This window comes from Parabacteroides hominis (assembly GCF_014287585.1).
GTDB classification, from domain to species: domain Bacteria; phylum Bacteroidota; class Bacteroidia; order Bacteroidales; family Tannerellaceae; genus Parabacteroides; species Parabacteroides hominis.
In genome coordinates this window covers 1-57,671 of the sequence record NZ_JACOOJ010000020.1, presented here as the reverse complement: position 1 = coordinate 57,671, position 57,671 = coordinate 1, and the positions used below count along the sequence as shown (strand labels likewise).

Genomic DNA, 57,671 nt, shown 5'->3' with positions numbered 1-57,671 from the left:
GGATTCCCCTCTTACTTATCGGAATAACAAAGTTATAAATAAATTTCTGAAAGAAACAACTTATTTGCTGTCCGGTAAGATATTTTTTCGAGAGAAAGCCCTTTTTAGACAGAAAAAGCAGCCTTAGCTGCTTTTTCAGGTAGTCTTATTCTTCAAAAAGTTTGTTAAACTCGTCGGGTGTTACTTCTTTTGTATCCAGCTCGACCTGTCCTTTCAACCAGCCTGCCAGTTTTTCTTCAACCGCACGGTCGATGATGTTCTGCAATGTCTGCTTGTTTTTCAGAATGTCTTTGGCATAGTTGGCCAATACGTCTTCCGGAACGGAAAGCATTCCATACTGAGCGAACTGGGCTTTAGCTACACGTTTGGCGAAGTCTTCGATGTCAGCATCTTCAACTTTCAATCCGTTTTCTTTCACTATATTTTCTTTGATCAGCTGGAATTTCAAGTCTTCTATAATCCGAGGATATTCTTCGTCGATCTTTTCTTTCGTGTTCTTTTCATTTGCAATCAGCAACCAACGTTTCAGCAGGTCTTCAGCAAATGCCAGTTCACCGGCTTTCTGGACCAGCAGGTCGCGGGCGTCGACCAGGAACTTGAAGTCGCTCTGCGGAGTGAACTGTTCAGCCAGAGCTTCGCGGATCTTGTTCTTGAATTCTTCTTCGCTGGTGACAACACCGTCGCCAAACACTTTGTCGAACAATTCTTGGTTCAGTTCCGCATTCTTATGACGAGTCACTTCTGCGATTTCAAAGCTGAAATCGCCAGTGATACCGCTGACGGCTTCTTTATCCACTTTCAGGAAAGAAGCGATTTCTGCTTCTGCGCCTTCGTATGCCTTGTTCGGATTGAATACTATTACGGAGTTCTTCTTTGCACCGATGAATTTGGCTTTTTCAGCTTCATCCTTAATATACATCGGCATCAAAACAGCATCTTCGACAACGATACCGCCTTCTTTCGGAGAACCGTTTTCCTGTTCGGCAACCGTGCCTTTCACCAAGTCTTTTTCTTCTACATCCTCAACCTGGTCGTACGCTCCGAAGTTAGCCTGATAAGCCTCAACTTGTTTGTCGATCATTTCATTGTCGATATTCACCTGGTAATAAGGAACTTTGTCATTTTTGGACAGTTCGATCTTGATTTCCGGAGCCAAAGCCACATCAAAACAAAATTCGAAGTCTTCCTGAGTATCGAAGTTGATTTCTTTCTGTTCAGTTTCGTTAGGCAGCGGTTCGCCCAAAATGTTCAGTTTGTTTTCACGGATATAGTCGTACAGGTTTTCAGAAACCAATTTGTTGATTTCTTCAACCAATACATGCTTACCATACATTTTCTTTACCATACCCATCGGGACCATCCCTTTACGGAAACCCGGTACATCTGCTTTCTGACGGAAGCTGCGAAGGCTCTTTTCAACCTTGTCAGCATAGTCAGCCTTCACTATTTCTAATTTCACAATGCCTTTTGTGGCATCAATGTTTTTAAGCGAAACGTTCATTCTGAATGATTTATTTAATTAATAGTCTTGTTCGAATTTTAGGGTGCAAAATTAGACTTATTCTTTTAATCTCGCAAATTGTTTGCTTAATTTGTTATAACCGGGATAAATTTAGGAGCAATATTATTTTTTCCAAGCTAATATGTTGTTTATCTAAAATAAATGCATTTCTTTGCGATGTGAAAGGACATTAACGTTGAACGTACCTAACATTGTTTTTTATTTCTTCATTTACTCGTTACTTGTTGAATATCTCTCACTGTTACGAAATTCCGGTTTAGTACTTTCATTAAGTAACAATTTTATTTTTTTAATTTTCTATTTTTATGAATATTTATGTAGGTAACCTGAACTATCGTGTTCGGGAAGATGATTTAAAACAAGTAATGGAAGAATACGGTACGGTTGAATCCGTAAAGATCATCAAAGACCGTGAAACAGGCAAATCAAAAGGTTTTGGTTTCGTTGAAATGCCGGACGATGAAGCAGCCAAGAAAGCGATCGCCGAGTTGAACGAAGCTGAATACGAAGGCCGTCAGATGGTAGTAAAAGAGGCTCGTCCTAAATAATTACTTTTCCGGAAAGAAATAAGAAACTTCTGCTTATCTTTGAGCAGAAGTTTTTTTATGCTCAAAAATATGTTCTTAAAAGGTATATATGCCGGAAAACCGGCCATCTTTCAATTGACCGTCCTGCTCCTGTTGGTTTTGGCGGGCGCAGTTTTCTCCTCGCTGATTGCAATGGGATTATTCTATATGATCTATGGTTTGCATGCCGATATTACGCTGTATCCGGACATGATGCGTTTGTTGCAACTTATTTCAGCCATCGGGACATTTCTTTTTCCGGCATTGGCACTTGCGTGGCTTTGCAGCAGCAATCCAAAAGAATATCTATCGATCGGGAAAATGCCGAAAGGACAGATATTGCTTCTCACGTTTCTCAGCGTTTTTTTGCTCTCCCCTTCCATCAGCCTGACCGGAATACTGAATAAGCAGATGGAGCTGCCTTCTTTTATGGAACCGGTAGAAAACTGGATGCGGTCGCAAGAGGAAACGGCCGAACAGTTGACCCTGAAATTGCTGGCCGGAGGAGGGATCATAACCTTGTTTTTTAACCTGATCGTCATCGCGGTGGCTGCCGGCGTTACGGAAGAATTCCTTTTCAGGGGCGCTTTGCAACGGATAATCGGGAAATGGACGCAAAACCATCATATCATTATCTGGAGTGCAGCCATCATTTTCAGTGCTTTCCACATGCAGTTCTTCGGCTTCCTGCCACGTATGCTATTAGGAGCTTATTTCGGATATTTACTTTATTGGACCCGGAATATCTGGATACCGGTATTTGCCCACTTCGTTAATAATGCATTTGCCGTCATCAGCATGTCGGATGCCAAATTAAAAGACAACGAATTCATTACCGGAGATATCTCCACACAAAATCTGTTGCCTTACACAATCGTGGCAATCGTTGCGCTGTTCTTCTTTGTCCGTTGTTGCAAGAAATTGAAAATTAGCGGATCGCCTATTCTTAATTCTTAAAAGTCTTTTTTGCGGAGAACAAAATCCTTGCCTAAATATTTCTCACGCACAATTTCATTTTCGGCCAACTGCTCGGCTGTTCCCTGGAAAAGCACTTTTCCTTCGAACAACAAGTAGGCACGGTCACAAATACTCAATGTCTCATACACATTGTGGTCCGTGATCAGAATCCCGATATTCTTATGTTTCAGCTTCGCGACAATACTCTGGATATCTTGCACCGCAATCGGGTCTACTCCGGCAAACGGTTCATCAAGCATGATAAATTTCGGATCGATAGCCAGACAACGGGCGATCTCGGCACGCCGGCGTTCACCTCCGGACAACTGGTCGCCTAAATTCCTCCGCACCTTGTTCAACCCGAATTCGGCAATCAGGCTTTCCAGTTTCTCTTTCTGGTATTCGGGAGTCGTCTCTGTCATTTCCAGTACGGAACGGATGTTATCCTCCACCGTCATTTTACGGAAAATAGATGCCTCCTGAGCCAAATAACCGATACCGTTACGAGCGCGTTTATACACCGGAAACTTCGTGATTTCCATATCGTTCAAAAATATCTTTCCCTCATTGGGAGTCACCAAACCCACCGTCATATAGAAAGTTGTCGTTTTCCCGGCTCCGTTAGGTCCGAGCAATCCCACGATCTCCCCCTGTTTCACATTGATCGAAACATGATTCACAACGGTACGCGTCTTATATTTCTTAACGAGGTCCTCCGTACGGAGCACCATTTGTTGTTCGTCTGCCATATCCAAAAATCTTTGCCACAAAGAAACGGAATTAATTCTTTCCATACAACACAAAAAACAGAGATTAACGCCCCCTTCCTTCCAACCATCCGCCCCATTCTTTCGCCACTGGGCATCAAAACCGTCCGGACCCGCTTGTTATTCTTCCCGATATGCTCTATCTTTCTTTAATCGGCGCCGGCAATTATATAATCACCGGCGCTGATTTTATAATCGCCGGCGCTGATTATAAAATCGCCGTCACAGATTAAAGAATAAGTATGCAAACAGATAAAAACAACCGGACATCGGACTACTTTTGTGCGGTATGAAGGGAACTTTATGCAACCGGCTGCCTGGCCAATGATTTTGTTTGGGGGATAATGAACAGTTGTTCCCAGATTTGCGTTATATTTGCAGACTGTAATTGAATAGTAACATATAAATAATAATGAATAAAGCATTACATCAAGTAGGTGAATATGTCATGTTGATGGGGAAATGCATCTCCGTTCCAAACCGGTGGAGCATGTTCTTCAAGCAGCTGATAAAGGAAATATACAAATTAGGAGTCGATTCTCTTTGGATTGTCATTATCATTTCCATTTTTATCGGTACGGTTATCGCTATCCAGATTTCACTGAACATCAGTTCGCCGCTTATCCCTAAATTCACGATCGGATACACGACACGTGAAATTATCCTGCTCGAATTTTCTTCTTCCATCATGTCATTGATCCTGGCGGGTAAAGTCGGTAGTAACATTGCCTCCGAGATCGGGACCATGCGCGTGACGGAGCAGATCGACGCAATGGAAATCATGGGGGTTAACTCCGCCAACTTCCTGATCCTGCCGAAGATGGTCGGTATGATGACTTTCATTCCGGTACTGGTTATCTTCAGTATGTTCACCGGCATTTTGGGAGGTATCGCAGCCAGCCATTCCACGGGAACGGGTATGACACCCGCCTCTTTCGAATATGGTTTGCAGTTCTATTTCAATGAGTTCTACATCTGGTACTCCATCATTAAATCCGTTGTGTATGCGTTTATTATTTCATCCATAGCCGCTTATTTCGGTTATAATGTAAAAGGCGGTGCACTGGAAGTAGGCAAAGCCAGTACGAACGCAGTCGTTATGAGCAGCATCATGATTCTGCTCGCCGACGTGCTATTAACCAATATAATGTTGACATAAGGAATGGTAGAAGTAAAACATATTACTAAGTCCTTTGAAGGACGGGTTGTCCTGAATGACATCAGTGCTGTCTTCGAAACGGGAAAAACAAACCTGATTATCGGGCGAAGCGGTTCCGGTAAAACGGTTCTTATTAAAAACATTATCGGATTGATGCGCCCGGACTCAGGAGAAATCCTGTACGACGGACGTGACCTGACTTCGATGGGCAAGCATGAACTGAACATGTTGCGCCGTGAAATGGGTATGCTGTTTCAGGGATCGGCCCTGTTCGACAGCATGACGGTGTTGGAAAACGTCATGTTCCCGCTGGATATGTTCTCAAACGACACTTATAAAGACCGCCTGAAACGTGCCCAGTTCTGCCTGGATCGTGTCAACCTGTCGGAAGCCGGCCACCTCTATCCGTCCGAAATCAGCGGCGGTATGATGAAACGCGCCGCTATTGCCCGTGCGATCGCCCTGAACCCGAAATACCTGTTCTGTGACGAACCGAACTCCGGCCTGGACCCCAAGACTTCGCTGATTATCGACGATCTGATCCACGATATCACTGCCGAATACAAAATGACAACTATCATCAACACGCATGATATGAACTCTGTTATGAACATCGGTGAAAACATTATCTTTATCAAAGAAGGCGTGAAAGAGTGGCAGGGCAACAGCAAAGAGGTCATTACTTCCAAAAACAAAGCATTGAACGACTTTATCTTCGCTTCAGATCTGTTCCGCAAGGTTAAAGAGGTCGAGGAATTCGAACTGAAGGAAGAAGGACAGAAAGCAAAATAATAAAATATCCGATGCCCATCGGATGAAAAACCTATGGGCATCGGGTTGGAAAGGGATAGGCATCGGATTATTTTCTGATGCCTATTTTTTATCTATATCCTTAAAAGGCCGGTTTCAAGCCCTCCCATTTCACACTCCACTGTCCGTTTTTAGGGAATCCGGGATTTTCTTCCAGGCAACCGTCCCAACCGGCACACATCATTGCGACAACGGTTAGCAGGCCACCATTTCCCGGTAAGTAAAGCGGAAGTCCTTCATTCTGGAAATTGTGTCCATTAGGCAGATAAGTATTTTTCTGAACATTCTTCAACAAGGCTTCCAAAGCCCACTCCGGCTCATTCAAGCGGATTGCAGTCATGGCGATCAAAGGGAAATCCCATCCCCAGGTTTCAGCCCAGTCCCAATTGTCCAGAACATGGCGCAACGTTTTATGCATAACCACCTTGTCCAAGTAAGCCGATGCCGGAAGGAAACCATAAGCAGCCAATTGAGTCGGATGCCCTCCGTCTTTCTCCAATACTGATTCAGCCTCGACATAAACGCCATTGACAATAGGCCAGGGAGCCATCTGATCTGCCATCCGGTCCCAACCGGCATTCCGTTTCCGCCCCATCCGTTCTCTCCAATCATTAGCCTTTTTCAAGCCCCAACTCCAATATGCCAGTTCGAAAGCAGGATTGATATTTTCCCGGAATGTTCCATTGTTTCCTTCACGAGCGGAGATTATCGGAGGTCCCAGAACATAGCATTTCCGGGAGGCATCCCAATGAGCATAATCGAACATAAACTCTGCTGTCGCATCTATCAGGTCGCCGAACCGGTTCAATGTCTCCTGTGTCGGATTTTCCCGATAAAGCAATTCCGCATAAAAAATCGGATGCGGCTGCTGCCAGACCAATAAGGGGCCGACACCGGAAGGAGCCTCCATACCGTCCGGACCGATCATCTTCGGCCAACGGACTCCTTTATATCCTTGCGTGGCAGCATACGATTTTGCCACTTCAAAAATCTCATCATACCAGCCTAAGGTATTCGACAAGTAGTCGGACCGGTTCCACAGAGCGAAATGAACAGAATGCCACCAATGCATCTCCAGATGGAATTTCCCATACCAGCTATTGCAGGTCAAACCCGTCTCCTGAGGCGGATACTGTTGCCGGGACTGGATAGCGGTCAAATACTGCGACAGAACGATCCGGCGTTCCAGTTCCTTCCAACGACGGTCTTTACTGCCCGACAGATCGACAGCACCGCCGCTCATCCAGAAAGTTTCCCATGCCTGTCCGTTTGCCCGGACAGCAGAGGCATAATCATCGGAAGTATTCAACGTGTTTTCATCTGTAGAAAAATCGACTAACAGCGTAAACTCATCTTTACCGGAAAGTAATTCCAGGAAATAGTTATGACAGGATGTTTCTCTCAATGCAGCCTTCACGGATGTCCGTATACGGCAATAATAGACAAAATCATCCGTCTGATGTTTAATGAGCCAATCGTTGTCACCACTTCGGACAATCCAGGACCGATGGCCGTCTTCTATATCCCAGACAGCCGGTTCCTTGCCAAATGCAACACTGGGAAAAGGGAAACATATCCGTACTCCCAGCCTCTTTTCGGAAAAGAGAGGAGATTTCAAACGATAGGCCAACTCATCCTTATCCGGATGACAAAGTGTCGTGACTTCTACAGGAGAGCCGGACAGCTTAAAACGGCTTTCCAACGTTCCTTCCCAAACATTCAACTGCTGACAAGATTCACTCAGTTCCCTCTCCGAAAGCGTCTTTCCTTCCGTCTTCTGCAAACCGATCAAAGCCAATCCCGTTTGATGGGGATTGGCGCGAAGATATTCATGACCGGGAGAAGAGCCGATCGGATAAGGGACTTTCTTGCCGTAAGCATCCACATATTTGAAGACATCAGACAACTGATAGTTTTCCGTATTCGGAAAACGATGCCAGCCCCATTCCGACATTGTCGATAAAGGAATCCCTTCCCTGTACAATTCCGGGAAGGTTTGCATCCCCGTTACGTCGGCTGTATAGCAGAAGCGTCCGTTCCCGACGGAAAGAGGGGAAAATTTGTCAATATGCGTCTGTGTCACATTATGGCGCATGACAAGCGCTTTCCGGTCTATCTTGTTACTTCCTGCCATTCCCGCACCATAGCAGGCAAACAGGAAAGTAATCATAATCAGTCTTTTTATATTCATATTCCGCTTCATTTTTGAAGGTATTATATCATTGGTATTCAATCTTCCTACTTCTGTTCCACCGCAACCTGTATCGTCACTGGCCCCAATAAACCGGAAGGTTCCAACGTAATCTCGGATACGGCGTTTCCCCTAAAGTCATTTCCCAAAACGATATTCGTCTGCGTATACTTAGTTGGAGCCACCGCCATCTCATCACCTGCAACCCGGTTAAACCAGGAATTGGTCACTTCCACAATCACATCGTTTTCTCCTTCCTTCAAACCGTCTGTTATATCCACACGGAAAGGCTTTGTCCAGACAACTCCCTTGTCTTTCCCGTTGATACGGACAGAGGCAATCCCGACATCCTTTACATTTTCGAGTTGCAGGTAATACCGATTTGCAGGATTCTTTTCAAAATTAGCAGTAAATTTTTTATTATAGACTGCTGTTCCCGAATAATATTTGATTCCTTTATCCGGATGTGTCGTCCAATCTATTAATTCCGGGAAGACAACAGATGACGGACCTCCCCATTTCGGATCGAAATTGACAGTCCAGGCGCCATCCAACGTTTGCAAAATCTCATAATCAGGATCATTGCTGGTTTTCGCACCTTGTTTGCTTCGATTAATCTCCTTATGGAACACCACGAACATAGAACCGTAAGGTTCCAACGTCAAGGGGACGATCGTCTTTTCATCTTTCTGGGTGAAAGCTCCGGCCTCACGTATCTCTCCGGCAAGGGCATCCCATAATTCCGGCTGTAGTCCCGATACCCGGAAACATGCGTTGATCTTTTGGCGTTCCGCAGTCTGATTACTAACAAAATAAACATGAGTATTATCGATCACATAATGGATGTAATCAAAATCCGTCTTACTATCGTTTCCTTCGACAGCGAAATCAACCGGTTGGTTTCGGGAAAGAAGGTATTCCCTGGCACTTATCCCCCAAGAGACAAACCCCTTGCCATATTTATTCTGTCCAGTTGTCCCGGTTGCCGTTCCCCAAAGCATGTCTGCCAATTGTTTGAATTCAGCAACACCCTTCTCTCCTCCGGACAGTGATACGGCTTTCTGTGGTTTCGGGCCGAGAACAGAAGCTCCTTCTTTTACCAACATTTCCAGCTTCTTCAATACAGGTAACGACAAGATCCGATGATCCGGTAAAACCAGCACTTTATATTTCCTGCCACCCGGAACAACGATATCACCATTTTCGACATTTAATTTCATCAAAATGTTTTCATCCGTCACATCATAATCAAAACCGAACATCGCGCCGGGCATATCCGAATGTTTAAACGGATAGACATTCGGGACGTGATCGCCATAATAATAAAGGATATCAGCAACGAATGTTCCTTCTTGCGCCAACATCTGTACACGGTGCATGTAATCGATGAAAGGAGCCGATTTACTCCACCAGGTAACACGCGGGTTCACATGTGTACCGGCAAAATATTCCTGTCCCGGTATTCCCTGTTCCGCAGGGGAACAAGTAAAAGTATGGAAATACACCCGATTCAGACCAGCACATATTTCATGGTCGAATGCCGATTTCTGGTCGTGCCACAGTTCATCGTTCCAATGCGGGCCGATCGTCGTGAAAGACTCGGCTCCCACAATCTTCTTTCCATAAATATGAGCAGCGGAAGAGGCCTGCTTGATAAAGAAACGGTCTTGCGGTCGCGGACGGTGCGGGGATGGCGACCAGAACTCGCTCATCACAATATCACTGAAGCCATAATTCTTAATGCCATCCAACGGTCCGGCATGGGGTCCTGCCGACTCCGGTTGAATTCCCATGTTATGCTGATGGGCATGTTCGGCAAAACGAGCGTAATGATTCGTGGCGACCAGATGTGCTATCGTCTTGCGGAAGTCAGCCAGAAAAGCATTTGAAGTGTCGATATTATCCACGACATGCCCGGCAATAAGAGGCAAATATAGTTTCAAGTCGTATCCGCAATATGAACGGAACTCATCGGCAAAAGCATCTGTCCAGTTCATTCCTCCGCATTCCCAGCTATCCGTCTCCATAAACTTCAATGTCGAGCCTACATGCTTTTCACCCGCAGCCTGAAGGATCGGGTCTACGATCGTATTCCAATAATAATCGAATGCTTTCCGATCCATGTAATCCAAGACATTGCCTTGCCAATCCCTGCTGGAGGTCGAAACTTCGGACCGGGTACAAGTATAACCGATACGCATAATATTCCAGTCGCCTTCAGGAGCGTCCCAGCTAAGCAAGCCTTTTTCATCCATCTGCCCTGTAAGGTCGACTATCCGGGCCATATCAACAAGATATATCGTTTTATCTAATTTCTTTTCTCTGCCACGCGAATTGTTCTCCAATAAAAAACGGCAGTCGGGAGCAGAGCCTCCCAGTTCGTGAAAACCTAACTTCAGATCCAGATTACCGACCGGTTCGTCTGTTTTGTTTTCTTTATTCGATGGAAAAGCAAGGACGACAATATCCTTGTAAAATCCTTTATGGACTTCAGGTTCCGCCAATTGCAAACGGAGCGTTTTTCCTCCTGCCGCCTTTTGCTCGGAATAAGTCAGTTGCTTGGCTGCATACTGCGGAGTGACACACGGCCCACCCAGGTTCCATCCACTCTGGATATTGAAACCGATTTCCAATCCTAAACGCTTGGCCTCATCCAAAGCAAAGACAAAAAGATCCGTCCATTCCTCACTTCCGAAAAGCGGTCCGGCAGGAATATCCTTATTCCCCCGCTGATTATGTCCACCGGCATCAAAGATCATCGCTCCCTGGAAATTCTGGGATTTCATCGCTTCCAAATCTTTCGTGATAGCTTCTTTTGTCACGTTTCCATTCAACCACCACCACCAGCAATTGACACCATAGGTTCTATCCGGTTGCTGAAAATTGCTTTTCAAATAGTCATAGTCAATTTGTAATTTCCTATCTGCAAGATCCTTATCCGACCCCGTACAGCTAAAGAGAAAGCCAAGTAACACAGCTTCCCAACATATCGTTTTCCAACTCATCACTCACATCTATTATCTATCTTAATAATCAAACCCGCTAAAATTTTATTCATGATCTGATTCATAAAATTTTAGCGGGTCTTAGTAAAAATCACTATGCTAACCGATTAATTCCAACCCGGATTTTGTTCCATCACAATATCCTTATTCGTATCGATTACAACCTGGGGAATCGGCCATAAATTGAAATTCTTGGTCAATGTCGCTCTCGGATCATCCCAGTAAGCGTATTTCTTAATCCGGTCTACAGCAACGGTTCCACCCATACGCAACAGAGTATTCCAACGACATTCTTCATACACCAGTTCACGGGCACGTTCATCCAGTATCAAGTCGACATTCACATCCGATGCCTTTACCAGATAGTCACACTGCGCACGCTTACGTAATAAATTAATATCATCTGCCGCACCGGCATTATCACCGGAACGCATCTTGGCTTCCGCACGTAACAAGATAGTTTCCGGAAGACGTATCAGGTATTCGTCACGGAACAGGTTACTTCTGTTCTCTCCGGCATTCAGCCCTCTATATCTATCCGTGGATATTTTGCAGGAAATCGGGAAACATTGTGTCCAAGCGCCATCTCTCGCGTCCTGACTTTCTCCTTCTTTATAAATAACGCTCCAAGGGACAGGCACACCATAATAAGGAGATGAAGGCATATTTCCCAACAAAGTACGTCTGAGCACGGCTTCCGAATTACGAAGATCTTTTTCCCATTTGCCATCATAAACAAGATCTCTCGTATATTCCGTCGGGGTTACTTGTACGATGCCACGACCTCCGACATCCTCCATTGTTGAGTTCAAATGGGCAGACATAGGATCTCTGTAAACAGGGCCAAAAGAACGGGAATACTGCAATTTAGACTGTCCATCTTCTGCCTTATAAGCATCATAATCAATCTGGGCTACCCAAATAGCCTCTTTGTTACCTTCCTGGTAATTCTGGTTACCTTCCTGGAACAAATCCCAATAAACATTCCCTTCTACCGGATAACCGGCAGCTGAATATAAATGATCAGGAGTTTGCATGTCTTCCGCCGTTGCATAATAATAAACCGGATCTTCATTCGCTCTGGAACCGAAACGTTCCGTCATTAAACTATAAACCGAACCGTCAATCACATCATTACCATAAGCAATCGCTTTCTGATAAGCAACAGGAGCCTCACCGCTCTTGCCTTCCTCTTCCAAAGCGAGAGCTTTATCGAGATACAGCTGGCAAAGATTATGCAGAGCAGCACCCCTGACCAGGCGTCCCGGAGTTCCAGTCGTCTCCGGCAAATCATTCAAGGCCGCTTCCAACTCATCTATTGCAAACTGATAAGTTTCAACACGGCTGCTACGCTTAAAATCATAACGCGGTGTCGTTGTAATTTCCGTCACAAGGGGAACACCTCCATACAATTCCCCTAAATTCCGAAAAGCAAAAGCTCTGAAAAAACGTGCCTGGGCGATCACATATGATTTTTCAGCATCCGAACTCCAGGATATCTGGGGAAGTTCTGCCGCATACAAAGCAAGATTCGCTTTCGATATCAATTGATACCAATGTGAATAATTAATATAAAAAACTTCCGTAGTTGAATTCAATATACTATAATCATTGAAACGGTTACTACGACGGATAGTAGCCACGTCAAACATATCCGTTCCGTTTCCTCCACGGAAGACAAAGGCGGTATTGCTCTCTTCAACCATACACATCATGACACGTATATGAGAATAGCAACCAACCAGAACCTGGTCTACCTGTTCAGAGGTAGAGAAGACATTATCTATCGTATAAAATGTCTCAGGGTCTTCTTCCAAAAAACCGGAATCATCACAACTACTGAGTAAACTAACACTCAGCAGGCCATAAACACTATATTTTAATAAGTTTTTCATTTCTGTATTATTTTATCCATTAGAAACTGATATTAGCACCCAAAGAGAAAGAAGTCAATACCGGATAGGTGTTTTCACTAACGGTAACGCCTACTTCAGGATCTCCACCCTGCCAATTAGTTATCGTAAATAAATTCTTCGCCGTAAAGAATACTTTCAGGTTCTGGATATTCACTTTCTGCACCCAAGGCTCGCGGAACGTATATGACAAAGTCACATCCTGTAAACGTACGAACGCCCGATTCTGCAATCCTAAAAAACGCCCGCCATCACCATTAAAGGTTGCAGAAGGATATTCGTTGCTCTTATTTTCCGGAGTCCACCAAGGGATATAAATGCCATTGGTATTGAATCTTCCCGAACCATTGGTCAAATAAGCTCCGCTATTGGATTTTTGATAATATCCGCCACCACCGAATGTTCCGGTTAACATGAAATACAAATCCCAATTCTTATACGTAATCGTGTTGCTCATATTCAACTTAAAGTTGGGAGTAGAATAACCCAAAATAACACGATCGGATGATGTGATCACACCATCACCGTCCATATCTTTATATTTAGGAATACCCGGAGTTGCTCCATTCGCTTCCATATATTCGACATCTGATTCCTGGACTATGCCATCTTGTTGATATCCGTAGATAGCCCCTAAAGGTTTACCGATAAAACGAGAGTTCGATATATCATCATCTTCTTTACCATCCCCATCCAAATCATCGCCATACAGATGAGTTAATTTATTGCGGTTCAACCAGAATGTTAAGTTCGTCATCCAATGCCAATCTTTCGTATCGATATTCACGGAACGAATCGTCAGTTCCACACCTCTGTTATTTACCTGCCCCATAGAAGACTTCATATTCTTAAAGCCGGTCATAACAGGAATATCTCTCGTGAAGATCTGATCCGTTGTCTTAGAAAAATAAAGATCCAGATCCACAAACAAACGATTACCCAACCAAGCAGATTCAAAACCGGTATTCCAGGATTCTGTCGTTTCCCAACCTAAATTGGCATTACCAAGAGCTTTCTGATTCAATCCATAAATAATATCGCTTCCTCCAAATTCATAACGAACGCCTCCTGAAGCCCCATTATTAATAGTTGACAATGTTCCGTAAGGATCCAATCCCTGGTTACCGTTCTTACCCCAAGACAACTTCAATTTCAAATCATCCAAGTAAGAGATCGGTTCCATGAATTTTTCACCGCTCAGCCTCCAAGCTCCACCAAAAGCAAAGAAATCTCCCCATTTCTGATTAGCTCCAAAAACAGAAGCTCCATCACGGCGATAAGAGCCGGTAAAGAAATAACGGTCAGCGTATGAATAAGATGCACGTCCCAAATATCCGATATTAGAACGCTGATTATTATCCATATTTACTTTCTGGACCGTCGCTTTATGCAAACCATTTATACCCAAAGTCGTATTACCATTCGCTGCAAAGTTTGAGCCGGTAGTTTCTATCTTCTCATATTTTTTTCTATCGCGCGTTGCAACAGCAGTCAGGTCAATTGTATGTTTTCCGAATGTATTTTTATAATTCAGGATATTATCGATCACCCAACTATCGGTTGTATTATTATTGATTTTTCCATTTGCACTGGTCAATAAACTTTGGAGTGTGGCTGGAGAATAACGACTTTCATCATCATAAGCGCCTTCTTTGACAAAATATCCTTCATAATAGAAATCTCCGGACTGATTTTTACTTAAGTTACCGGCATAATTAAAACGATAACTCAATCCTTCAACCCAAGGAAGCTTAACAACGGCATAAGCATTCGCACGGAAATTATTCCGGATATCCTTATTATCCCGAACGCTTCTGTCGGTATCCCACAAAGCATTCACACTTGACTGCGTATATGGGAATTTCTCCAATAATTTTTCCGATTCATTTCTATACATCACACCATAAGGAGATGTTTGAGTAGCCTCACCGATGTTAGCACCTACACCGGAATAGTCCGACTTCGTAAATGCAGCATCTACACCGATTTGCAACCAACTCGTTATATCCGTATTGATTTTTGCCAAAGCTGTAATTCGGTTGTAATCATCACCTATAACTACACCTTGGTTATCTGAATAAGCAGCAGACAAATAGTAGTTCATTTTTTCACCAGCTCCGGAAACAGACACCTGGTAATCCTGTACCCAACCGGTACGGGTCGACGCATCCAGCCAATTGGTTTCCCGCCCCGCTTCCATATTGGCAACTTCCTGAGGCTTCAACCAACTTAAATCCGTACTGTTATTTCGAGCCATAACAGATTCAAGCCATTGTTTTCCTTTCATCAACTCAGGTTTATTCTGCCAGGTTTGCATACTACCCGTTGCGTTAAATGTGATGACCGGCTTTCCCGTTTTACCTTTTTTAGTCGTAATAATAATAACGCCGTTTGCCGAACGAGAACCGTAAGCGGCAGCAGATGTCGCATCCTTCAATATGTCATACGAAGCAATATCGTTCGGATTTATATCATTGATACTCCCCATAAAAATCACTCCGTCCACCACAATCAGTGGATCATTCGAACCGGAGATGGACTTTTGCCCGCGCATCTGCATACTCGGCTCTCCACCGGCAGAATTGGTAGCACCGATATCCAAACCTGAGACATTGCCTTTCAAAGATTCCAATGCATTCAAATTCGGGGATAAGGCGATCGGAGAATTCTCCAATTTAACGGAACTGACGGAACCGGTAAAGTCTTTTCTCTTTGTCGTCCCATAGCCGATAACGATTACTTCATCCAACGTTTCCGTATCTTCCTTTAATAACACATCCAACGTATTAGTATTTCCAACAGGCTTTTCCTGTGTTACATATCCGATATAAGAAACAACCAGAATGCTATTAGCTCCTACCTCAAGTGAATATTGTCCATTCATATCCGTAATCGTTCCATTCATTGTTCCTTTTTCAACGATATTTGCACCAATTATCGGTTCACCGTTCTGATCCTTAATAATACCGGTTATTTTTCGGATATTTTGTTGAGTAGACGAAGAAACATAACCAGGTGCAGAAAGTACGATTTGATTATTTTCTTTAATAATATAAGTGATTTGAGCCTGTTGCTTGATCTGCTCCAGCAAATTTCGGATATTTTCTCCCTGGGCAGAAACCGAAATCTTTGTATTCAGACCGGATAGATTGTCATTATAGAAAAATCGATAATCACTTACTTTTTCAATTTCGCGAATCACCTCGCGAGTGGATTTGTTTTGCATGGATAAGGATATCTGTGCAGAAAGTATTGTACCCGAAACAAGGCAAAAACTTCCAATTGTGATTCCTTTCCGTAATAAATTCTTTAAGGTATTCATTTTTTTTAGATTTCTCCATTAATTAGTAATAAATTAATCAGGTAACTTTGTATCTGAAATCAAGTGGTGAGAAGCGATGATTTCAAATTAGCAAAATTACATTGCGTAGATCTCAGGTGTGTCTATTCTTATTAGATACACCTGTGTTTTTTACATTCCCTTTCCCATAGGCATTCTGTTTATCGTTAATACTCTATTTTATTATTTTCTCTCCTCTATAATAATCTCGCCACCAACTTTTTTATATACAATCGGTGCCGTAAGACTGATTAATTCAATCACGTTTTCCAGACTATTATTTTTGATAACTCCGGAAAAACGATAACGCTTTACCTTTTCAGAAGCAAACCGTACTTTCACATTGTATAAACGATCCAACATTACGGCAACTTCTTCCATCGTTTCTCCTTTAAAAACAAGCTCATTGTCCTTCCACATCCGAGCGTAGGTTGCAAGTTCATCAGAGACCATTATTCTGCGCGAAGACTTATCAAAACTCAAACTCTCATCAGGTTTCAAAATGACTTCATCTTTTCCTATCGATGTACGGACTTTCCCCTCAAAAAGAGTTGTTGTCAACTCTCTATCTTCCTGATAGGCTTTCACATTGAAAGTAGTGCCTAACGCCTCGACCTCCATTTCTCCTGCCTTCACTATAAATCGCGAAGTGGAATCTTTTGCCACTTCAAAATATCCTTCTCCTGACAAAACAACCTGACGATTCCCTTTCCCATAATCACCATTATAGGTCAATTCCGTATGAGAATTCAGCCAGACTTTTGTTCCATCCGGCAATATGACACTTGCCCGCTGTCCTTTATCGACTAAAACCTTATAGGTCTGCAACGAATAATTTTCCGTTTTATCAGCCAAATTCATATAAAGATGAACAAAAGTCGTAAAACCTAAAAGAAACACAACAGCCGCAGCATATGGCAACCACTGGTGAAACTTTAGCTTTCGAACTGATTTTTGTTCCTTCTTCTCTGTTTCTGTATGTATCCGGCTCTGAATATTCCGGAACATCCGATTCTGAATTTCGACCGGAAGTTCCTTACCCTCCGCCTCCGTCCAAGATTGACGATAATGTTGAAACAATAACTCACGGACTCCAGGTTGTTTGAACCACGTCCACAACTCATGTTCCTGCTCAGCCGGAAGTTCACCACGCATAAAACGATCCAGCAACTCGATGTATATATCTTTTCTTTCCATCTTCTATATTGTATATCCTTCATAAAGAAAAATCACTTACGAAGGTATTTATATTTAACACTGATTAACCAAATAGCAAAAAAGGAGTATCCACCTCTTATCTGAAGGCAGTTTGGAACGTAAATATTGAAAAGAGCGATAAAGCTGTGTCTCTACCGTTTTTTCCGAGATGGATAATTTACGGGCAATTTCTTTATTAGACAGTTGTTCAAGGCGGCTTAAACGGAATATTTCTCTTCGGGCGGGAGGCAGGTTTTCAATTAAATGGTCAATATATTCAAGAAGGGAATTTGTTTCATGTTGTTGTTCTTCCCTTGAATTATCACTTAGATCAATATTCTCAACATGCAACGTTGCATGTTGAGACAGACGGAATTCCGTCTCCTTAAAAACAAAATGCCGGGCAATCGTAAACAAGTAAGCCGTTATCCCTAACTCCGGCTCTATCTGCTCGTGCTTTTCCCAAATTTTCAGAAAGACATTCTGTGTCAAATCTTCTGCGAGAGATTTATCAAACAATAAAGAGTTGATGAAGTTATAAACCTGAGGGCTGTAAATCCAATACAAATCCTCAAAAGCTTTTTCTTCACCAGCTTTCAAACGTTTCAGTAAATCTTCATTGACTCTCATCTTATGTCGTTTTTTATAAATTTGCATTAGACAAATTTACCCAAGTATATACAATAAACGATATACTTGGGTAATATTATTTAGAGGAGACTATCTATTTCCTCCACAAGAAATTATGACAATCAATATCCGAACAACTCTTCCTGTGTCAGTTTCTGGATCGGGCCATACTGTGACAAGCCTTTCAGATCGAGATCCTTTTCATCACCTAATACACAATAGATATAAGTACGTCCTTTTACCCATTTTTCCTGGAATGCTTTGATTTCAGGCAATGTCATTGTTGGAGCTTTATCGAACAGTTCTTTACGGCTATCCGTGTTCAGACCTAAATCCTGAGCATTCAGATAAGACCAGAGAACGTCTGATTTGGTAATACGCTCCGTACGCAAACGAGTGATAAGAGCGTCTTTTGCCAAATTGAATGCTTTTTCTGATTCCGGCATATTATTAATAATTTCATCGAATGCCTTCATCGCATCGATCATCTTATCATTCTGGGTCGCAATAAACGTACGGTATACATACGGATATTTCAGTTTGGACGGAGTAATCAGGAAAGCTCCTGCGGAATAAGCCAGACCACGCGATTCACGCATTTCCTGGAATACGATCGCGTTCATACCGCCACCGAAGTATTCATTATACATATCCAATGTAGGCTGGATAGCCGGATCGAACTTTTCACCCCGGTTAGAGACTGCAGAGAAATAAATCTGTTTAGCATCGTATTGTGCAAGCAGAACTTTATTTTCCGGAGTTTCCTGCTGGCTGAACTCGATAGCTGCCGGAACCGGTTGCAACTGGTCAGGAACATTATGATATTGTTTGATAATATCCAGAACAGCCTGCGGTTTTTCCGGACCATAATATAATATCTTATGATCGAATGAATTGATCTTATGAATGCGATCGACAAGTTCCTGCGGGTCCATCTGCTGCAACTCGGCAGTTGTCAGTACATTTGTTGCAGGAGACTTCGGTCCCCAGATAGCATACTGGATCAGTTTGTTGAAATTCTGTCCCTGGTTCAATTTAGCATCAGCCCGTTTTTTCAAGATATCGCCGGCAAGGTTTCCATAAGCCTCCTTATTAACCTGTGCGTCGGCCAGGATTTCTTCAAACAGAGCCATTGCTTTCGGCATATTCTCTTTCAAACCTTCCAGCATCACATATGTACGGTCTGAACCGGGGAATACGTTGAAGTAACAAGCCAACTTGTAGAATTCTTCATTGATTTCCTTCAAGCTCTTTTTGGATGTGCCCAAATACTTCATATATTCGAAAGCAGTCCCCATTGCCTTATCGTTATTCGTACCCATATCGAATACATACATCAGAGAGAAGAGATCGTTGGAGGTATTCTCTTTATACAATACCGGAATATTGGACTTGGCAGTCAGTTTTTGCAAATCCTTACTATAGTCCAGGAATACCGGTTCGATCGGTGCGACTTTTGAAACCTGGATTTCTTTCAGGAACATACTTGAGCTGTCGCGGTTCATCACGATCGGAGTGATTTTAGGTTTTTCGATCTTCTTTTCATTCGGATCTTTACCTTGTTTCTTATAGATGAGCGCATAGTTGTCACCGAAGTACTTGTTGGCAAAATCAACGATCTGCTGTTTTGTCACTTTGCTCATGCGGTCCAACGAAGCGACTTCGTCTTTCCAATCGACACCGTCGATAAAAGAAGAGACGAACATATCGGCACGGCCGTCGTTACGGTCCATCCGGTACATTTGCATCAGTTTATAGTTGTTGATCGCAGCTTCCAGCAGACCTTCGTCAAACTCACCTTTCTTCAACTTATCGATTTCAGCTAAGAAAAGGTCTTTCACTTCATCCAATGTTTGTCCTTGTTTCGGGCGACCGTTAATAACAAAAGCGTTATAATCAGACATTCCGTATGTTCCGGCATAGCAACTTAATACTTTCTGTTGCTGAACCAAATCGACATCCAATAAACCGGCTTTGCCATTATTGATAATTTCGCCTGTCAAATTCAGCAAATCCTGGTCAGGAGAAGCAGCACCCGGAAAACGCCAACCCAATGTCACATTTTCGGCATCGACACCCAACACTTCTTTTACAACCGGAGCTTTAATCGGAGATTCATGTGTCACCGGCAACTTCGGCAGATTGGAGTTCGGTTTCAAATGACCGAAATATTTATTGATCGTCTCGATCATCTGGTCCGGATCAAAATCTCCGGACAGACAGATTGCCATATTGTTAGGAACATACCAAGTTTTATGGTAGTTCTTGATATTCGTTATAGACGGGTTCTTCAGATTTTCCTGTGTTCCGAGAACAGTCTGCGTTCCATAAGGATGATCGGGGAAAAGAGCAGTCAGGACAGCCTCATACACTTTACGTCCATCGCTGGTAAGAGACATATTCTTTTCTTCATACACAGTCTCAAGTTCCGTATGGAAACCACGGATAACGTTGTTTTCAAAACGATCCGCCTGTATCTTTGCCCAGTTGTCGATCTGATTGGAAGGGATATCTTCCACATAAACCGTCTGGTCAAACCCAGTATACGCATTTGTTCCGGTTGCACCGATAGCAGACATCAGTTTATCATATTCGTTCGGAATTGCCAACTTGGATGCTTCATAGGAAACGCTGTCGATCTGATGATAAATAGCCTGGCGTTCTTCCTCATCGGTAGTCTTACGATACACTTCAAAAAGCTGTTCGATCTTATCGAGCATCGGTTTTTCCTGTTCGTAATTCTGCGTGCCGAACTGCTGAGTTCCTTTAAACATCAAGTGTTCAAAATAGTGTGCCAGACCGGTAGTTTCCGCCGGGTCATTCTTACCACCCACGCGAACGGCGATATACGTTTGAATACGCGGGGTCTCTTTATTCACAGTCATATACACCTTCAAGCCGTTATCAAGAGTATAGATACGGGCTTTCAGAGGATCGTTCGGGACCGACTCGTATTTAAACGGGGAAGTCTCTGCACATGCAGTAGCCAAAAGGAGAATAAAGGCTAACTGAAGAAACTGAATCGTTTTACGCATAAATTTTAGATTTAGATAATTACATGCGTCAAATATATGAAATATAAAATAAAAATAGCTCCTGTCCGAAAAAAAACGGAACAAGAACCGATTTTTTTCAGACGGGAGCTAATATATGTTCGTACAAACGGGTTACATTAAAGACCGAATGCTTCTTTTACCTTATCGACGTAATCCAGTTTTTCCCAGGTAAACAGTTCCACTTCACAGATAGTCGGCTCCGGATTGTAACGGGATGTAAATGTCTTCGTCACAACCTGCGGCTTACGTCCCATATGGCCGTAAGATGCTGTTTCCAGATAGATCGGGTTACGCAGTTTCAGACGTTCCTCGATTGCTTTCGGACGCATATCGAACAGGTTCCAGATCTTTTCTGCGATCTCTCCATCCGTCATTTTCACGTTAGCACGGCCGAATGTATTGACGAAGATATTCATCGGTTTAGCAACACCGATTGCATAAGATACCTGTACCAGCATTTCATCAGCCACACCGGCAGCAACCAGATTCTTCGCGATATGGCGAGCTGCATATGCAGCAGAACGGTCTACCTTCGAAGGATCTTTTCCTGAGAATGCACCACCACCGTGAGCACCTTTACCTCCGTATGTATCAACAATGATCTTACGGCCCGTCAGACCAGTATCGCCGTGAGGACCACCGATCACGAACTTTCCGGTCGGGTTCACGTGATAGATGATATCATCATTGAACAAAGCCTGAACATGAGCCGGATACTGAGCCTTTACACGCGGGATCAGTATGCTCTTCACATCTTCAGCGATCTTTTTCTGCATAGCCAGATCCGCTTCTTCCTGTGTGATACCTTTTGCAGTGATAAATTCATCATGTTGTGTAGAAACAACAATCGTATCGATGCGCAACGGTTTACCGTTGTCATCATATTCAATCGTCACCTGGCTCTTAGCATCCGGACGGAGGTAAGGCATCAGGTCGTTTTCATTCTTGCGTATCTCGGCAAGCTCCCACAACAAGCTGTGTGAAAGATCTAATGCCAGAGGCATGTAGTTTTCTGTTTCATTAGTAGCATAACCGAACATCATACCCTGGTCGCCCGCACCTTGGTTATAAGGGTCTTCGCGTTCAACACCACGGTTAATGTCGCCACTCTGTTCATGGATAGAAGAGAACACGCCACATGATTTCGCTTCAAACTGGTATTCGCTTTTCGTATAACCAATTTTTTCGATCACGTTACGGGCTACATCCTGTACATCCACGTAAGCACTTGATTTTACTTCTCCAGCCAAGACAACCTGTCCGGTTGTTACAAGGGTTTCGCAAGCAACTTTAGAGTTCTTGTCATAAGCCAGGAACTCATCCAGCAAAGCATCCGATATCTGATCGGCTACTTTATCGGGGTGCCCTTCGGACACCGATTCGGAGGTGAATAAATAACTCATCGTTTTTTGAATTGACAATTGACAATTGATAATTGACAATTAAAGGATAAACCCGATAAAGTCAACAGGCAATTTACAATTGACGGTTAATAAATCAAATTAATGGATTGACGAGGGAAATTTGCTTTGCCGGACGGCAGTAATATAAAGGCTTGTTTTTAGCATTTTTTCCTGTGGTTGCAAGCAATACAAATCTATCCACATCAATTCGGACACAAAAGTACAAAACAATTGACAATTGACAATTGATAATCGACAATTATTTTTTCTTTTTAGTGTTACGCAAGGCTTTTTTATATTTAAACTCGGCTCTCATCTTTGCCGAGCCTGATTTATGCGTACCACGCAGGAAGTCAGAGAACTTGATCTTTTTCTCTCCGGCATTTTCATCTTTACCTTTTTTCTTAAAGACCATGCCACCTTCTGTTAATATCTTTTCATTGTCATTCATAATCGTTCTTTTAAATCTATTATACGTTCTTTCAACACAGGATGCACGACAAACGGAGCTATTTCGGCCAAAGGGTCCATCACAAACTTCCGTTCAAGCATAAGAGGGTGCGGCAAGGTAAGCTCCGGTGTCTGTAAAACTTCATCATCATACAGAAGGATATCGATATCGATAATGCGGTCATGATAGACCCCGTTGCTTTTTTCCGCGCGGCCCAATTCTTTTTCGATCTGCTGGGTTATCTGCAATAATTCCAACGGAGAAAAAGAAGTCTTCAATTTAACAGCCGCATTCAAGAAAAAGTTCTCCGACTCGAATCCCCACGGTTCCGTTTCATAGAAACCGGAAAGGGCGAGAACATCTCCCACCCTTTCAGCTAACAACGCTGCGGCTGTTATCATGTTCCGTCGCTTGTTCCCGATATTGGTTCCCAAGCCCAGGTATGCAATCGCCATAAGTACCCGTTTTACAGGATCAACATGGCATCGCCATAAGCACCGAAACTATATTTTTCTTTCAATGCAACCTCATAAGCATCCATGATCAGGTCGTATCCACCGAAAGAAGCCGTCATCATCAACAGGGTGGACAGCGGCATATGGAAGTTTGTGATCATGCTGGACGCTACACTGAAATCATACGGCGGAAAGATGAACTTATTGGTCCACCCTTCAAACTCTTTCAGGTGACCGTCCGTACTGACAGCCGTTTCGATAGCGCGCATCACGGACGTACCGACTGCACAAATCTGGCGTCCGCTATCCTTTGCCGTATTCACGATATTCACCACATCCCCGTTCACGACCATCTGTTCGGAATCCATCTTATGCTTGGTCAGGTCTTCCACATCGATTTCACGGAAGTTACCCAGACCTGAATGCAGTGTCAGATAAGCGAACTGGCAATCCTTGATCTCCAAACGTTTCATCAGCTCACGGCTGAAATGAAGACCAGCAGCGGGAGCCACGACAGCCCCTTCTTCCGTAGCAAAAATATTCTGATAACGATCTTCATCATCCGCTTCTACAGGACGGTCGATATATTTAGGCAGCGGGGTTTCGCCCAATGCATACAATGCCTTTTTAAATTCATCATGGTTCCCGTCATAAAGGAAACGCAAGGTACGGCCGCGTGATGTCGTATTATCGATCACTTCAGCCACCATCGAATCATCTTCACCAAAATACAATTTATTACCGATACGGATTTTACGAGCGGGATCGACCAAAACATCCCATAAACGATTTTCCTCATTCAGCTCACGCAAAAGAAAGACCTCGATACGAGCGCCAGTCTTTTCCTTGTTCCCGTATAAACGGGCAGGAAAAACCTTTGTGTTATTGAAGATGAACACATCTTTTTCTCCGAAATAGCTCAGCAAGTCTTTGAATACTTTATGTTCGATCTCTCCTGTATTGCGATTGATAACCATCAATCTGGACTCGTCCCTGTTCTTTGCCGGATGGAGAGCGATCAGCTCCTGCGGTAAGTTAAATTTGAATTTCGACAGCTTCATAATATAAATTCTATGTTTTATTTTATTCTTATCATTATTAGTCCTCACAATCCTTCCCGATTGCGACATTTTCATCTAAAAAGACATCGATATCATCAGGAGACATACATTTGTCCAGCGTGATATCTCCGATACGAGTCCGTTCGAGAGCAATCAGATGAGCGCCTGACTGAAGGGCGACACCGATATCACGTGCCAAAGCGCGGATATAAGTCCCTTTGCTGCAAACCACCCGTATCTTGATTACCGGCAGATCACACTCCAACAGTTCCATTTCATCGATCACAAGCGTCTTGGACTTCAATTCCACTTCTTCACCCTTGCGAGCCAACTCATACGCCCGCTTACCATCCACCTTACAAGCCGAAAAAACCGGCGGAATCTGCTGAATCGTCCCTACGAACGACTGCAACACCTTCTCTACTTCCTCACGGGTAATATGTTCTGTCGGATATACTCCGTCTATCCCTTTTTCCAAATCAAAAGAAGGAGTCGTTTCCCCCAACTTCAGGGTAGCGACATACTCTTTCGTCTGATACTGAAATTCATCGATTCTCTTGGTGGCCTTGCCCGTACAAACAATCATAACCCCTGTCGCCAGCGGATCCAATGTTCCGGCGTGTCCCACTTTTATCTTTTTCACCTTCAGTTTCCGCGATAACTTATAGCGGAACTTGTTCACCAGGTCAAAGGAAGTCCACTTTAAGGGCTTATTGAAATATAATACTTCTCCTGCTATAAAATCCATTCTTATTTAAGTAACGTACAGGCAATTGTAACCAACCCTGCAATTGCACAATAGATGGCGAAATAAATCAGTTTCCCCTTCTTAACGATATTGATCATCCATTTACAGGCGATACATCCCGATATGAATGCAGCAATAAAGCCGACCACCAATGACTGTGCCGGAATATCGCCTGCCACCGCTTCGCCTTTTACCGCTTTCATGACATCCAGCAACGCTTCACCCAAAATCGGGGGAATAACCATCAGGAATGAGAACTGGGCCAGTTTCGCCTTATTGTTTCCTAACAACAAACCGGTCGCAATCGTTGTTCCGGAACGGGAAAGTCCCGGCATCACGGCACACGCCTGAGCCAAACCGATAATAAAGGCATCCTTCATCGAGATATTCTCTTTCTGGCGGGGTTTGGCATAATAGGAGAATGCGAGCAATGCAGCCGTCAGCAACAACATACAACCGACAATCAACAGCCCCGATCCAAAAATATCTTCCACCGTATCCTTGAAGAACACGCCTACAATACCGATAGGAATCATAGAAATCAGGATATTGATCACGTAACGCGTTTCTGCGTTCATCTTGAACTTGAACAAACCTCGGAATATCCATTCGATCTCTTTCCATAAAATAACCAGCGTACTAAACACGGTCGCCACATGGACAACGATCGTAAATGCCAAGTTTTCTTCTCCCTGAATCCCGAACAAAGCAGAACCGATAGCCAGATGTCCGCTGCTGCTGACCGGCAGGTACTCCGTAAGTCCCTGAACAATCCCCAGCACTAAAGCCTCAAACCAACTCATTCTGCGACTTCCTTATTTTTGCTATTTTTCAAAATACCGAAAATCATCAATACAAAACCGATCACCGTCACAGCCGGAGCCACAACAATACGGCGGGAACTGAAAATCTCAGGATTGAAACCTGTCGGATCCTGTGAACCGCCACCACTCATCAACATAAAACCAATCGCGATAACAGCAACAGCAACAGCGATCAAAATAAAATTTTCTTTTCCAAAAGCAAAATCTCTCTTAGCCATACATTTACATATAATATAGTTTATCAACACCCATTCGTAAATACTTGTTCACCGCAAAAACAGTAGCCGTAACCGAAAGCAGGATTCCCATTATCAATACACCGGCATAAACAATTATCAACGCTTTAATATCCAGCAACTGAATAAAACCGGATAATTCGTTCTGCAAATAATACAACGCTCCCGTCAGCATGAATATTGCAAGAATGGACGCAAAAATACCGCTGACCACATTATACCGCACAAACGGCCTTCTGATAAAGCCGGGCGTAGCGCCCACCAGTTTCATCGTATGGATCAGGAAACGTTTGGAATAAATCAGCAGACGGATCGTGTTACTGATCAGCACAAACGAGATTGCCATCAGCATCACGGCCAGTGTGAGCAGGATCAGGCTGACCCGTTTCACATTCTCATTCACCATCTGCATCATATCTTTCCGGTACAGTAAATCGGAAACGGAAGTATAGTTTTTTATTTTCTTTTCGATCAATTGCAGGCTGTCGGCATTGGCATATTCCGAATGCAATTTTACTTCAATAGAAGCCTGTAGGGGATTAAACCCCAGGAATGTTTCGGGATTTTCGCCCAATTCCTCTTCAAGCTCCTTAGCGGCCTGCTCTTTCGATATATATTCGGTCGATTTGATATAGGGCAAGGCATCCAGCGTTTTCTGCATCTTCTTTATATCCGCTTCTTTCTGATTATCTTTCAGCACGATCGAGAACGAAATATTTTCCTTCACATATATGGAAAGTTTATTTCCCAACAATCCTATCAGAAATACAAGTCCCAACAGAAACAGCACCAATGCGATACTTATAATGGAAGTCAGACGAGAATGAAATTGAGACATAACCTTATTATTGTTAAATAAAGCGAGGAGATGCATTCAGAGAATACACCTCCCAATTTTTCTGCAAAAGAACAAATAATTTATGAAATAGTGGTTACTTTACAATTCTTTAACTACAAGTCAGCGAGCACGGATGGATAAAAACAAACCGGGCTCCTCCGGTATAAGTCACATCCAGATAGATTTCACCTTTCAGCCGATCGGCGATGAGCCGGCAGATAGACAGCCCTAAGCCAGTTCCCTGCGCATATTCGTTCAACTTCTCGAAGCGTTCGAAAATCTTCTCCTGCATATCCGGTGAAATGCCGCATCCCGTGTCCGTCACCACAAAGCGGACCTGCCGTTGCTCATCCTCGACTTGCACCGACAATTCGATCTTTCCTTTTTCCGTAAACTTTGCAGCATTCGAGAGCAGGTTTATCAATAACTGCTGCAAGCGAAGCGGGTCCGTATTCAATTGGAAAGAATCGCAAGAACAATCCAATAGCAAACTGACACCCGGCGAAACACGGTGCGCCACACTTTTGACCGCCTCCCGGACGCACTGCGTCAAATCGACTTCTTTAAGGATAAATTTCATATTCCCTGATTCTATCCGGGAAAGATCAAGCACATCATTTATCAGGTTCAGAAGCAGATCCGAATTATTCTGTATCGTTTCGATAAACAACATCCGTTCCTCTTTTGAATAGTCTTCGGTTGTCAGCAATTGGGAGAAGCCCACGATCGCATTCATCGGGGTCCTGATTTCATGGCTTATATTCGCAATAAACAAACTCTTCGAAGCATTGGCACGCTCGGCCTCCTCTTTCGCGGCACGCAATTTCTTTTCCGAATCCTGCAACGACTCTTTCTCCTGCTCGATCTCCTTTTTCATCCGCAACTGCTTGCGGTATAAGCGATAGAAACCATACGCCATTCCGACTAACAGGATCAGCAACGCAGAAAGGAAAAACAGTTGCTTGTTCTTTGCCAAGAGCTTCGTCTTTTGCAATTCGATTTCTTTCGATTGCAGTTTCTGCCTGTTCAAATCATACAGCGAGTAAAAACGGTTGATCTGGTTCGTAAACGTCATGTCGTGCTTATAGCCGACAACTTCCAGCAGACGTTTATAAACAGCCAAAGCACCTCCCATATCACCTTCATGCACCAACAGTTCCGCCTTTAGCAGAAGGACTTCTTCATATTCATCTGTTTCAAGGACAATATTCACATAATGCAAGGCTTTCTTATAATCTTTGATCAATTCATAATACCGGGCTTTGACAAAATTAAACTGATATCCGACATAAGGATCTTCTTCAGCCCCTCCGTTCGCATCCGCCTTTTCCAAACAGCGATACGCCTCCTCCGCATTTCCCGTAGTGATCGCATGGTCAGCCTTATACACAAGCAACTGGCAGATATTGGCATCGACCGGATATGAGTAGTTCAATTTCGCCCCTTCTTCCTTCCATTTCTCCAGCAAATCTTCAAACCGGGCTATATATGTTTCACATTCGGACAGCCGTTTCAACCGGAGCAAAGACTCAAGGATATCACCGACATATTGCATTTTATACCCCGTATTGCCATTCTCCTTGTCTAAAATATCAAATCCTTCCTTATATATCACCACGGCATCGCTGTCTTTCCGCAAATATTTGTAAATGCCCCCTAAACTCTCGGCACTGCAGATAATTCCATATTTGTCTTGCTCACCCCGCGCTTTATTATAGGTTTCAAGTGCGATATCTATGGCAACCCCATATTTCCCCTCCCAAAGATTCGATTGTGAAATATAGGTCTTTATATCATAGTAAAGTTTCCGGTATACTTCGCTATCGGAAGCTATCGCCTCGGTTCGGGACATCAGATCGTAAAGTGCCTCTTGCCTGTTATTATTATAATAGAAACGTCCCATGCTCGATATGGCTTCATAAATCATAGCGGTATCACGTGAATGCAAAATCTCGTGAAGCGCACTATCTAATGTCGCAATTTCCGCAGTCGAATCTACAAACAGGAAGCTGATTTCGTCCAGAACGGCACATTTAGCACTCAAGCTGTTTTCTTTTTCAAGTATAGCTCGCAAACTATCAATTTCTGTTGCTTTCAAAGGGGAAGTCAGCATTAGAAAAAGAAGCCAGTTTAAAATATATTTCTTATCAAGCATAAGATACCCTCTATTATCCCACAAAAATAGCATACTCGACTTAAATAAACGAATCCCCGACGATAATATTACCGCCGAGGATTGTTTTTTAACTGCTTTCGACCTTCACAGGCGTACTGGCAGAAGAACTTTATTTCAATACTTTAGTATTAATAATACGATCGCTTGTTCACCAGTCACAGGATACTTGTGCCTTACGGGCACGCACGATCTTATTTAGAATTATTTGATTATAAATTTGATTTACAATTGTTTATTTCACGATAGCCTTAACAGCATCTTCACCTTCAACAGCAACTACAACCACGCCTGCAGGAGCAGCTATAGTGGCATTGTCAGAAGTGATCATCGTGTTTGCTACTGTCTGGCCCAAGATGTTAGTGATAACAACTTTCTTGCCGGCAGCGCCTGCAACCTGTACTGAACCGTTACCAGCGATAACTTTCACTTCGGAAACCGTAACATCGTCGTTAGCAGTAGCTTCTTCCGTAGTTGTTTCGAAGTAGAACACACCGGACTGACCGATCTTTTCAGCGATAGCAGCGCCTGTTCCGTTTTCATGCTGGCCGTTTTCCGTCTTAACCTTTGCCAAAACAGGAATACCATTTTCAGATTTAACCCACATGCCTTCGAAGTCAGCAACAGCATCACAAGCAGATTCCATCAGGAACGGTTCGCTTGCTGTCTTATCGTAAGAACCGTCAGCGTATGTATTAGTCTTACGCAAAGAGAATGTATGATTTGTATTCAAATCTCCCTTAATATTGTGACGTTTAACATACACACCTTTATTAGTAGTTGCATCAACTGCCAACTTATTCGGATCCAATACGAAACCGGCTTTTGTATATTTAGCATGGCTGCCGTTGTCTTTCACAGTCATCAAATCGTTCAAAGTATAACCCGGATTTACGATGTAGAGATATTCTTCGTCACCGTCTACCTGGTGGATGCCTTCCACAAAGCCCAGACGAGTATAGTTGTTGAACTTATACAGGTCAGCGTTATCCATCATGTTAGTGCTTGAACCGATAGAGTCTTCCAGGTTTACAAGGAACCAGCCAGAAGTATAACCGTTGTACGGTTTGTAGTGAGTTTCACCATCGTCTTCTGCATCTTCTTGGTTATCCCAGTAACCGTGAACCATTGTAGGATCGTCGCAAACAAAACCGTCAGGAATTGAATCTACGCGAACACCGAACAGATAACGTTGCATCAGAGCGTAATCATAAACCACTTCGTCTACATACAGAGCAGCATCTTTTTCCACATCCATTGTACGGCTTTCAAGACCCAGATAATGGAATTCTTTGTTGATATCCTGAATCAACTGAACCTTATTATGGTCTTTACAATCTTCGAACAGATAGTTTTTGGCAGCCAACTGCTGGTAGATCTTAATATTGCTATTCAACTGAACATCATAGTCAGCAGAGATATTTACATACTGCGGACGAACCTCGTGAGTTGTATAAAATGCATCTGCGACATCGTTCGGTTTGTCATTCAGGTCGTTGTCACGCAGGTTACCCATTTTGTAACCGGCTTCAACCGCTACCTGCATCCAACCGTTATCAGTATCCAGGTCATAAACTGCAGGATCCAACGTTCCATTATAAGTAACCGGAGTCGTAGTCGGCAGATTGACGTCAACCAATACATAGCAAGTATCCATGATTGCACTATTGTCATCCAGACGAACCTGGTTAGCTTTCAGATAGAACACAGCCAATTTCTTGTCTACGTTGTTCAGTTCGGACTGTTTAACGGCACGATAGTAGTAACGGCCATCGGTAGCCTTAACAGAAGCGATATACAGACGGTTGTTATCGATCAGATTATTATCTTTAACCTTGATCACATAAGCTTTTCTGTGCAACTGCACCAAAGAAGTATCTAAGTCGCCAGCCTGGTTCACAAATTCGATTACGCTACCGAATTCATTATAGATTGCGCCCTGGTTAGTCGGCAAAGTTGCTTCTGCGATTTCATAATATGTAGGTGCAGAAGCCTCATCGATATAAGACATTGTGTCTTTAGTGCTCTGCAGATACAGATTATCATTCATGAAGTTGTTCCACTTAATCTGATAGTTGTTTTCAATACCGTTGTTCAGTTCGTCTTTCGTAAACATCTTATAACCGTGTTCGCGGGTATAAGCAACAGGATCAGTAACTTTCGTGAAAGTCAAAGAGTCGGCAACACGCAACAAATCCGAATATCCAAACATACCGGAAGAAGAAATATAACCATTTGAATAACCACCGGCGCGGTTGATAAAGCGATAGCTTACACCATCTTTAGAATACAACTGGCCTTCAAATACAACTCCCGGATATTCACGGTTCTGTATCTTCACGTATTTTGCAGAGTCAGCTTCACCCATCTTTTCGCAACCCAATTGTTCTACTGTCCACATCGTAGACGGCATCAGGTCATAACGCTGGTTCATTGCTTCTGTGTCATACATCAAATCACCGTTCATGTTCTTAACGATCCACATACCTTTGGCACGCTGGCGGTCATTATGGTTAGCTAAGTTGATAAAATACAAACCGGATTCTTTGGTTGCACGGTTCAGGTATTCGAAGGGACGGTCGATGGTTGTTTTAACCTTGAATTCGTTTCTACCATCTTTAGCAACAGTCAAAACTTCACCTAAACCATTAATCTGAGTTGCTGTCAGAGATACCGTTTTAGAAGCATAGCCTGCATAATCATTTACCAATGTATTCGCTTTTGAATAATCAGCAGTTCTTGCAAATGATGTTGTAGCAGCAGACTCTCTCCAATATTTGTGTGCATCCCATTCGAAATCAGCCTGAACAGCAGCATTCAACGGTTCGATTACAATACTATCATTTGTCGGAAAATAAGTAGCACGGAAATAATAACGAGCTTTCATAAATCGATCATCAGCTGCACTCGGTTCTTTCAACGCAAATTTAACAGCCGGCGATTCTGACGGAGCAAGAGTCGTTTCCTGATAACGAGCTGTATCTGCTAACAAATATTTACCAGTAGCAGTTTGAAATTTCAAATTAAATCCTTTTGCTATAGGATTTAAATCACTTTTATCACTTGCAGTAAAAGCATTTCCATCAATATCTAATGTTTTAACATTATCGTTTATATTCAGATCCGGATCCTGCAAATTCAAAATTGCTTCAAGTTGGTCAATTGCATGGAATTTCTGTGCCAGCAAAATATCTGCTCCAACTAAATTCTTATTCATTTTAAATGAGAAGCTATCGGCATTCATCTTCATATCAGCATCCATACGAGTGTTGAACTGATCTGCTGTCATAAAGAACGGAGCGGCAATAACCGGCTTCATTTCCAAAACATCGCTTAAATTTCTCAAATCATCTCCAGCGACAGTCGAACTTACAACTTTAGCTTCAACATATTTGGATGTTGCTTCACTAATGATGAAGCCATCACCAGAAGTAGCACCTAATTTAGTTCTTAAATCAGCAACAGTCTGTCCTTCCCATATATCTGTTTCTTGAGCAAAAGACAAATACATTACCTGATTGTCAGACTGATTATGCAGATAAGAATAAACTTTCTTAAAGCCTAAAGCAGTACCATTGTCTTTGTTTACTGTATACCAGGACCAGTCAGCAATACCAGCACGTAATTCAGTAATTGAGTCATTTGCTGTAGGGACGACACTATGATCGAATGTCAGAGCCAATCCGGTTTCCTTATTGATGTAACGGAAATAACCTCCGCTCACGCCGTCTTCTTTGCTATATTCAATTCGCCACAAAGAAGCATTTAACGGAGCAGTTTTTTTATCCATGACACGCAAATAAACCTTACCAGTTTTGTAGTCACGTTCTTGAACCAATACATCAGGATAATCCGTATCAGCATCGTTCACTTCCAACTGATAATACAGGTTACGATCAATAGAATAGACATTTTTAGTCCATGCACCAGCTGTTGCAAGAGTATATTCTCCTGCCGCAGTAGTAGCTGCAATTGCATCATTGTCCGTGTGATTTGACGGTGCGGACTTTGTCTCAAACGTACGATAAGCACCCTGCACTGTAGCATTAGATTGATCTTTCCAGTTTTGAGCGGAAACAGACCCTGCCACCAGCGCAAGCGCCATCAGAGTAGAAAACTTTTTGTTCATAATCATTTGAATTAATATTAATAATACATATACTAAAAGTTCGATCTGCATCACGTACGTCCCTGTGTTTTCGTCTTTTAACTAAACTTCTGTATTTTGACGAGAGAAAACGTACCTTTTTTTTAGTCATTTTTTCGGCGTTTGTTAGCCAAAAGCCTATTTTCGTACAGATTAGTCTATCTAATTGATAAGAAAGGATATAGAAAAGAAAAAATATTGAGGCAAAGGATTGCAGGTTTAAAAAGTATGCGTATTTTTGTGACGAAAATAAACGTACGTTTTCATTAGTCATTTTGAGAAACACCTCTATATCACTATCATCCAATAACTTACAAGCACAAAATCAAGCAAAATCAAGTCTTTGCTATATATGTACGCGTGTACATTAATCAAATCGATAACAGATAGGTTATCAGACAAATACTACTCATTAGCACACTTAAGGATTCCACTGAAAAAAGAGAGAAAAACAAGGTATTTTTGCAGAATAGCGACTTGTGTGTTATTTTCTCTTTCAGTCAATAACTATTATTAAAGATTACGTTTCAATAGAAACAACTCAGAGATCACCCGATATTTAGTGGAAATAACAAACTGGATTATTCTTTCTTCAAGACAAGTTGTTGATTCATTTCTTGGCAGATTTGAAACATAAATAATGATTTATGGGTGAGCAAACAGACAAGGCAGCGCCTTGTGCCGCAGGTTCTCTTTTGCCGCCTGCTTCAGCAGACGGATAGATGATTGTTCCGGCTTTGCCGGTTCCTCTGTGGGTTTTAACCCCTTTTAATACTATAGATGAAAGGGACTGAAGTCCACAGAGGAAGAGGCTTTGCCTCTAAATCTTTTAAACCGTCTGCTGAAGCAGACGGCAAAAGAGAGCCTACAGCCACGAGACAAACCTCGTTTGTTAGCTCGCTGATAAATCAGCATTTACAGGTTCAAATTTTCTTAGATTATCCTCTAAATACCCCCTGGTTATTTTATTTAATTAGGGTTCACACTGTTCGGGGGACTCTATAGATCAGCATGTTACTGTGAACCCTGTGAATGCAAGATTAAGAAAGGCGGGATTGATCGATAGGATTGGCTGATCGTAAACCGGTTTCACAGCCTTCACAACAAATTGCTGACCATTAGCCTTTTACCAGCCCGTGAACCCTGTTTTCTGTTTTTGTCATATAAGGAATCGGATTGGTTCCTGTCCCGTAAAATATAGGTTATAGGCTAAAAAATACAGCCTTTAGCCTGTCCGGGAAAAGCCTATAGGGTAGCAGCAAAAAGGTAGGCATCTATCCGGCAACCGATGCCGACCTTTTCGGGAAGCGACAGGCATCTATAAGAACAACTTCACATACGAGGTTTGAGTTTGATAGACGCAGATTAAAATAAATAAACAAGATTTTTTGACGCGGATTTCGCGGATAACGCGAATTAAACACCTGATACATATTTTCTTATCCGTGTTATTCGCGAAATCCGCGTCAAAATTATATTTGCGTCTATCAGACGCAGATTCTGGCAGATTTGAATCAATTTTAGGCACGGATTTCACGGATTTCACGGTTTAAATATGTTTTGAAAAAACTTCTTGCCGCGTAATCCGTGCCTAAAATATAGGTTCAGTTTTTCTTACAATTGTCCTATTATTATGCAAACTTATTATTGATTGCGAAAACAACTGTCATACCATCATACTTTGCTTTCAATATCATGAATATCAATACTTACATGATATAATAGTAGGCATGATGGATGATTTTTCAACTATCATACCATCATGGATACAATAACTTTTTCACACGCAGTATATAGCTTATTTTCAGCAACATAGTTATATCTTTTTGTCGAGACCCGGGTGTCGGACACCTGCAGACCCGGGTCTCAAGACCGCTCAGATGGAGGTGTAAATGGCCCTGATACGGGCATTTTGAGGAAAAGATCTAACGTCTTTTTGCTAAAAAAGTAACGTGTTACGGCAAAAAAGACTTATGCTTTCCTGAAAACATTCCGTTTTTAACACTTTCGGAGTACGTCTATTTCGGGTAAAACGGCTAAAATGATGGCTAAACAGCTGATTTATGATAGTAGCATGATAGTTAAAAAGGGAACTATCATATCTATACAAAATGATATTCAAGGTTCATACAAGAAACATGATGGTATGATAGTTGTTTTGCAAATCCATTGTAGTATTGACAAATTTGAACCGTAAATGGTGATTTGTCGGCATATAATATGATGGAGAATTTGTAAATAATGGGGGTCCCGTAGGGGCGGGGTTACTCCGCCCATTTGGAATCAACGTCACCATATTAAATGGCAATAGGCAGAGCAGAACCCTGCCCCTACAGGAAGACACCCACTCTTATTCGACCGGCTCCCCAAACAGAGTTGCAGAAGAAGCCCGGTTTATGCGTACTTTTATAAATTGTCCTACGTGATAATTCTTCTTGTCAAAAATCACGACCTTATTCTGGCTGGTGCGGCCGAACAACTGTTCGCGCGAACGTTTGGAGAAGCCTTCGATCAGCACTTCAAACACTTTGCCGATATCGCGCTTGTTACTTTCTTCCGAAAGCTGGTTCTGCAAATCGATCATGCCTTGCAGGCGGCGGACTTTCTCTTCTTCACTGACCGTATCGGGAAGATGCTGGGCCGCATAGGTTCCCGGACGTTCGGAATATTTGAAAAGGAAAGCACTGTCATAGCCCACTTCGCGCATCAGGGAAAGAGTTTCCTCATAATCCTCTTCCGTTTCGGAATGGAAACCGCAAAACAGGTCGGTCGAGATGGCACAGTCCGGCAGGATACGACGGATAGCAGCAATACGGTCCAGATACCATTCGCGCGTATATTTACGGTTCATCACTTTCAAGATGCGGGAGCTTCCCGATTGTGCAGGAAGATGGATCATCTTACATATATTATCATGTTCAGCGATCACGTGCAGGGTTTCGTCGCTCATATCCTTCGGGTGCGAAGTAGTAAAGCGGACACGCATTTCAGGCACTTCCTCGGCAACATGCTTCAGCAAAACGGGGAACGAAATTTTCTCCCCGTCTTTCTCAAAGAGATAAGAGTTTACATTCTGCCCCAACAAGGTCACTTCCTTGAAACCTTTATCGCGCATATCGCGTATCTCGTTCAAAATGCTTTCGATATCCCGGCTGCGTTCCCGTCCGCGGGTGTACGGCACGATACAATAGGTACAAAAATTATTACATCCGCGCATGATGGAGACAAAGCCCGAAATATGCACGCCTCCCAATTTCAACGGGATCACATCCTTGTAGGTTTCTTGTGTGGAAAGCTCGACATTGATCGCCTTTTCGCCGTGTTCGACCGCGCCCACCAGGTTCGGCAGATCCATATAGGAATCCGGGCCGACAACCAAATCGGCATGATGTACCTCGATCAGTTCCTCTTTCACTCGCTCCGCCATGCAGCCGAGCACACCGATCACTAAAGATTTTTTCTTCCTTTTTAAAGACTGGAAATACTGAAGCCGTCCGTAGATTTTCTGTTCGGCATTATCGCGAACCGAACAAGTGTTGACGAAAATAGCATCAGCATCTTCAATCTTGTCAGTCACCACATACCCATCCATTTTCATGATAGAGGCGACGACTTCGCTGTCTGCCACATTCATCTGACACCCGTAGGTTTCGATGAACAACTTCTTTTCTTCCATTACGGCTGCGGATTTTAAGTCCGCGCCATTCTCTTGATTTGCCATCTTATTTGCTAATTACTGTTAAATATGAATGTTTTTGAAAAATAATTCATCAAATACTTGCACAGTTAAAATACCACGCCTATATTTGTATTCGAAAAACGTAAATTTTTTCATAGTTAAGGTTTTGGTTAAATCGAATAAGGGTGGCTGTGAAGTTACCCTTATTTACTTTTATACCTATTATATGCTTCCTTTCTTTCACTTCTAAATAATATTTCCTACATTTGGAGTGCAAAAATAATCAAAGTTTATGGATAACGCAGGTGATTGGCTATATATTGTGTTCCTGATAATTGCAGGAATCAGTGGCTTGTTCAGTTCCAAGAACAAGAAAAAACGCCCGAAACAGATATTAGGGCAACCGGACAGGGAAATCGTCACAAGAGAAGAAGACGTTCCCGACAAAGGTTTCTGGGAAATTCTGGAAGAAATGCAAAATCCGAAACCGGCAAAACAGCCTGTCGCCACTCCTCCTGCGCCATTTCCCACTGCCAAGAAAATGACAGACAGACAGTCCCCTGTCGGAAATCGTATTGTCGTCCCTCCGGTAGAAGAGGAAAATTCATTCACGGATATCGAGTTCGACAATGCCGCCGAACTGAGAAAAGCGGTTATTTACACTGAAATACTTAATCGCAAGTATTAATCTATATTCTTTTTTAATACCTTTGCGCCGCACTGTTAACTGAATAAGGAATTACTAATATAACAACAAATAATATCATGGCTTTAAAATTTATTACAGCTGAAGAAGCAGCTTCATTCGTACATCACAACGACAATGTAGGCTTTAGCGGATTTACTCCTGCAGGATGTCCTAAAGTTGTGCCGGGCGCTATTGCAAAAAAAGCAATTGCCGAACATGAAAAAGGAAACCCGTTCCAGATCGGTATGTTTACCGGCGCCTCGACAGGTGACAAACTGGATGGCGAACTGGCTCGCGCCAATGCAATCAAATTCCGTACACCGTATCAGTCCAACAAGGACCTGCGTGCCCTGCTGAACTCCCACGGCGCACAGTATTACGACATGCACTTGTCCGAACTGGCACAGAGCCTGCGTTATGGCTTCTTAGGCAAGGTCGACGTGGCCATCGTCGAAGCAGCCGATGTGACGGAAGACGGCGAAATCGTTCCGACAAGCGGTGTCGGTATCCTGCCGACAATCTGCGGCATGGCCGACCGTATCATCGTCGAGTTGAACTGCCGCCACCCGAAGGAAATCCGCGGAATGCACGATATCTACGAACCGGCTGATCCTCCTTACCGCCGCGAAATACCTATTTACACTCCGTCCGACCGTATCGGTAGCGACTGTGTGAAAGTCGATCCGGCTAAGATCGTCGGCGTTGTCAAGACTGACGAACCGAACGAAGGAGGCAAGTTCTCTCCGCTGGATGATGTGACAATGGCTATCGGCCAGAATGTTGCTAACTTCCTGGTTGGCGAAATCAAAGCCGGCCGTCTACCAAAAGAATTCGTTCCGCTGCAAAGTGGCGTAGGCAATGTCGCCAATGCCGTTTTGGGTTGCATGGGCGAAAACAAGGATATTCCGGCATTCAATGTTTATACGGAAGTTATACAGGATGCTGTCATCGCCTTGATGAAACAGGGACGCGTCAAGTTTGCCAGCGGTTGTTCACTGTCTGTCAGCAACGAAGTGATCCGCGACATCTACGCAAACTTGGATTTCTTCAAAGATAAGATTCTGCTTCGCCCGCAGGAAATCTCCAATAATCCGGAAGTCGCCCGCCGTCTCGGCCTGGTGGCCATCAATACGGCTTTGGAAGCGGATATATTCGGTAACATCAACTCCACTCATGTATCCGGCACAAGAATGATGAACGGTATCGGTGGTTCCGGCGACTTCACCCGTTCGGCCATGTTGTCTATCTTCACGACTCCGTCTACTGCGAAGGAAGGTAAGATCAGCGCATTCGTTCCGATGGTTTCCCACCTGGATCACAGCGAACACTCCGTCAAAGTCATCATCACGGAATATGGCGTTGCCGACCTGCGCGGCAAATCTCCGATCCAGCGTGCACGTTGCATCATCGACAACTGCGTTCACCCGGATTACAAACCGTTATTGGAAGAATACCTGGCAATGGGCATCAAGGGACACACACCCCAGAACCTGAAATGCTGCTTCGCTTTCCACGAAGAACTGGCAGCCAGCGGTGACATGCACAATGTTGACTGGAGCAAATACAACAAGTAATCGTTGTATCATATATACAGAAAAAAGGAGGTTGTGTCAAAATCTACTTGTCCCCGCGTTTGACGCGGGGACGCAAAAGAACAGGCCTTATCAATCAGATATTTATGCAGCCAGTTTTCATGCGATCCCGCGCGGAGCACGGGAACAAGGCAGTTTTGACACACTTTCCCTTTTCTTTAGAAGTTCCGCCTCAACCACAAAGAGAAAAAGCGGTCATAAACCATATAGAAACCTCCTTCTTTCGTAACAAAATCTTTCTCCAACAATCCTTTTAAAGCCGATTGAACCGAACTGCTTGACGGCAAGCTGTATTTCCGAATGAATTTACCGGAAGTCAATGCTGTTGCTTTCCCTTCTTTGCAAATGGCAATCATCAACTCTTTCTGCTTTTCCGGCAATTGATAAAGCAATTCGGAATAGGTAAAGGAATAAGAATCCAAAATGAAGTCCACTGCCTGTTCAATCATCTCACCACCGCACATCTCCCCTTTCGGAGTCATTGCAAAAAGAATATTCAATATCTTTTGCAGATACCAAGTGATTCCTTCAAAGCGATTATACAAAGAGTCAATGACTGTAACATCAATATTCTTTTGAGCCATTCTGAAATGATGTTGTGCAAACTCCATGTATTTCTTTTTATCGATCGCCGATAAATGCAGGATAGACACACTCTGATAAAAAGGGCGGGCAGGACTAATAAACATTTCTCCCATCAAATGACGTTGTGAGCCGGCAAATATGAAATGAGCCTTGTTGCAATGCTGAATATAAGTACGCAACAAAGCCTCTGTATTCTTCTCCGAATATTGAGCGACCTGTTGAAACTCATCTATAGCGACAATACAAGGTTTATCAGATATAGCTAAATAATGAAAAATTTCATCCAAAGTCGTTTCGGGCGATTTGATATCGCCCAATTCCAAATTCCATTGAGGCATTCCCGACATATCCAAAGAGAAACCAGTCTTTAAAGATACCAAACTATTAACAAACAACTCCCAGGCCTTCTGTCCTTTCGGTTTTAAAGTCGCCAAGATTACTTTTCCTAACTGAAAAACGAACTCACGGAGTGTCTTAGTCGCATAAATATCAATCAGGAAGGTATAATAGTTCTCCTTTATTTCATTCAATTGAAAACAATGCCGAATCAATCCGGTCTTTCCCATACGGCGAGTAGAGATGATCGCCACATTGTTTTCGTTGATCAGCCAACGAGACAACTCTTCCGTTTCCTTTTCCCGATCACAAAAATATGCAGGAGCAATGTAACCACTTGTTACGAATGGATTATTTATCAATGACATGCTATTTTCTTTTTACGCAAAGATAATTATTATCTCATAATAACCACCATAACGTAATCAAATTCCGATTTAGGGTCCCTTCAGAAAAAAAGGAAGGTGTGTCAAAACTGCCTTGTTCCCGCGCTTGACGCGGGATCGCATGAAAACTGACCGTATAAATATCTGATTGATAAGGCCTGTTCTTTTGCGTCCCCGCGCGGGGCGCGGGGACAAGTATATTTTGACACACCTCCCTTTTTAATGCAGAAAGACAACCGTCTTTAGCATGATTATCAGGGCTGTTTACCGATATAAGCCAGAATACCGCCATCGACATACAGCACATGGCCGTTTACGAAGTCGGATGCGTCGGATGCCAGGAACACAGCAGGCCCCATCAGGTCTTCGGGAGTTCCCCAACGGGCAGCCGGAGTCTTGGCTACGATAAAGGCATCGAACGGATGACGGGAACCGTCATCCTGTCTTTCGCGCAAAGGGGCAGTCTGCGGAGTTGCAATATAACCCGGACCGATACCATTACACTGGATGTTGTATTCGCCATATTCGGAAGCGATATTGCGGGTCAGCATCTTCAAACCACCCTTAGCGGCAGCATAAGCCGATACGGTTTCACGACCGAGCTCGCTCATCATTGAACAGATATTGATAATCTTCCCGTGTCCTTTCTTGATCATGGAAGGGATAACTGCTTTAGAGACGATAAATGGGCCGTTCAAGTCGATGTCGATCACCTGCCGGAATTCGGCAGCCGTCATTTCGACCATCGGAATACGTTTGATGATACCGGCATTGTTCACCAGGATATCAATTACACCGACCTCTTTTTCTACTTGCGCAACGAAAGCATTCACCTGTTCTTCATTCGTTACGTCGCAAACATAACCATGAGCTTTGATACCTTCTGCTTCATAGGCAGCGAGGCCCTTATCCACCAATTCCTGTTTGATATCGTTAAAAACGATTGTAGCACCCGCTTTAGCAAATGCAGTTGCAATCGCAAACCCGATACCGTAAGAAGCACCTGTTACAAGTGCAACCTTACCTTCCAATGAAAAATTTACCATGATATTAATATATTAATGTCCGAAACTCATTATTTCAAGTCAGAGATCAAAGAGAAATCCTGATCTCCGTAATCCAGGTTTTCACCGCCCATACCCCAGATAAACGTATAGTTGTGAGTAGCAGCAGCACTATGTATAGACCATTCGGGAGACAAAACGGCCTGATCGCCTTTCATCCAGATATGGCGGGTTTCGTCTACTTCACCCATAAAATGACAGATAGCCTGATCTTCAGGGATATCGAAATAGAAATAAGCCTCCATGCGACGGCTGTGCACGTGTGCCGGCATCGTGTTCCAGACACTGCCCGGTTTCAGTTCCGTCATACCCATCTGCAACTGGCAGGTAGGAAGAACCTGGTTGACGATCATCTTATTGATGTTACGGTCGTTGGACATTTCCAAAGAGCCCATAGCGGCAACGACAGCGTCAGCCTTCGTTACTTTTTTATCCGGATAGTTGCGATGTGCAGTCGTAGAGTTAAAATAGAATTTAGCCGGATTCTTGGCGTCCTTGCTTTCAAATGTCACTTCACGGTCACCGGAACCCAAATAAAGAGCTTCCTTAAAATCAAGTTCGAAGACAGCATCCCCGGCCTTTACGACACCAGGTCCACCCACGTTGAAGATACCCATTTCACGGCGAGTCAGGAAGAAAGGAGCTTTCAACGGATCGATCGCTTCCAGAACCAGCACCTCGCCTGCCGGCATAGCTCCACCAACGATCATACGGTCGTACATCGAATAGACCATATTCACCTCGTTCGGAGTAAACACTTTTTCAATCAGGAAATCACGGCGGATACGTTTCGTATCATATTGCTTTGCATCTTCCGGATGCGCAGCATAACGCAATTCATAATTTGTTTTCATCTTCTTATTCTGTATTTATTATTATTATTCTGTATTTATTATTATTATTTTGAATAGACAGGTAACCCCACCCCAACGATTCTTATTTTTTAATTTTTAATTCTTAATTACTTAACCGCATGGTCAGCCTGCACCTTCTCCCCGTTCCAGGCTTTCACATTCGTCCATTCCGTATAAGGAGCGGACCAGAATTCATCCGTTTCCGGCAGTCCCAGAGGCACTAAACCAAAAGCACAAAGGTAGACACTCCCCGTATTGATATAAGACTCGGATATCTCGATTTGTTCACCGGTAAAGCCTACGCGCAACCAACCGTTCTTGTCGAAATTAGCCGGAGACTTCAACTGGCGACGGATGACGGAAGTCAAAGCGCAACGCACCTGCCCCGGTTTCACCCGTTCAGGCAAAATATGCATCAAAGCCGCCTGTCCCAAAGCATGGAAAGCACCGAAGCGGTAGCAGATGGAACGACCGACAACCGGGAAAGATCCTTCGGGAGAGATAAAACGCTCCAGTATCTCGGCATAACGAGCATGACGTTTCAACTGTGTATCCAAGAAATCAGCACCTTCGATATTATGTTTCTTCATCACGACCAACACATCCGTCAGCATCGGATGGATCACGAAACTATTATAATAATCCATGTGAAAATCAACACCATCACCATACATAGCATCCCCTTTATACCATTCGTCACGGAATTTTTTCACTCCATACAGCATCCGCTCCATGTCACATTCTCCTGTAAACTCAAGCAAAGCAGCTTCGACAGTCGAAGCGAAAAGCAGCCAATTGCTTTCATAAGGCTTGATATTACGGCTCCGCTTCAATTCGGTAACCATCCATTCTTTCGCCTGCGGATCAAGATTCCCCCAAAGCTGTTTCGGGGCACGCAATAATCCCTGAGCTAAAAAAGCAGCATCCACCAAAGGCTGCGACGGTTCACCGAAAACCAGATAGTCGGGAGCCCCAGGATTAACGGCATTCTTCAAGCCTTTTACCGTCAGGTCGATATATTTCTCACGGAGCTTGCCTTCCGGCGTATTGTCCGGTCCCAGTTCCAGCCAGGGAGCGATACCGCAGACCAGACGGCCCACCGCCTCCAAATGCGAGAAGCGATGCCGGTTGCCCAGCGATTCGTAAGGCATATTCTTCTTCAGCGTATTATTGCTCAGATTGACAAGTACGGGATCAGCAATGCGTGTCAAGTTTTCCACCCAGAACGCACGATCTTCTTTACCAGTTGTTTGCTGGGCGTTGCCCGTCAAAGGCAAACAGATCGTACATAGAATTAGTACGGCGATTTTCAATGAATTTCTCATGGTTTATATTCAAATTAATTTTTTCAGTCTCATCAATGCTTCTACATAATAGTAATCGGCATAGCTAAGCGGCACGTCCACCTCGCTGTTTCCAGGCAGATGGCCGGTCGAATGCATGAGTACAAAGTTACAGTTTGTTCCCTTCTCCGCCAAATATTCCGGGGAGGATAAAGAACGGATTTGCTGTTCGGCAAAGTCCAGATAGCTTTTCGCTTCTTCCGATTTATCCAACTGGCTCAGTTCGATCAGGGCGGAAGCCATGATAGCGGCGGCAGAAGCGTCGCGCGGAGTGTTCGGAATGTCAGGTGTATTGAAATCCCAATACGGGACTTTGTCGGCCGGCATATTCGGATGGTTCATCAGGAAACGGGCGATATGCTTGGCCTGTGCCAGATATTCGGGACTGCCGGTTTCACGCGCCATCATCGTATAGCCGTAGATCGCCCATGCTTGTCCGCGCGCCCAGGCCGATTCGTCGGCATAACCCTGATGGGTCATTTTGATATGTGACTTTCCGGTGATCGTGTCATAAGAAACGACATGATAGCAACTGTAGTCATCACGGAAATGATTTTCCATCGTCGTATTGGCATGCGTAACCGCGATATCATGAAAACGGTTATCGCCGGTAGTCTTGCTTGCCCACGTCAGCAGTTCGAGGTTCATCATATTATCGATGATAACCGGATATTGCCATTTTCCGTTATTGGTAAAGTCCCAGGAACGGATCGCCTTGATCATCGGGTTGAAACGGGTACAGAGCGAGCCGGCGCCTGTCACCAGCACATCCTTGTAACCGGGATTTTGCGTCAGGCGGTAACCGTTGCCATAGCTACAATAAAGCATGAAGCCTACATCGTGATTATCCGTCACATGCTGTACTTTTTCGAGGCGTTCGGTAAAGAGTTCGGCATACTTCTTCAATTCGGGAGTAGGATTGCTTTCATACAGATACCAGAGTTCACCGGGGAAGAAACCGCTGCACCACCAATAGCAGTCGCTGGTTTCCAGTTTGCCGTCCTTGATGCTCTTAGGCAGCCGGCCTTCCTGCTGTTCCAGGTCTTTGGCCATAAGCAGCGCCTGTTCGGTCGAGGCTTTCAAACCACGGTCAATCACTTTCGCAAGAGGTTCCTCCTGCGGGGCATTATTACAAGACGACAACAGCAGTGTGGTCGCTAACACAGATAAACTTAAAAGTTTGTTCATAATTGAATAATTAGAAAGATTTTGGACAAATATAGGGATAAGTTTACAAATTACTGCGAATTACGATAGAAAACCGCCCTCCATAATATAACGAAGCCCCGAAAATGTCTTCCATCTCCGGGGCTTGTTTTAGATGTATGCTTTCTCTCTTCACAGGGATACCGGCAACATTGAACTTTTAAATTCAATATACTTTAGTATTATTAATATTAAATCTGACCGCTTGTTCACCTGTCACAGGGTAATTGCCGTTGTTTGTAGTGATGCACAGCCGTGCATCTCTACGCGGCGGCACGCGGTCAAACATTTTAGAATTATCGATTATATTATCTTCTATTATTTCACGATAGCCTTTACAGCCTCTTCGCCTTCGACAGCTACAACAACCACACCCTGCGGAGCAGCGATTACAGCATTGTCAGAAGTAAGAACTGTGTTGGCAACTACCTGACCCAAAATGTTAGAGATAACAACCTTCTTGCCAGCAGCACCAGCGATCTGAACACCGCCTTCTGTAGCGATAACGGTTACTTCAGATACGGCTACGTCTTCGTTAGAAGTTGCATAGTCCGGAGCTTTCAGAGAGGCAATCATGTTTTCATCAGAATCAGATTTAACAACCAACAGGCCGTTAACGCTAACTACATATTTGTTAGTTAAAGACTTCATCACATAGTTATCAGTACCGTCGATCACTTCGAACTGGAATTTGAAGTTGTCGATACCACCTAACAATAAGCCCTTAGCAGCATCAGCAGAATGTTTAGTTCCGTCAGCACCGGCAGCTACTGTGTCAGGAGCCATAACGCCTGCTTTTTCATCAAAGTTGTTTACGATCAAAGTATCTACACCGTGGCGGGCAGCAGTACGGAAGTACAGACGAGCAGCACCATCTAATGTATATAACTTAGCCAGATCATCTGATTTATCAATAGAATCCTGGCTTGCAACTGTCAGATACAGTCTTTCAGCAGATGCTTCTTCAGCTTTTGTTTCTTCGCCAGCAGCAGCTTTGATACCCTGAGAGATGAAGTAAGAAGCAGTGATGTCAGCTTTGTAGTTTACAGTATCGAACCACAATGTAAAGTTGTCATTAACGAACTTGTCAGCATCAGCTTTCAGGTCATTGCCCGGTTGAGCCATTACAGCCAGATTGTTCTTACCTACAGCCAGACGGTCGTTGTTGTTGTAGATGTTGTAATGAGTCGGATTCGTGAACAACATTGAAGGAGTAGCCTTTTCAGTTACAGTAAACAAGTCGCTCTTAGCATCTGTCAAAGCAGAAGGATAGATCTCTGCATTCTGGGCATTTACACTTACGATTATAGATTGGCTCCAATCAACTGTTGCAGCACCGATGCCAGTAGTATCGATCAACATATAATTGTCAGCAGCACCCCAAGACTTGAAGAAGAATACAGACGGTTTCTTTGTTGCATCTTTCGTCAAGATATATTTGTTATTGTCCCGAGATACAAATTCATCTTTCTTTGTTACCAGTTTATAGGTGTAACGATACAAAGAATCAACCCCTTTGACTGTTGCTCCATAAGCTGCTTTATCTATCTCTTTCAGATAGAAGTAGTAATCATCTTCTGCCAATGTAATAGTAGAATCTTTCTTAGCCTGCATGAACAGATCCTTCATGAAAGGAGAAGCTGAAGCCACTTTATAAGTTTTGTTATTCAAAACTTTCGGATCATAATAACCATAACCGGTCGTAGCATAGTTTTTATTATTCACCGTGATCTTACCTTCCAATGTAGCACATTTTGCATCTTCCAGGAGGAGAGTGTCAGTACCATTAACATAGGTATCAGCGATATCCTTGCCGTCAGCACCCTTCACTTTGTTAAACGCACCTGAATATTTGATAGATGTAAATTCACGGTTCATGATTTCATATAAACCATCAGCAGTACCGGCTTTAACCACCCACTGAGTAGAAGGCATTGAAGCGTAAGCCTTATCTTCATAAGCTTTACCATTTGCAGCTACAACAGCATTAGCAACCACATATTTGTCTTTGTTGTCGCCTTTGTTAGCATATTTGATAAAGTAAACTTTATCTGTAGCTATCTTGGCATCGCCACCCAAAGTTGAAGAACGTAACGGTGATTTGATGTTGGCATAAGAAAGACCTGTATTTTCAGTGTCAATCATTGTAATTGAATCCACAGCCAAAACAGTCACATTATCCAATGCTCTTAAACAAACAACAGCTTCGGTAGAACCTGTAGAAGCCACTCCCAATTGTGTCTTTACATTTTCCTGTCCATCAGCATTCCACCATGAAGCACCGTCAGTATTCGGAGCGCTAAGTTTGATTGGTGTTGCAACCGGCTTGATAGACATAGAGTCTGTCACATAATCGTATGAAACGACGAACATGTGCAAACTATCAAGACCTGCTTTGTAGTAATTAGAAGGAGATGCTGTGCCAGCAGCACGGCGGAAAAATGCAGAGTCAGCTACGGCCAATTTCATAGACTGAGTTGGAGTAATATTAGCCGTATCCACATATAAGAAGCCCGTAGAATCTTTTGCACCCACCTTCTGGAAAAGCAAAGTATCAAGAGGAGTAGTGTTATTCAACTGTGGGAAATACTGTCCGTTCAATGTTCCATCAGCATTCTTTTTACCGTGAATAGAAATTGCAACCCATTCATTTTCTGTCAACACATTTTTCTGTCCATCGGTTGTTTTAGCAGGATCTTTCCGACCATTTACAGCTGCAAAGCTGAATTTCTTGACAACGTCATTGAAATCTTCAGCAGTCAAATTGAAAGAGGTCGTAATCTCATACGGTTTTACAAAATCTACATTAGCAAACGTCGTGGTTGTATTTTCTTCAACAACACCGGCGAAATCAGCACCTGCTTTCAAATAATAAGTGGAATCACCACTCATTGCATAGAAACCTGTATTATCTAATCCCCATTCCTTAATATCACCACCGAGTGTGACAGCCCCGGTTTCCTTTTTATATGAAAGGATATCACCGGTTTTTCTGTTTTGCAATTGGAAAGACTTACCAATAGTAGTAGTTTTTACAGTTACTTTCCATGCCATAGAATCTAATCTGGCGAAAGTAGAATCAGTAGCAGCAACTACCGTTGAGTCAAGTTTTCCGTTTTTAACAACCAAAGAATTGTCGCCAGAAGCACTTCTCAAATAAACGAAACCGTCTTTGAGGTCAGAACTGCCCAATACCTTATAAGGAGTAGCAGCAGCTTGTGCACCAACCGACATCCCACAGGCTACCAGTGCGGTAGCCACAAGAGTAGAAAATCTTTTGTTCATAATTTAATAATTTAATTAGTAATAAAACCTATTTGTTATATAATGTATACAACTTCGTGAATGTTAACGCATGTCTTTTGATATTGAAAACGTACGTTTATTTTAGTCATTTTTGGAGAGGTATACAGAGGTTTGTGATAAAAAGGCGGTATGTTTGTACTTGATAAGCTATCTAATTGATAAGAAAGAATATAGAAAAGGGAAATTTATTAGGAAAAAGGATTGCAGGTTTAAAAAGTAGTTGTATTTTTGTAGCTGAAAAATGACGAATTAAAACGTACGTTTTTTTCGTCATTTCATTTTTTACCTTCTATACTTCTAAATTCCAATCATTTACAAAAGACAAAAATACCATTTATATATACTCAAAATGGGACTTTTGCCATTTCCGCGCTTTTTATCATATTCATTTAATAATTAATCACTTGCAGTTTTTTATTCAAGTAGTGCTATAAGCCCAAATTTCACCTTTTTGCAAAAAAGCGGAAAAAACAGGGGAAAATCCTATCATTTGGAATTCTCAACACAACCTGTATTCCCATTATTGCGGCTCGTCCGATATTTATCGGAGTATAGGTTTAGAACGATCTTGTCTGCAATATGGATTGCTGATTCAATATTTGTCAGAAGTGAATCATAAATGATGATTTATCGGTGTATAACATGGATGGCGTCCCGCAGGCGCTCTTTTGCCGGCTGCTTCAGCAGACGGATAGATGATTGTTCCGGCCTTGCCGGTTCCGCTGTGGGTTTTAACCCCTTTAAATATTATATTAAAAAAGGGCCTGAAGCCCACAGAGGAAGAGGCTTAGCCTCCAGGCCTTTTAAACCGTCTGCTGAAGCAGACGGCAAAAGAGAGGATGAGGGGGGTGGGGATTGCCGATACTGATACCTATACCTATATAACAAGCGGCATCGGCAATCCCAAGAGAAAGCGCAGCTTTCTAAGAAAGGCCTAAGCGGACGGGCGTTAAGCGAAGGGTGAAGACGAAGCGGCCGGAGCCTGCGCTGTCTGAGCGAAGCGAGTTTCGCAGGCGACAGCGGAGTCTTTGCCCGGAGTAGACCGGACGGTTAAGCCTTGATCTTTTGGTTACTTTTGGATCAAGCCAAAAGTAACAGATAAATGTTCAAATCTTCTTAAAGAAAAACATATTGCCATTCTTTACTTATTGTATTATTCTCCGAAATACCCGTTGGTCCAAATCGAAACAGTAGCGCATGAAATTTGATTTTATACCCCATATATTTCAAATTTCCTGCAAGGATAATATTTTTTAAGAAACACACATTTACAGAAACGCTTGAACAACAGCCGAATACCAATACTGCCTCCAAAGAGGGACTTATTGTCGTTTTTTGAAACACAAACGTAATAATATCGTAACATCTCATTCAGCCTTATGTAACGACTTCGTAATATCTGTTTCGTTACTTTGCGGACAGAATAAAAAGGTAAACAAAGTGAGAAAGTTTTTCGAAAAGATTATAGAGGGAGGATTGCTTATCAGCGGAAGCGTCAGCAGCTTTGCGATTTTGCTGATCGTGTTCTTCCTGTTTAAAGAGGCCGGCGGCCTTTTCAACACCCCGGCCACAGAAGAGGGGTACGTTCTTGCCGTAAATAAAAGCAACGATGTCGGGAAATTATCACCGGAGAAGATCATGGATATCTTTGACGGCAATATTACCAACTGGAAAGATATCGGTGGAACGGATCAGGAGATTCTGACATTCCGCTTCTCCGACCTGACCAACTATTATCCGGAGGAAGAACTGGGCGACGAGTTCCAGTATGTCCCGCAAAAAATCAGCGAGCTGGTGGCGAAAGAGCCCGGCATCATCGCGTTCTTCCCTAAACAATATTTATTGGAAAGCGGTTTCCAGGGAAAAGTCCTGCCTGAAGAAAAGATCACATTCGGGGAATTTTTCGGTGGGACGAAATGGTATCCGACCTCCACGCCCGCCCCGATATTCGGATTGATCCCCTTGCTGTTAGGCACTTTGCTGGTCAGCATCGGTGCAATCGTGCTCTCGCTTCCTTTCGGGCTCGCCGTTGCCATCTACATGGCGGAGATTGCAAACAAACGGACACGCGACCTCCTGAAACCGATCATCGAACTGCTCGCAGGCATCCCGTCCGTCGTCTACGGTTTCTTCGGATTGGTGGTGATCGTGCCGCTTATCCAGAAAACCTTCAACCTGCCTGTCGGCGAAACGGCTTTTGCCGGCAGCGTAGTCTTGGCGATCATGGCACTCCCTACGATCATCACCGTTGCCGAAGATGCCATGCGGACGACACCCCGCGCCATGAAAGAGGCAAGCCTCGCCTTAGGCGCAACACAATGGCAGACGATCTATAAAGTAATCATCCCGTACTCCATTTCCGGCATCACCTCGGCAGTCGTGCTGGGTATCGGACGTGCGATAGGCGAGACGATGGCCGTCCTGATGGTAACCGGTAACGCGGCTGTCATCCCGACCTCCTTCTTCGAACCGGTGCGTACCATTCCCGCGACGATCGCCGCCGAATTAGGGGAAGCTCCCGCCGGAGGCGCACACTATGAGGCGTTGTTCCTGCTCGGTGCCGTCCTCTTCCTCATCACGCTGATATTGAGTATCTCCGTCGAGTATATTTCATCCAAAAGAAAAATCTGATTAACATTATGGCTCCTGTACAAAAGTTAGGAAATATAGATTTGAAGAAACGGACCTCACAGAGGTTTGCATTCAGCTTCTTCACCCTGTTGAGTTATCTGGTCGTTGCGATCCTGTTCGTGATCTTGGGGTTCATCATCATTAAAGGAGGCAGCGTGATCAGCTGGGACTTCCTGACGAAAGCGCCGGAAGACGGCATGACGAAAGGGGGAATCTTCCCGGCGATCGTCGGGACTTTCTACCTGATCCTCGGAAGCAGCATCATCAGTTTCCCGATCGGGATCATGAGCGGCATCTACATGAACGAATATGCGACAAACGGCAAACTGGTCCGTTTCATCCGCATCATGACGAACAACCTGAGCGGGGTCCCGTCGGTCGTCTTCGGCCTGTTCGGTATGTCTCTGTTTGTAAATACGTTAGGCTGGGGAGACTCGATCATAGCCGGCTCGTTTACGTTGGCATTGATGTCGCTGCCCTTGATTATCCGCACGACGGAAGAGGCCCTGAAAAGCATCGACGACTCGTTCCGGCACGGCAGCCTGGCATTAGGCGCGACGAAATTGCAGACCATCCGCCGGGTCGTGCTCCCGATGGCTTTCCCGAATATCATCACCGGCCTGATCTTGTCGGTCGGACGCGTATCGGGCGAAACGGCTCCGATCCTGTTCACCGTAGCGGCCTATTTCCTTCCTCAACTGCCGGGAAGCATCTTCGACCAGTGCATGGCATTGCCTTACCACTTGTATGTCATATCCACGAGCGGAACGGATATCGAAGCCTCCCGCGGCATGGCATACGGAACGGCTTTGGTGTTGATTGTAATCGTCTTGGTTGTCAACCTGCTGGCAAACCTCTTGCGCAACTATTTTGCTAAAAAGGTAAAAATGAACTAATAAATTATTTATGATAAAGATTGATGCTCAAAACGTAGATTTCTATTATGGCGACTTTCATGCGTTGAAGAACATTTCGATGCAGATAGAAGCCAACACCTCGGTAGCCTTTATCGGCCCGTCGGGGTGTGGAAAGTCTACCTTCCTCCGACTGTTCAACCGCATGAACGACCTGATCCCCGACACGCATCTGGAAGGGAAGATATTCATCGACGGACGGGACATATACAACAAGGGGGAAAAAGTCGATACGCTCCGCAAAAATGTCGGAATGGTATTTCAGAAGCCGAACCCGTTCCCGAAGACGATCTTCGAAAATGTGGCTTACGGCCTTCGTGTAAACGGCATTAAGGATAACGAATACATCGAAGAGACTGTAGTCAAAAGCCTGAAGCAGGTCGTTCTCTGGGACGAGGTCAAGGATAAGTTGAAGGATTCGGCTTTCGCCCTCTCCGGCGGACAGCAGCAACGCCTTTGCATCGCACGGGCGTTGGCAATCTCACCTTCCATCCTGCTGATGGACGAACCGACTTCGGCCCTCGACCCGATCTCCACTGGCAAGATCGAGGATTTGATCCATGAACTGAAAAAGGAATACACGATCGTGATCGTCACACACAATATGCAGCAGGCTGCCCGTGTGAGCGACAAGACGGGATATTTCTATTTAGGCGAACTGATCGAATACGGCGAGACACGCAAGATCTTCACAAATCCGGAAAAAGAGTCGACGCAGAATTATATTACCGGGCGATTCGGGTGATTGGGAATTAAGAGTTAAAAATTAAGAATTAAAAATTAAGAATTGATGAAGGTTATTGAACAAGAGATTGCGACGTTAAAGAATACGATCAACGAAATGTGGGCGCTGGTCCACCAACAGATATACAATGCAGGCGAAGCCATGCTGACCGGGGATAAGGAACTTGCCTATAAAGTCCTCAGCCGTGAACGCCGCGTGAACGCATTCGAGTTGAAAATCGACAGCGATTGCGAGGATATCATCGCCTTGTATGCGCCGGTAGCGATCGACCTACGCTTCGTACTCGCCATGTACAAGATCAACACGAACCTGGAACGCCTCGGCGACTTCGCCGAAAGCATCGCACGCTTCTCCGTGAACCTGCCGGAAGGCGAGCCGGTCGATCCGGAACTGGTGAAGATCGCCCGCGTGGAAGAAATGTTGCAGGAACTGCTCACCATGATATCGTTAGCGCAGGAAGCCTTTGAGAAGGAAAGCTCCGAGATCGCATCCCGCATCTTCCTGAAAGACAATATCATCGACGAGATCAACCACGATTCGACTCCCCTCATCGCCCAATATATCGAAGCTCATCCGGGCAGTGCGCTTGCCGGCCTTTACATGGCGGGCGTCATCCGCAAGATGGAACGCTTCGGCGACCACTGCACCAATATCGCAGAAGAACTGATCTTCTATTTAGATGCAAAGGTGATGAAGCACATGGGGAAAACCGAAGAGAAATAGTATCTTTGCAGCCAGAATCAAACATAATCGTAACCGACAATGAAACGACTAACGGCATTCTGGCTGTCAGCCCTTCTTTTATGGACTGTTTCCGTACAGGCGCAATCCTTCATCCCCGAACGGGATTCATCCGATATCTCTCTCTTCGAATACGCGACAAAGATCCCGAAGCGCACGAATGTATTCAACCTAAATTTGGAGATGCACGCCTCCTTCAACACATTCTTCACCGGAAATAAACTGGACGAGGCCGCTTTCCGTTTCAATCACATCAAAATCGAAGCGACAGGAGAGGTCAACGACCGCCTTTTCTACTGGTATCGCCAGAATCTCAACCAGGGGAACGAAGGCATGGATCTGGAGAACCTGCCGGAATCGATCGAATATGCCATGATCGGTTACCGCCTCAGCGATAAGTTCACCGTCACCTTAGGAAAACAGGATGCTGCCTGGGGCGGGTTCGAATATGACCTCGATCCGTATGCAATATATGAATATAGCGACATGAACGAATACATGGATTGCTATTTCACCGGGGTCACTCTGGGTTACCAGCCGGTCCCTTCACAGGAACTTCGCTTGCAGGTGACGGACAACCGCATCGGGAGCATGGAAGATGCTTACGGCACGCTTCCTGCCGGGATCGAAAAGCCCCGCGCCCCGCTTTTCTACACGTTCAACTGGAACAGCAGCTATCTGGACGAAGTCCTGAACCTCCGCTATTCGGCAACCGCCGGCGAACAGGCGGAAGGGAAATGGATGTATATGGCATGGGCCGGGCATAATGTGTGCACAGGGCCGTTCGACGGGTATCTGGATGTGATGTACACACGGGGTTCGCTCGACCCGTTAGGCATCCTGACGGAACTGGTTCCCCCGTCCGAAGAGAATGAGGAAGGGCCTGTCTGCCTGCGCAACGTCCAGTATGTTTCACTCGTGGCCGAAATGAATTACCGGTTCCACACGAAATGGAACGCCTTCGTCAAAGGAATGTATGAAACCGGATCGGTCTACAAGGCCGGTGATGAAGAGGGAGAACTCCCTGACGGCAAATACCGCACGGCATGGGGCTATCAGGCCGGCATCGAATTTTATCCGATGGCAGACGAAAACCTGCATATCTTCCTGACCGGAACAGCCCGCTCCTACCGCCTGACCGAAAAAGCAAAAGCGCTGGGTGCTTCGATCGAAAACACACAGCGCTTGTCGGTGGGGTTTATATATAAGTTACCGCTTTATTAATTAAAACGTCAGAGCCAACTGATCCCCGGCCTGCAACTCCACCACTAACATACCGTTAACAACCGGGAGAGACACGGCTTTTTGGTTGATCTTGATGCTCATATTTGCTGAATCGGCGGGGAGCTTGATGCGGAATGAATCGGAAACCAGGGCTTTCAAACCGGCTTCGGCCAACCGGCCTTCTTTCCATTTTGCAGAGACTTCGCCGCCGCCACGCACTTTCAAGCCTTTGAAGCTACCGTTTTTCCAGGCGGAAGGGAGGGCGGGAAGCAATTCGATCTGTCCGGTCTGGCTCTGTACCAGCATCTCGGCAATACCGGCACAACCGCCGAAGTTCCCGTCGATCTGGAAGGGAGGATGCGCACAAAACAGGTTCGGATAGGTTCCGCCGCCATTCGTCATATTCGTTTTGCGATCCACACACGGACGGAGCAGGTCAACAAACAGTTTATAAGCATGGTCGCCATCGTGCAGACGCGCCCAGAAATTCATCTTCCATCCCATCGACCATCCTGTGCTCTTATCGCCGCGGGCAATAAGCGATTTGCGGGCGGCCTCGGCAAGTTCGGGCGTGTGCTCCATCGAAATTTCGTTGCCCGGATACAGGCCATAGAGATGGGAGACATGGCGATGATGGGGTTCCGTCTCTTCGTACGGTTCGAGCCATTCCATGATCCGGCCATCCTTCCCGATCGTTGTCGGCATCAGGCGGGCACGCTTGGCGGCCAGTTCCCCGGCAAAATCGGAATCGACACCTAAGATGCCGGCGGCTTCGATCGTATTGGTGAACAGTTCGCGTACGATCTGGTTGTCCATTGTCGAACCGGCACAGATATGGGCGGTTTTGCCATTCGGCAACTTATACCCGTTTTCGGGCGAAGTGGTCGGAGCGGTCACCAAATATTTATTGCGGGGATCTTCCACCAGCATATCCACAAAGAACAGGGAAGCCCCTTTCAATACCGGATAAACATCTTTCAGATATTCCTTATCCAGCGTATAGAGATAGTGCATGTACAGATGCTCGCAAAGCCAGGCGGCAGACGTATTGGTCGCTCCCCAGGAAGGATGTTCGCCCGGTGCGGTAAACTCCCAAACGTTCCCTAAGATATGCGTCACCCAGCCGCGGGCGTTATAATAAGCCTTAGCCGTCCGTTCACCACTGGCCACCTGCTGTTTCGTCCATTCCACCAACGGGAGATGCAGTTCGGAGAGGTTCGCCACCTCTGCCGGCCAATGATTCATTTGCAGGTTGATATTCAGATGGTAATCGCCGTTCCAGGGCGTATTGACCGTATTGCACCAAAGCCCTTGCAGGTTGGGAGGCAGCAAGCCGACACGCGTAGACGAGATCAAGAGATAACGCCCGAACTGGAAATAGAGCGCACCCAGCGAAGGATCGTCCTGGTCTTCGTTGAACGCAGCCAGACGCTCGTCCATCGGCAAATCCTCGCGGGAAGAATGCCCCAAATCCAACTCCACGCGATCGAAAAGGGAACGGTAAGCCGCAACATGCGCTTTCTTCAGGGAAGCATAGTCCTTCTTCCCGGCATTGGCCAGCAGGGAAGTGATCTTGCCGTCGAGGTCTTTATCGAAATAATCGGTAGCCATGCTGACCAACAGAATCGCTTCGGAAGCATTCTGCACGGAAACAGTAGAATCGCCGGGAGTAACCGTCCCGCCCTTCGGCAAGATAACGCGCACGCGGGATGCATAGCGCAAGCCTTTCATCTCAAGGGTATCGACACCGTCAGGCAGTTGTCCCTGCATCAGCAGGTCATTGCCGTCGGCGGTCACTTTATAGTGTTCAGGGCGGTTCATGCCGAAAGAGAAGTTCAACGCTTTATCTGTATCGGCTGTCAGATGGATCACGCCCAAATCATCGGCAAACGAAGTGAAGACCTCGCGATCATACACCACTTTGCCTCTTCTGAAGGAAGCGGTAGCGACAGCATTATCGAGATTCAATTCACGTCTATACCCGGAGATCGAATCGGCACTTCCCTGATAATCATAATTCAGGACCAGGTTGCCCAACAACTGGTAGCTGCCATACGGGACATTCGCCCCTTGTCCTTGTCCGCTTCCCTCGCCTTTGCAGACGAAAGTGTTATACATCAGTTCCTGAGCCTCATCGTTGCGGCCTTCAAAAAGAAGCTTGCGGATAGTACCCAGCGAGTAATATGCCTGCGGATTATCCGTATCCTGCTTACTTCCCGACCACATGGAGATTTCATTCAACACGATCTTTTCCGTATCGACACCACCGTCCGGCATCAGTCCGAGACGTCCGTTACCTAACGGGAAGGTTTCTTCCCAAATCTTTGCCGGAGCATTAAAATGATATGACAACGATTTCCCCGTTTTCATATCCGGCATATTGCATCCTGCGAGGATCAGCAATATGAATGGTAGACATTTTAATTTCATAGTATTAAAATATTAATAATTAGTTTCTCTATTTTATCATATTATCTCTGTTACTTTTGGCTTGATCCAAAAGTAACCAAAAGATCAAGGCTTAACCGTCCAGGCTACTCCGGGCAAAGGCTACGCTGTCGCCTGCGAAACTCGCTTCGCTCAGACAGCGCAGGCTCCTGCCGCTCCGCCTTCGCCCTCCGCTTGACGCCCGTCCGCTTAGGCCTTTCTTAGAAAGCTCCGCTTTCTCTTAGGATTGCCGATACCGCCTCTTATATAGGTATAGCTATCAGTATCGACAATCCCCCTCTCATCCTCTCTTTTGGGGGCTGTCCAAAAAGTGTGACAGCCCCTTTTGCTATTGTTTATTTCGGTAAAAAGTAGTATCTTACCGTTGCAAAAAAACAAACATTATAGCAATGGCTAAGATAGTATTTAAAGAGTTAACATCCAACCAAAATGTACTTTTTCCGGTTAGTTTATCGGAAAAGATAGCTCCCAATCATCCCG

General features: G+C 44.3%; 38 protein-coding genes. 11 read left to right on the top strand and 27 right to left on the bottom strand.

All coding sequences use genetic code 11. The annotated features are described in order from the left end of the window. Positions 1-145: 145 nt before the first annotated feature. Positions 146-1,501: a trigger factor gene (gene tig, locus H8S65_RS11925; RefSeq protein ID WP_186930198.1), complete on the bottom strand. Its 1,356-nt coding sequence runs from the start codon at positions 1,499-1,501 to the stop codon at positions 146-148. A gap of 326 nt (positions 1,502-1,827) precedes the next feature. On the opposite strand from tig, the gene rbp reads away from it, so the two are divergent. After that, entirely contained in the window at positions 1,828-2,070 is a 243-nt protein-coding gene (gene rbp, locus H8S65_RS11920; protein WP_008149986.1) for an RNA-binding regulator, read from the top strand. Positions 2,071-2,139: 69 nt separating this feature from the next. After that, positions 2,140-3,045 carry a CPBP family intramembrane glutamic endopeptidase gene (locus H8S65_RS11915; RefSeq protein WP_186930197.1) on the top strand — a complete coding sequence of 302 codons (906 nt, stop codon included), beginning with the start codon at positions 2,140-2,142 and terminating at the stop codon, positions 3,043-3,045. On the opposite strand, the gene lptB is transcribed toward H8S65_RS11915, so the two are convergent. Next, on the bottom strand, positions 3,042-3,794 hold the full coding sequence (gene lptB, locus H8S65_RS11910; protein WP_186930196.1) for an LPS export ABC transporter ATP-binding protein: 753 nt from the start codon (positions 3,792-3,794) through the stop codon (positions 3,042-3,044). The two genes, H8S65_RS11915 and lptB, sit on opposite strands and share 4 nt — an antisense overlap. A 430-nt stretch (positions 3,795-4,224) precedes the next feature. Here lptB and H8S65_RS11905 point away from each other — a divergent pair, with 430 nt between their 5' ends. Beyond that, entirely contained in the window at positions 4,225-4,971 is a 747-nt protein-coding gene (locus tag H8S65_RS11905; RefSeq protein WP_186930195.1) for an MlaE family ABC transporter permease, read from the top strand. Positions 4,972-4,974: 3 nt separating this feature from the next. After that, complete coding sequence (locus H8S65_RS11900) at positions 4,975-5,763, top strand: ABC transporter ATP-binding protein (RefSeq protein WP_186930194.1); 789 nt, start codon at positions 4,975-4,977, stop codon at positions 5,761-5,763. A gap of 100 nt (positions 5,764-5,863) precedes the next feature. Here H8S65_RS11900 and H8S65_RS11895 read toward each other — a convergent pair whose 3' ends face one another. From H8S65_RS11895 to miaB, 18 genes are all read right to left on the bottom strand, one after another. Beyond that, the gene (locus tag H8S65_RS11895; protein ID WP_186930193.1) at positions 5,864-7,972 is read right to left on the bottom strand and encodes a hypothetical protein; all 2,109 of its coding nucleotides are present in this window, start codon (positions 7,970-7,972) and stop codon (positions 5,864-5,866) included. 47 nt (positions 7,973-8,019) lie between these two features. Continuing rightward, positions 8,020-10,866, bottom strand: coding sequence for a glycosyl hydrolase (locus H8S65_RS11890; RefSeq protein ID WP_255489184.1), 2,847 nt, complete (start codon positions 10,864-10,866; stop codon positions 8,020-8,022). 218 nt (positions 10,867-11,084) lie between these two features. Next, complete coding sequence (locus H8S65_RS11885; protein WP_186930191.1) at positions 11,085-12,872, bottom strand: RagB/SusD family nutrient uptake outer membrane protein; 1,788 nt, start codon at positions 12,870-12,872, stop codon at positions 11,085-11,087. 19 nt (positions 12,873-12,891) lie between these two features. After that, positions 12,892-16,116 (bottom strand): SusC/RagA family TonB-linked outer membrane protein, encoded by a 3,225-nt coding sequence (locus H8S65_RS11880; RefSeq protein WP_255489183.1) that lies wholly within the window; start codon positions 16,114-16,116, stop codon positions 12,892-12,894. 297 nt (positions 16,117-16,413) lie between these two features. After that, complete coding sequence (locus H8S65_RS11875; protein ID WP_186930189.1) at positions 16,414-17,427, bottom strand: FecR family protein; 1,014 nt, start codon at positions 17,425-17,427, stop codon at positions 16,414-16,416. 54 nt (positions 17,428-17,481) lie between these two features. Then, the gene (locus H8S65_RS11870; RefSeq protein ID WP_186930188.1) at positions 17,482-18,057 is read right to left on the bottom strand and encodes an RNA polymerase sigma factor; all 576 of its coding nucleotides are present in this window, start codon (positions 18,055-18,057) and stop codon (positions 17,482-17,484) included. A 122-nt stretch (positions 18,058-18,179) separates the two neighbouring features. Further along, positions 18,180-21,092: a M16 family metallopeptidase gene (locus H8S65_RS11865; RefSeq protein ID WP_186930187.1), complete on the bottom strand. Its 2,913-nt coding sequence runs from the start codon at positions 21,090-21,092 to the stop codon at positions 18,180-18,182. A 137-nt stretch (positions 21,093-21,229) separates the two neighbouring features. After that, a complete protein-coding gene (metK, locus tag H8S65_RS11860; RefSeq protein WP_005634681.1) occupies positions 21,230-22,516 on the bottom strand; it encodes a methionine adenosyltransferase in 1,287 nt (428 codons plus the stop codon). 259 nt (positions 22,517-22,775) lie between these two features. Then, on the bottom strand, positions 22,776-22,967 hold the full coding sequence (locus tag H8S65_RS11855) for a hypothetical protein (protein ID WP_186930186.1): 192 nt from the start codon (positions 22,965-22,967) through the stop codon (positions 22,776-22,778). Continuing rightward, positions 22,964-23,422, bottom strand: coding sequence for a 2-amino-4-hydroxy-6-hydroxymethyldihydropteridine diphosphokinase (gene folK, locus H8S65_RS11850; RefSeq protein WP_186930185.1), 459 nt, complete (start codon positions 23,420-23,422; stop codon positions 22,964-22,966). The genes H8S65_RS11855 and folK overlap by 4 nt, the downstream gene beginning before the upstream one ends. 11 nt (positions 23,423-23,433) lie before the next feature. Then, the gene (gene queA, locus H8S65_RS11845; RefSeq protein ID WP_186930184.1) at positions 23,434-24,483 is read right to left on the bottom strand and encodes a tRNA preQ1(34) S-adenosylmethionine ribosyltransferase-isomerase QueA; all 1,050 of its coding nucleotides are present in this window, start codon (positions 24,481-24,483) and stop codon (positions 23,434-23,436) included. A 37-nt stretch (positions 24,484-24,520) separates the two neighbouring features. Next, positions 24,521-25,231: a tRNA pseudouridine(55) synthase TruB gene (truB, locus tag H8S65_RS11840; RefSeq protein WP_186930183.1), complete on the bottom strand. Its 711-nt coding sequence runs from the start codon at positions 25,229-25,231 to the stop codon at positions 24,521-24,523. A 2-nt stretch (positions 25,232-25,233) separates the two neighbouring features. Then, positions 25,234-26,034, bottom strand: coding sequence for an undecaprenyl-diphosphate phosphatase (locus H8S65_RS11835; protein ID WP_186930182.1), 801 nt, complete (start codon positions 26,032-26,034; stop codon positions 25,234-25,236). Continuing rightward, positions 26,031-26,273, bottom strand: a complete 243-nt coding sequence (locus H8S65_RS11830; protein ID WP_005634674.1) for a DUF3098 domain-containing protein — start codon at positions 26,271-26,273, stop codon at positions 26,031-26,033. Before H8S65_RS11830 ends, H8S65_RS11835 begins: the two co-directional genes overlap by 4 nt. 4 nt (positions 26,274-26,277) lie before the next feature. Continuing rightward, positions 26,278-27,129 carry a cell division protein FtsX gene (locus H8S65_RS11825; RefSeq protein ID WP_374046292.1) on the bottom strand — a complete coding sequence of 284 codons (852 nt, stop codon included), beginning with the start codon at positions 27,127-27,129 and terminating at the stop codon, positions 26,278-26,280. A 109-nt stretch (positions 27,130-27,238) separates the two neighbouring features. Next, positions 27,239-29,173, bottom strand: coding sequence for an ATP-binding protein (locus H8S65_RS11820; protein WP_186930180.1), 1,935 nt, complete (start codon positions 29,171-29,173; stop codon positions 27,239-27,241). Positions 29,174-29,537: 364 nt separating this feature from the next. Further along, entirely contained in the window at positions 29,538-33,431 is a 3,894-nt protein-coding gene (locus H8S65_RS11815; protein ID WP_186930227.1) for a DUF6383 domain-containing protein, read from the bottom strand. A 2,368-nt stretch (positions 33,432-35,799) separates the two neighbouring features. After that, the gene (gene miaB / locus H8S65_RS11810; RefSeq protein WP_186930179.1) at positions 35,800-37,170 is read right to left on the bottom strand and encodes a tRNA (N6-isopentenyl adenosine(37)-C2)-methylthiotransferase MiaB; all 1,371 of its coding nucleotides are present in this window, start codon (positions 37,168-37,170) and stop codon (positions 35,800-35,802) included. A 250-nt stretch (positions 37,171-37,420) separates the two neighbouring features. Here miaB and H8S65_RS11805 point away from each other — a divergent pair, with 250 nt between their 5' ends. Both H8S65_RS11805 and H8S65_RS11800 read left to right on the top strand, forming a co-directional pair. Further along, complete coding sequence (locus H8S65_RS11805) at positions 37,421-37,816, top strand: hypothetical protein (protein WP_186930178.1); 396 nt, start codon at positions 37,421-37,423, stop codon at positions 37,814-37,816. A gap of 77 nt (positions 37,817-37,893) precedes the next feature. After that, the gene (locus H8S65_RS11800; protein ID WP_186930177.1) at positions 37,894-39,390 is read left to right on the top strand and encodes a butyryl-CoA:acetate CoA transferase; all 1,497 of its coding nucleotides are present in this window, start codon (positions 37,894-37,896) and stop codon (positions 39,388-39,390) included. 176 nt (positions 39,391-39,566) lie between these two features. On the opposite strand, the gene H8S65_RS11795 is transcribed toward H8S65_RS11800, so the two are convergent. The 6 genes from H8S65_RS11795 to H8S65_RS21245 all read right to left on the bottom strand — a co-directional run bounded on the left by H8S65_RS11795 (position 39,567) and on the right by H8S65_RS21245 (position 48,467). Further along, positions 39,567-40,697 (bottom strand): AAA family ATPase, encoded by a 1,131-nt coding sequence (locus H8S65_RS11795; protein ID WP_186930176.1) that lies wholly within the window; start codon positions 40,695-40,697, stop codon positions 39,567-39,569. Between the two features lie 272 nt (positions 40,698-40,969). Further along, complete coding sequence (locus H8S65_RS11790; RefSeq protein WP_186930175.1) at positions 40,970-41,761, bottom strand: gluconate 5-dehydrogenase; 792 nt, start codon at positions 41,759-41,761, stop codon at positions 40,970-40,972. Positions 41,762-41,790: 29 nt separating this feature from the next. Then, positions 41,791-42,633: a 5-dehydro-4-deoxy-D-glucuronate isomerase gene (gene kduI / locus H8S65_RS11785; RefSeq protein WP_005645698.1), complete on the bottom strand. Its 843-nt coding sequence runs from the start codon at positions 42,631-42,633 to the stop codon at positions 41,791-41,793. A gap of 107 nt (positions 42,634-42,740) precedes the next feature. After that, positions 42,741-43,958 carry a DUF2264 domain-containing protein gene (locus tag H8S65_RS11780; RefSeq protein ID WP_186930174.1) on the bottom strand — a complete coding sequence of 406 codons (1,218 nt, stop codon included), beginning with the start codon at positions 43,956-43,958 and terminating at the stop codon, positions 42,741-42,743. A gap of 9 nt (positions 43,959-43,967) precedes the next feature. Next, complete coding sequence (locus tag H8S65_RS11775) at positions 43,968-45,164, bottom strand: glycoside hydrolase family 88 protein (RefSeq protein ID WP_186930173.1); 1,197 nt, start codon at positions 45,162-45,164, stop codon at positions 43,968-43,970. A gap of 336 nt (positions 45,165-45,500) precedes the next feature. Beyond that, a complete protein-coding gene (locus H8S65_RS21245; protein WP_186930172.1) occupies positions 45,501-48,467 on the bottom strand; it encodes a DUF6383 domain-containing protein in 2,967 nt (988 codons plus the stop codon). Between the two features lie 1,461 nt (positions 48,468-49,928). Here H8S65_RS21245 and pstC point away from each other — a divergent pair. The 5 genes from pstC to H8S65_RS11745 are packed head-to-tail and all read left to right on the top strand — an operon-like array spanning position 49,929 to position 54,743. Beyond that, positions 49,929-51,119 (top strand): phosphate ABC transporter permease subunit PstC, encoded by a 1,191-nt coding sequence (pstC, locus tag H8S65_RS11765; RefSeq protein WP_186930171.1) that lies wholly within the window; start codon positions 49,929-49,931, stop codon positions 51,117-51,119. 8 nt (positions 51,120-51,127) lie between these two features. Next, positions 51,128-52,015, top strand: a complete 888-nt coding sequence (gene pstA / locus H8S65_RS11760) for a phosphate ABC transporter permease PstA (protein WP_186930170.1) — start codon at positions 51,128-51,130, stop codon at positions 52,013-52,015. Positions 52,016-52,025: 10 nt separating this feature from the next. Then, on the top strand, positions 52,026-52,778 hold the full coding sequence (gene pstB / locus H8S65_RS11755) for a phosphate ABC transporter ATP-binding protein PstB (protein ID WP_186930169.1): 753 nt from the start codon (positions 52,026-52,028) through the stop codon (positions 52,776-52,778). Positions 52,779-52,823: 45 nt separating this feature from the next. After that, positions 52,824-53,501, top strand: coding sequence for a phosphate signaling complex protein PhoU (gene phoU / locus H8S65_RS11750; protein ID WP_186930168.1), 678 nt, complete (start codon positions 52,824-52,826; stop codon positions 53,499-53,501). A 39-nt stretch (positions 53,502-53,540) separates the two neighbouring features. Continuing rightward, entirely contained in the window at positions 53,541-54,743 is a 1,203-nt protein-coding gene (locus H8S65_RS11745) for a porin (RefSeq protein WP_186930167.1), read from the top strand. On the opposite strand, the gene H8S65_RS11740 is transcribed toward H8S65_RS11745, so the two are convergent. Further along, positions 54,744-57,173 carry a glycoside hydrolase family 95 protein gene (locus H8S65_RS11740; RefSeq protein ID WP_186930166.1) on the bottom strand — a complete coding sequence of 810 codons (2,430 nt, stop codon included), beginning with the start codon at positions 57,171-57,173 and terminating at the stop codon, positions 54,744-54,746. It abuts the gene before it with no gap. Positions 57,174-57,671: the final 498 nt, after the last annotated feature.

Bases quoted from the DNA above. Each gene is read 5' to 3' on its own strand.
- H8S65_RS11870 (WP_186930188.1), bottom strand. From the start codon at position 18,057: ATGAGAGTCAATGAAGATTTACTGAAACGTTTGAAAGCTGGTGAAGAA.
- rbp (WP_008149986.1), top strand. From the start codon at position 1,828: ATGAATATTTATGTAGGTAACCTGAACTATCGTGTTCGGGAAGATGAT.
- tig (WP_186930198.1), bottom strand. From the start codon at position 1,501: ATGAACGTTTCGCTTAAAAACATTGATGCCACAAAAGGCATTGTGAAA.
- H8S65_RS11825 (WP_374046292.1), bottom strand. From the start codon at position 27,129: ATGTCTCAATTTCATTCTCGTCTGACTTCCATTATAAGTATCGCATTG.
- H8S65_RS11740 (WP_186930166.1), bottom strand. From the start codon at position 57,173: ATGAAATTAAAATGTCTACCATTCATATTGCTGATCCTCGCAGGATGC.
- H8S65_RS11905 (WP_186930195.1), top strand. From the start codon at position 4,225: ATGAATAAAGCATTACATCAAGTAGGTGAATATGTCATGTTGATGGGG.
- H8S65_RS11880 (WP_255489183.1), bottom strand. From the start codon at position 16,116: ATGCAAAACAAATCCACTCGCGAGGTGATTCGCGAAATTGAAAAAGTA.
- H8S65_RS11775 (WP_186930173.1), bottom strand. From the start codon at position 45,164: ATGAACAAACTTTTAAGTTTATCTGTGTTAGCGACCACACTGCTGTTG.
- H8S65_RS11805 (WP_186930178.1), top strand. From the start codon at position 37,421: ATGGATAACGCAGGTGATTGGCTATATATTGTGTTCCTGATAATTGCA.
- kduI (WP_005645698.1), bottom strand. From the start codon at position 42,633: ATGAAAACAAATTATGAATTGCGTTATGCTGCGCATCCGGAAGATGCA.
- H8S65_RS11800 (WP_186930177.1), top strand. From the start codon at position 37,894: ATGGCTTTAAAATTTATTACAGCTGAAGAAGCAGCTTCATTCGTACAT.
- folK (WP_186930185.1), bottom strand. From the start codon at position 23,422: ATGGCGATTGCATACCTGGGCTTGGGAACCAATATCGGGAACAAGCGA.
- H8S65_RS11815 (WP_186930227.1), bottom strand. From the start codon at position 33,431: ATGAACAAAAAGTTTTCTACTCTGATGGCGCTTGCGCTGGTGGCAGGG.
- H8S65_RS11895 (WP_186930193.1), bottom strand. From the start codon at position 7,972: ATGAATATAAAAAGACTGATTATGATTACTTTCCTGTTTGCCTGCTAT.
- H8S65_RS11830 (WP_005634674.1), bottom strand. From the start codon at position 26,273: ATGGCTAAGAGAGATTTTGCTTTTGGAAAAGAAAATTTTATTTTGATC.
- H8S65_RS21245 (WP_186930172.1), bottom strand. From the start codon at position 48,467: ATGAACAAAAGATTTTCTACTCTTGTGGCTACCGCACTGGTAGCCTGT.
- H8S65_RS11875 (WP_186930189.1), bottom strand. From the start codon at position 17,427: ATGGAAAGAAAAGATATATACATCGAGTTGCTGGATCGTTTTATGCGT.
- truB (WP_186930183.1), bottom strand. From the start codon at position 25,231: ATGGATTTTATAGCAGGAGAAGTATTATATTTCAATAAGCCCTTAAAG.
- H8S65_RS11865 (WP_186930187.1), bottom strand. From the start codon at position 21,092: ATGCGTAAAACGATTCAGTTTCTTCAGTTAGCCTTTATTCTCCTTTTG.
- queA (WP_186930184.1), bottom strand. From the start codon at position 24,483: ATGAAGCTGTCGAAATTCAAATTTAACTTACCGCAGGAGCTGATCGCT.
- H8S65_RS11835 (WP_186930182.1), bottom strand. From the start codon at position 26,034: ATGAGTTGGTTTGAGGCTTTAGTGCTGGGGATTGTTCAGGGACTTACG.
- H8S65_RS11790 (WP_186930175.1), bottom strand. From the start codon at position 41,761: ATGGTAAATTTTTCATTGGAAGGTAAGGTTGCACTTGTAACAGGTGCT.
- lptB (WP_186930196.1), bottom strand. From the start codon at position 3,794: ATGGCAGACGAACAACAAATGGTGCTCCGTACGGAGGACCTCGTTAAG.
- H8S65_RS11885 (WP_186930191.1), bottom strand. From the start codon at position 12,872: ATGAAAAACTTATTAAAATATAGTGTTTATGGCCTGCTGAGTGTTAGT.
- H8S65_RS11915 (WP_186930197.1), top strand. From the start codon at position 2,140: ATGTTCTTAAAAGGTATATATGCCGGAAAACCGGCCATCTTTCAATTG.
- pstA (WP_186930170.1), top strand. From the start codon at position 51,128: ATGGCTCCTGTACAAAAGTTAGGAAATATAGATTTGAAGAAACGGACC.
- pstB (WP_186930169.1), top strand. From the start codon at position 52,026: ATGATAAAGATTGATGCTCAAAACGTAGATTTCTATTATGGCGACTTT.
- H8S65_RS11745 (WP_186930167.1), top strand. From the start codon at position 53,541: ATGAAACGACTAACGGCATTCTGGCTGTCAGCCCTTCTTTTATGGACT.
- H8S65_RS11795 (WP_186930176.1), bottom strand. From the start codon at position 40,697: ATGTCATTGATAAATAATCCATTCGTAACAAGTGGTTACATTGCTCCT.
- H8S65_RS11855 (WP_186930186.1), bottom strand. From the start codon at position 22,967: ATGAATGACAATGAAAAGATATTAACAGAAGGTGGCATGGTCTTTAAG.
- H8S65_RS11780 (WP_186930174.1), bottom strand. From the start codon at position 43,958: ATGAGAAATTCATTGAAAATCGCCGTACTAATTCTATGTACGATCTGT.
- phoU (WP_186930168.1), top strand. From the start codon at position 52,824: ATGAAGGTTATTGAACAAGAGATTGCGACGTTAAAGAATACGATCAAC.
- miaB (WP_186930179.1), bottom strand. From the start codon at position 37,170: ATGGCAAATCAAGAGAATGGCGCGGACTTAAAATCCGCAGCCGTAATG.
- H8S65_RS11900 (WP_186930194.1), top strand. From the start codon at position 4,975: ATGGTAGAAGTAAAACATATTACTAAGTCCTTTGAAGGACGGGTTGTC.
- metK (WP_005634681.1), bottom strand. From the start codon at position 22,516: ATGAGTTATTTATTCACCTCCGAATCGGTGTCCGAAGGGCACCCCGAT.